At 45.5% G+C, this 54,649-nt stretch carries 53 protein-coding genes, 1 pseudogene and 1 riboswitch; of the genes and pseudogenes, 31 read left to right on the forward strand and 23 right to left on the reverse strand.

Going from position 1 to position 54,649, the window contains the following annotated elements; translation table 11 throughout:
* Positions 1–385: 385 nt before the first annotated feature.
* A complete protein-coding gene (locus tag QZ942_RS12710; RefSeq protein ID WP_292996167.1) occupies positions 386–3,715 on the forward strand; it encodes an EAL domain-containing protein in 3,330 nt (1,109 codons plus the stop codon).
* 35 nt (positions 3,716–3,750) lie between these two features.
* On the opposite strand, the gene QZ942_RS12715 is transcribed toward QZ942_RS12710, so the two are convergent.
* The 5 genes from QZ942_RS12715 to QZ942_RS12735 form a co-directional block, all read right to left on the reverse strand.
* Positions 3,751–4,413, reverse strand: a complete 663-nt coding sequence (locus QZ942_RS12715; RefSeq protein WP_292996169.1) for a thiopurine S-methyltransferase — start codon at positions 4,411–4,413, stop codon at positions 3,751–3,753.
* Positions 4,414–4,523: 110 nt separating this feature from the next.
* Positions 4,524–8,144: an urea carboxylase gene (gene uca / locus QZ942_RS12720; protein ID WP_292996171.1), complete on the reverse strand. Its 3,621-nt coding sequence runs from the start codon at positions 8,142–8,144 to the stop codon at positions 4,524–4,526.
* Positions 8,145–8,207: 63 nt separating this feature from the next.
* Positions 8,208–8,873, reverse strand: a complete 666-nt coding sequence (locus tag QZ942_RS12725) for an urea amidolyase associated protein UAAP2 (RefSeq protein WP_292996173.1) — start codon at positions 8,871–8,873, stop codon at positions 8,208–8,210.
* On the reverse strand, positions 8,870–9,595 hold the full coding sequence (locus tag QZ942_RS12730; protein WP_292996175.1) for an urea amidolyase associated protein UAAP1: 726 nt from the start codon (positions 9,593–9,595) through the stop codon (positions 8,870–8,872). Before QZ942_RS12730 ends, QZ942_RS12725 begins: the two co-directional genes overlap by 4 nt.
* 25 nt (positions 9,596–9,620) lie before the next feature.
* On the reverse strand, positions 9,621–11,057 hold the full coding sequence (locus QZ942_RS12735) for an APC family permease (RefSeq protein ID WP_292996177.1): 1,437 nt from the start codon (positions 11,055–11,057) through the stop codon (positions 9,621–9,623).
* Between the two features lie 64 nt (positions 11,058–11,121).
* Positions 11,122–11,227: riboswitch (guanidine-I (ykkC/yxkD leader) on the reverse strand.
* Positions 11,228–11,410: 183 nt separating this feature from the next.
* On the opposite strand from QZ942_RS12735, the gene QZ942_RS12740 reads away from it, so the two are divergent.
* The 3 genes from QZ942_RS12740 to QZ942_RS12750 are packed head-to-tail and all read left to right on the forward strand — an operon-like array spanning position 11,411 to position 13,261.
* On the forward strand, positions 11,411–12,217 hold the full coding sequence (locus QZ942_RS12740; RefSeq protein ID WP_292996179.1) for a TIGR04255 family protein: 807 nt from the start codon (positions 11,411–11,413) through the stop codon (positions 12,215–12,217).
* Complete coding sequence (locus tag QZ942_RS12745; protein WP_292996181.1) at positions 12,217–12,828, forward strand: hypothetical protein; 612 nt, start codon at positions 12,217–12,219, stop codon at positions 12,826–12,828. The genes QZ942_RS12740 and QZ942_RS12745 overlap by 1 nt, the downstream gene beginning before the upstream one ends.
* Positions 12,803–13,261 carry a hypothetical protein gene (locus tag QZ942_RS12750; protein WP_292996183.1) on the forward strand — a complete coding sequence of 153 codons (459 nt, stop codon included), beginning with the start codon at positions 12,803–12,805 and terminating at the stop codon, positions 13,259–13,261. Before QZ942_RS12745 ends, QZ942_RS12750 begins: the two co-directional genes overlap by 26 nt.
* Before the next feature lie 45 nt (positions 13,262–13,306).
* Here the strand turns inward: QZ942_RS12750 and QZ942_RS12755 are convergent, their stop codons facing one another.
* On the reverse strand, positions 13,307–13,561 hold the full coding sequence (locus tag QZ942_RS12755; protein ID WP_292996185.1) for a helix-turn-helix transcriptional regulator: 255 nt from the start codon (positions 13,559–13,561) through the stop codon (positions 13,307–13,309).
* 222 nt (positions 13,562–13,783) lie between these two features.
* Positions 13,784–14,257, reverse strand: coding sequence for a hypothetical protein (locus tag QZ942_RS12760; protein WP_292996187.1), 474 nt, complete (start codon positions 14,255–14,257; stop codon positions 13,784–13,786).
* A gap of 499 nt (positions 14,258–14,756) precedes the next feature.
* On the opposite strand from QZ942_RS12760, the gene QZ942_RS12765 reads away from it, so the two are divergent.
* Entirely contained in the window at positions 14,757–15,974 is a 1,218-nt protein-coding gene (locus tag QZ942_RS12765; RefSeq protein WP_292996189.1) for an alanine--glyoxylate aminotransferase family protein, read from the forward strand.
* A 7-nt stretch (positions 15,975–15,981) separates the two neighbouring features.
* On the opposite strand, the gene QZ942_RS12770 is transcribed toward QZ942_RS12765, so the two are convergent.
* A complete protein-coding gene (locus QZ942_RS12770) occupies positions 15,982–16,302 on the reverse strand; it encodes a hypothetical protein (RefSeq protein WP_292996191.1) in 321 nt (106 codons plus the stop codon).
* On the opposite strand from QZ942_RS12770, the gene QZ942_RS12775 reads away from it, so the two are divergent.
* A complete protein-coding gene (locus QZ942_RS12775) occupies positions 16,301–17,080 on the forward strand; it encodes a glycosyltransferase family 4 protein (RefSeq protein ID WP_292996193.1) in 780 nt (259 codons plus the stop codon). The genes QZ942_RS12770 and QZ942_RS12775 overlap by 2 nt on opposite strands.
* Position 17,081: 1 nt before the next feature.
* Complete coding sequence (locus QZ942_RS12780; protein WP_292996195.1) at positions 17,082–18,971, forward strand: nucleoside-diphosphate sugar epimerase/dehydratase; 1,890 nt, start codon at positions 17,082–17,084, stop codon at positions 18,969–18,971.
* Positions 18,972–19,039: 68 nt separating this feature from the next.
* Here QZ942_RS12780 and QZ942_RS12785 read toward each other — a convergent pair whose 3' ends face one another.
* Positions 19,040–20,671 carry an ABC transporter transmembrane domain-containing protein gene (locus QZ942_RS12785; RefSeq protein WP_292996197.1) on the reverse strand — a complete coding sequence of 544 codons (1,632 nt, stop codon included), beginning with the start codon at positions 20,669–20,671 and terminating at the stop codon, positions 19,040–19,042.
* Positions 20,672–20,884: 213 nt separating this feature from the next.
* Between QZ942_RS12785 and rfbA the strand changes: the two genes are divergently transcribed.
* The 4 genes from rfbA (at position 20,885) to QZ942_RS12805 (ending at position 24,594) form a co-directional block, all read left to right on the forward strand.
* A complete protein-coding gene (gene rfbA / locus QZ942_RS12790; RefSeq protein WP_292996199.1) occupies positions 20,885–21,817 on the forward strand; it encodes a glucose-1-phosphate thymidylyltransferase RfbA in 933 nt (310 codons plus the stop codon).
* A gap of 13 nt (positions 21,818–21,830) precedes the next feature.
* A complete protein-coding gene (gene rfbC / locus QZ942_RS12795) occupies positions 21,831–22,376 on the forward strand; it encodes a dTDP-4-dehydrorhamnose 3,5-epimerase (RefSeq protein ID WP_292996201.1) in 546 nt (181 codons plus the stop codon).
* Between the two features lie 10 nt (positions 22,377–22,386).
* Positions 22,387–23,736, forward strand: a complete 1,350-nt coding sequence (radA, locus tag QZ942_RS12800; RefSeq protein WP_292996203.1) for a DNA repair protein RadA — start codon at positions 22,387–22,389, stop codon at positions 23,734–23,736.
* 72 nt (positions 23,737–23,808) lie between these two features.
* Positions 23,809–24,594 carry an alkaline phytoceramidase gene (locus tag QZ942_RS12805; RefSeq protein ID WP_292996205.1) on the forward strand — a complete coding sequence of 262 codons (786 nt, stop codon included), beginning with the start codon at positions 23,809–23,811 and terminating at the stop codon, positions 24,592–24,594.
* A gap of 50 nt (positions 24,595–24,644) precedes the next feature.
* On the opposite strand, the gene QZ942_RS12810 is transcribed toward QZ942_RS12805, so the two are convergent.
* From QZ942_RS12810 to tyrS, 3 genes are all read right to left on the reverse strand, one after another.
* The gene (locus QZ942_RS12810; RefSeq protein WP_292996207.1) at positions 24,645–25,217 is read right to left on the reverse strand and encodes a hypothetical protein; all 573 of its coding nucleotides are present in this window, start codon (positions 25,215–25,217) and stop codon (positions 24,645–24,647) included.
* A 98-nt stretch (positions 25,218–25,315) separates the two neighbouring features.
* Positions 25,316–26,698, reverse strand: coding sequence for a DEAD/DEAH box helicase (locus tag QZ942_RS12815; RefSeq protein WP_292996209.1), 1,383 nt, complete (start codon positions 26,696–26,698; stop codon positions 25,316–25,318).
* A gap of 339 nt (positions 26,699–27,037) precedes the next feature.
* Complete coding sequence (gene tyrS, locus QZ942_RS12820) at positions 27,038–28,240, reverse strand: tyrosine--tRNA ligase (protein WP_292996211.1); 1,203 nt, start codon at positions 28,238–28,240, stop codon at positions 27,038–27,040.
* 153 nt (positions 28,241–28,393) lie between these two features.
* On the opposite strand from tyrS, the gene QZ942_RS12825 reads away from it, so the two are divergent.
* Both QZ942_RS12825 and QZ942_RS12830 read left to right on the forward strand, forming a co-directional pair.
* Positions 28,394–29,728, forward strand: coding sequence for a peptidoglycan DD-metalloendopeptidase family protein (locus QZ942_RS12825; RefSeq protein ID WP_292996213.1), 1,335 nt, complete (start codon positions 28,394–28,396; stop codon positions 29,726–29,728).
* 93 nt (positions 29,729–29,821) lie between these two features.
* A complete protein-coding gene (locus QZ942_RS12830) occupies positions 29,822–30,928 on the forward strand; it encodes an anhydro-N-acetylmuramic acid kinase (protein ID WP_292996272.1) in 1,107 nt (368 codons plus the stop codon).
* A 25-nt stretch (positions 30,929–30,953) separates the two neighbouring features.
* On the opposite strand, the gene erpA is transcribed toward QZ942_RS12830, so the two are convergent.
* The 3 genes from erpA to QZ942_RS12845 form a co-directional block, all read right to left on the reverse strand.
* Positions 30,954–31,298 (reverse strand): iron-sulfur cluster insertion protein ErpA, encoded by a 345-nt coding sequence (gene erpA, locus QZ942_RS12835; protein ID WP_292996215.1) that lies wholly within the window; start codon positions 31,296–31,298, stop codon positions 30,954–30,956.
* 80 nt (positions 31,299–31,378) lie between these two features.
* Entirely contained in the window at positions 31,379–31,840 is a 462-nt protein-coding gene (locus QZ942_RS12840; protein WP_292996217.1) for a polymer-forming cytoskeletal protein, read from the reverse strand.
* A 12-nt stretch (positions 31,841–31,852) separates the two neighbouring features.
* Positions 31,853–32,431, reverse strand: coding sequence for a DUF6776 family protein (locus QZ942_RS12845; RefSeq protein WP_292996219.1), 579 nt, complete (start codon positions 32,429–32,431; stop codon positions 31,853–31,855).
* An 86-nt stretch (positions 32,432–32,517) separates the two neighbouring features.
* Here QZ942_RS12845 and QZ942_RS12850 point away from each other — a divergent pair, with 86 nt between their 5' ends.
* The gene (locus QZ942_RS12850) at positions 32,518–32,655 is read left to right on the forward strand and encodes a hypothetical protein (RefSeq protein ID WP_292996221.1); all 138 of its coding nucleotides are present in this window, start codon (positions 32,518–32,520) and stop codon (positions 32,653–32,655) included.
* A 128-nt stretch (positions 32,656–32,783) separates the two neighbouring features.
* Here QZ942_RS12850 and argC read toward each other — a convergent pair whose 3' ends face one another.
* From argC to rplM, 3 genes are all read right to left on the reverse strand, one after another.
* The gene (argC, locus tag QZ942_RS12855) at positions 32,784–33,812 is read right to left on the reverse strand and encodes an N-acetyl-gamma-glutamyl-phosphate reductase (protein ID WP_292996223.1); all 1,029 of its coding nucleotides are present in this window, start codon (positions 33,810–33,812) and stop codon (positions 32,784–32,786) included.
* 108 nt (positions 33,813–33,920) lie between these two features.
* A complete protein-coding gene (gene rpsI / locus QZ942_RS12860; protein WP_292996225.1) occupies positions 33,921–34,313 on the reverse strand; it encodes a 30S ribosomal protein S9 in 393 nt (130 codons plus the stop codon).
* Positions 34,314–34,316: 3 nt separating this feature from the next.
* The gene (gene rplM, locus QZ942_RS12865; protein ID WP_292996227.1) at positions 34,317–34,751 is read right to left on the reverse strand and encodes a 50S ribosomal protein L13; all 435 of its coding nucleotides are present in this window, start codon (positions 34,749–34,751) and stop codon (positions 34,317–34,319) included.
* Positions 34,752–35,044: 293 nt separating this feature from the next.
* Between rplM and QZ942_RS12870 the strand changes: the two genes are divergently transcribed.
* The 4 genes from QZ942_RS12870 (at position 35,045) to QZ942_RS12885 (ending at position 37,863) form a co-directional block, all read left to right on the forward strand.
* Positions 35,045–36,751, forward strand: a complete 1,707-nt coding sequence (locus QZ942_RS12870; RefSeq protein WP_292996229.1) for a glutamine--tRNA ligase/YqeY domain fusion protein — start codon at positions 35,045–35,047, stop codon at positions 36,749–36,751.
* Positions 36,744–37,121, forward strand: a complete 378-nt coding sequence (locus QZ942_RS12875; RefSeq protein WP_292996231.1) for a nucleotidyltransferase domain-containing protein — start codon at positions 36,744–36,746, stop codon at positions 37,119–37,121. The genes QZ942_RS12870 and QZ942_RS12875 overlap by 8 nt, the downstream gene beginning before the upstream one ends.
* A complete protein-coding gene (locus QZ942_RS12880) occupies positions 37,109–37,525 on the forward strand; it encodes a DUF86 domain-containing protein (RefSeq protein ID WP_292996233.1) in 417 nt (138 codons plus the stop codon). Before QZ942_RS12875 ends, QZ942_RS12880 begins: the two co-directional genes overlap by 13 nt.
* Positions 37,526–37,602: 77 nt before the next feature.
* Positions 37,603–37,863, forward strand: coding sequence for a DUF5062 family protein (locus QZ942_RS12885; RefSeq protein WP_292996235.1), 261 nt, complete (start codon positions 37,603–37,605; stop codon positions 37,861–37,863).
* Between the two features lie 167 nt (positions 37,864–38,030).
* Here the strand turns inward: QZ942_RS12885 and QZ942_RS12890 are convergent, their stop codons facing one another.
* On the reverse strand, positions 38,031–38,597 hold the full coding sequence (locus tag QZ942_RS12890) for an NYN domain-containing protein (RefSeq protein ID WP_292996237.1): 567 nt from the start codon (positions 38,595–38,597) through the stop codon (positions 38,031–38,033).
* Between the two features lie 768 nt (positions 38,598–39,365).
* On the opposite strand from QZ942_RS12890, the gene QZ942_RS12895 reads away from it, so the two are divergent.
* From QZ942_RS12895 to QZ942_RS12920, 6 genes are all read left to right on the forward strand, one after another.
* Entirely contained in the window at positions 39,366–40,073 is a 708-nt protein-coding gene (locus QZ942_RS12895; protein WP_292996239.1) for a PEP-CTERM sorting domain-containing protein, read from the forward strand.
* 167 nt (positions 40,074–40,240) lie between these two features.
* Positions 40,241–40,507, forward strand: a complete 267-nt coding sequence (locus tag QZ942_RS12900; RefSeq protein WP_292996241.1) for a hypothetical protein — start codon at positions 40,241–40,243, stop codon at positions 40,505–40,507.
* A 10-nt stretch (positions 40,508–40,517) separates the two neighbouring features.
* On the forward strand, positions 40,518–41,162 hold the full coding sequence (locus QZ942_RS12905; protein ID WP_292996243.1) for a phosphoribosyltransferase family protein: 645 nt from the start codon (positions 40,518–40,520) through the stop codon (positions 41,160–41,162).
* A gap of 45 nt (positions 41,163–41,207) precedes the next feature.
* Positions 41,208–41,708, forward strand: a complete 501-nt coding sequence (locus QZ942_RS12910) for a hypothetical protein (RefSeq protein WP_292996245.1) — start codon at positions 41,208–41,210, stop codon at positions 41,706–41,708.
* Positions 41,709–41,830: 122 nt separating this feature from the next.
* The gene (locus QZ942_RS12915) at positions 41,831–42,280 is read left to right on the forward strand and encodes a hypothetical protein (protein WP_292996247.1); all 450 of its coding nucleotides are present in this window, start codon (positions 41,831–41,833) and stop codon (positions 42,278–42,280) included.
* A gap of 251 nt (positions 42,281–42,531) precedes the next feature.
* Positions 42,532–43,284: a DUF2971 domain-containing protein gene (locus QZ942_RS12920; protein WP_292996249.1), complete on the forward strand. Its 753-nt coding sequence runs from the start codon at positions 42,532–42,534 to the stop codon at positions 43,282–43,284.
* Positions 43,285–43,413: 129 nt separating this feature from the next.
* On the opposite strand, the gene QZ942_RS12925 is transcribed toward QZ942_RS12920, so the two are convergent.
* Entirely contained in the window at positions 43,414–44,112 is a 699-nt protein-coding gene (locus QZ942_RS12925; RefSeq protein ID WP_292996251.1) for an SDR family oxidoreductase, read from the reverse strand.
* Positions 44,113–44,322: 210 nt separating this feature from the next.
* On the opposite strand from QZ942_RS12925, the gene rlmJ reads away from it, so the two are divergent.
* The 4 genes from rlmJ (at position 44,323) to dapD (ending at position 49,652) form a co-directional block, all read left to right on the forward strand.
* On the forward strand, positions 44,323–45,195 hold the full coding sequence (gene rlmJ / locus QZ942_RS12930; protein WP_292996254.1) for a 23S rRNA (adenine(2030)-N(6))-methyltransferase RlmJ: 873 nt from the start codon (positions 44,323–44,325) through the stop codon (positions 45,193–45,195).
* Between the two features lie 206 nt (positions 45,196–45,401).
* Positions 45,402–47,423 carry a CopD family protein gene (locus QZ942_RS12935; protein WP_292996257.1) on the forward strand — a complete coding sequence of 674 codons (2,022 nt, stop codon included), beginning with the start codon at positions 45,402–45,404 and terminating at the stop codon, positions 47,421–47,423.
* A gap of 188 nt (positions 47,424–47,611) precedes the next feature.
* The gene (dapC, locus tag QZ942_RS12940; protein ID WP_292996259.1) at positions 47,612–48,808 is read left to right on the forward strand and encodes a succinyldiaminopimelate transaminase; all 1,197 of its coding nucleotides are present in this window, start codon (positions 47,612–47,614) and stop codon (positions 48,806–48,808) included.
* A gap of 22 nt (positions 48,809–48,830) precedes the next feature.
* Positions 48,831–49,652 (forward strand): 2,3,4,5-tetrahydropyridine-2,6-dicarboxylate N-succinyltransferase, encoded by an 822-nt coding sequence (dapD, locus tag QZ942_RS12945; RefSeq protein WP_013966865.1) that lies wholly within the window; start codon positions 48,831–48,833, stop codon positions 49,650–49,652.
* A 59-nt stretch (positions 49,653–49,711) separates the two neighbouring features.
* On the opposite strand, the gene QZ942_RS12950 is transcribed toward dapD, so the two are convergent.
* Entirely contained in the window at positions 49,712–50,047 is a 336-nt protein-coding gene (locus QZ942_RS12950) for a BON domain-containing protein (RefSeq protein WP_292996261.1), read from the reverse strand.
* 189 nt (positions 50,048–50,236) lie between these two features.
* Positions 50,237–51,199, reverse strand: coding sequence for a tRNA (adenosine(37)-N6)-dimethylallyltransferase MiaA (gene miaA, locus QZ942_RS12955; RefSeq protein ID WP_292996264.1), 963 nt, complete (start codon positions 51,197–51,199; stop codon positions 50,237–50,239).
* 158 nt (positions 51,200–51,357) lie between these two features.
* On the opposite strand from miaA, the gene QZ942_RS12960 reads away from it, so the two are divergent.
* The 3 genes from QZ942_RS12960 to QZ942_RS12970 are packed head-to-tail and all read left to right on the forward strand — an operon-like array spanning position 51,358 to position 54,210.
* Complete coding sequence (locus QZ942_RS12960; protein WP_292996266.1) at positions 51,358–51,546, forward strand: twin transmembrane helix small protein; 189 nt, start codon at positions 51,358–51,360, stop codon at positions 51,544–51,546.
* A 60-nt stretch (positions 51,547–51,606) separates the two neighbouring features.
* Positions 51,607–52,818 carry an NAD(P)/FAD-dependent oxidoreductase gene (locus QZ942_RS12965; protein WP_292996273.1) on the forward strand — a complete coding sequence of 404 codons (1,212 nt, stop codon included), beginning with the start codon at positions 51,607–51,609 and terminating at the stop codon, positions 52,816–52,818.
* Between the two features lie 12 nt (positions 52,819–52,830).
* Positions 52,831–54,210: a hypothetical protein gene (locus QZ942_RS12970; protein ID WP_292996269.1), complete on the forward strand. Its 1,380-nt coding sequence runs from the start codon at positions 52,831–52,833 to the stop codon at positions 54,208–54,210.
* A gap of 189 nt (positions 54,211–54,399) precedes the next feature.
* Here the strand turns inward: QZ942_RS12970 and QZ942_RS12975 are convergent.
* Positions 54,400–54,649: pseudogene (locus QZ942_RS12975) on the reverse strand (IS4 family transposase); the annotation flags it as partial.

Here is a 54,649-nt window from a genome sequence, read left to right on the forward strand (position 1 = left end):
GTTACTTTTGGTTTCTTGATAAATAATGGAATCGACAATCCTAATTGTTTCATCAATGCGCTCTCTTGCAGTGGTTACGATCTACCGCGTATTTTACAAGTTTTTTGGACTTATTCAGAGTTTCCTTGAGTATATTTGCCGGTAAGAGCTAACGAGTCTTCGTGTTATTGTGCATAAAGATGAAAGAATATTGTAATCTAATGGGCATCAGAAGATAGTTGGAATGTTTCTTTAAACTATATGCTTATAATATTTTCTGTATGTTTAGTGTAAGATATGGTTTGTAGGATACTGTATTTTAAATTGGAATTATTTCTATGGATTATTCCGCTTGAACTCTTGCCGTCATTATTCTGGATCACTGTTCTATTTCTAAACCAATGCTATGACTCGCGATTTGATAGGCCCAACAGATTTCCCTAACCGTGAGGCGACGATTCCTGTTTCCACTATTCTGAGCGAGGGGCAACTAAGTGAATTGTTCGACGGTATTAAAGATTTGATTCAGAGTGTTGCACCGGACGGACGTTTTCTCTTCGTGAATCGTGCTTGGCGCGAAGCACTTGGATATTCGGTGGAAGAAGTCGCTACGTTGAATATCTTTAACATCATTCATCCGGATTGCCATGCACATTGCCAGAAATTTATGGAACGGATCATGGCGGGTGAGGATGTTGGATTAATCGAGGTGCCATTCCAAACAAGGGATGGGCAAATCATCGTTGTAGAAGGTAACGTAAGTTTATATTCTATAGACAATAAACCCATTGCCACGCGCGGTATATTCCGCAACATCACCGAGCGCAAAGCAGCAGGGGCAGAAATCCTGGCACTCAAAGAAAATCTCGAACACACAGTGATGCAGCGCACCGCTGAGTTACAAGCCAGTGAAAGGCGTTTTCGCAATCTTGTCGCAAGTATGCCGGGTGCCGTGTATGAGTTCTGTGTTGATGCGACCGGTCATCGCACGCTTCCTTTTATGAGTGAGGGCATTGTTGATTTAGTTGGATGTTCTGCGGCCGTATGCATGGCGAATGTTGAGATTTTGTTTCAACGGATACCTGGTTACGCTTTGCCGGGCATGGAAGCATCCATTCGTGATTCAATGGAAAAGCTGACACCATGGTTTTATGAGTTTCCTGTACAAACTTCCGCGGGTGAGAAATGGATACGCGGTCACGCGATACCGCAACGAGAGGGGGATGGCAGTACGCGGTGGAATGGTGTATTTGTTGATATCACTCCGCAAAAACAACTGGAAATAGCGCTTCGCAATAATGAGCAGCTTTTCCGTAGCCTAACGGAAGTAGCACCGGTCGGTATTTTTCGTACCGATGTGGCGGGTAGATGTCTGTATGTGAATGAGCGTTGGTGCAGTATGGCCGGTATGGATGTTGTGGCGGCTACAGGTGATGGATGGACTAACGCTATTCATCCGGATGACCGGAAAAAAGTGATCGATGAATGGAATGCGGCCGTGAAACATCATCAGCAGTTTAGGTGCGAGTATCGTTTGCAAACTGAAGAACAAATAGTTACCTGGATCCTGGGTTTGGCACAAGCAGAACGCGGTCAGAGTGGAGATGTACTGGGTTATGTGGGTACGATTACCAATATTACCGATCAAAAAATGAAAGAATCGGAACTGGCGGAATCGCGCAACTTGCTTAAAACTATTGTGGATACAATGCCGGCACGTATTTTCTGGAAAGATAAAGAATCCCGTTATTTGGGTTGTAATCCTGTTTTTGCTAAAGATGCAGGGATAGGATCACCTCAGGAAATTATCGGTAAAGTGGATTACGATTTAAGTTGGACGAAGGATCAGGCTGATCACTACCGGAATGACGATCGGCAAGTGATCAATTCAGGAATTCCGAAACTGTACTATGAAGAACCGTTGAATAATGCCTCCGGAGAAACCATTTGGATCGAGACCTCCAAAGTACCGCTGATGAATACAAATCATGAAATCATTGGAGTGCTGGGTATCTATCAGGATATTACGCAGCAGAAGCAAGCGCACGATTCGATGCGTCTTGCGGCCACTATTTATCAGTCGAGCAATGAGGCCATCATGGTCACGGATGAAAACAACCGGATTATACAAATTAACCCGGCTTTTACGCGGATGACCGGTTACGAGATTGCAGATGTTATTGGCAAGGATTCAACGATATTGCGATCAGGATGGCATGATGAAGCTTTCTATCAGAATATCGGGGGCAGGCTTGTAAATGAAGGCTGCTGGCAAGGAGAAATCTGGGATCTGCGCAAGGACGGTATTGTTCACGCCAAATGGCTTAGTATTAATGTTATTCGCCATCTGGATGGCCGTGTTCATTGCCATGTTGCACAGTTTTCGGATATCACCGAGAAGAATAAAAAAGATGAAATAATCCTGTCGCAGGCTAATTATGATCAATTGACTGGCTTACCTAACCGTAATTTGTTCAAGAATCGTTTGGAACTTGAGATCAAGAAATCGTATTGCAATGAATCGACACTCACCGTGCTGCTTCTGGATTTGGATCACTTTAAAGATATCAACGATACGTTGGGTCATGACAAAGGCGATGAATTGCTGCGAGAAGTTGCCTCGCGTATCAAACTCTGTCTAGACCAATCGGATACGGTTGCGCGTCTGGGTGGAGATGAGTTCGCGGTTATTGTAACGGATTCTGCCGACAATCCTCTGCAGGTTGAAGCGCTTGCCCGTAAGATTATTCAGGAACTGAACAAACCGTTTAATTTTAGCCACAGTCAGATTAATCATTATATTTCCACCAGTATCGGAATCGTCTCCTATCCCCAGGACGGAGCTGACATAAAAAGCTTGATGAAACATGCAGACCAGGCGATGTATGCCGCAAAACTGCAAGGTCGTAACCGTTTCTGCTACTTTACTGCTTCCATGCAGCAGGAAGCGCATGAAAAAATGCTGCTTATTCATGATCTAAGGCAAGCAATCGCAAAAAATGAACTGCACGTTTATTATCAACCGATCCTGGAGTTATCCAGTGGACGTATTATCAAGGCGGAAGCACTGTTACGCTGGAAGCACCCGCTGCGTGGTATGATCAGCCCGGCTGTATTTATACCATTGGCCGAGGAAAGCGGTTTGATCGTGGAAATCGGAGAGATGGTGTTTAGACGATCGATTGTCCTGATTAATCAGTGGCGGCAGGAGTACGGACATACAATTCAAATTAGTGTGAATGTATCCCCTATCCAGTTTAAACACATGAATAATGGCAACTGGTTCGATCACCTGAATAAAATGGGGTTGCCTGGAAATTGCATTAACGTGGAGATCACCGAAGGATTATTGTTAAAAGACTCTTCTGTTGTGCAAGAGTACCTGTTGGAGTTTCGCAATAATGGAATAGAGGTTTCCATTGATGATTTTGGCACCGGCTTCTCCTCGCTCTCTTATTTAAAGAAGTTTGATATTGATTATCTCAAGATAGATCGTTCTTTTATTAATCAGTTGATGGACAATGCAACAGATCGGGCACTGGTAGAAGCCATTATTGTAATGGCGCATAAACTGGATATCAAAACCATAGCCGAGGGCGTTGAAACCAAAGAGCAGCAGGATTTGCTGATTCATTTTGGCTGCGACTATGTACAAGGCTTTCTTTATTCGCTCCCGATTGCGCAGCAAGCGTTTGGGCAGCTGCTTGTCGAACAGAACAGCCGGATCAAGGCATAAAGACTACTATCGATCCTGATTGACTCGATCCCATGCTATGGGATCAATATTTTCAGCAAAATTGTATTTTCTTGTAACCGGCTCAGGCCGCGTTCTTGAAAACGCGGATTTTGATCAAACACATCCTGCTGTGACAACAATGTGATCGCGGCGTACGGTTGATAAAGTGCAGTAACTTCATCCATTGAAACTGCAAACGGCGGGCCGGGCATTTCATGCTGGGGGTAGTCGAGTGTGACGAGCAGGATTTGCGTTGCAGGCGGTAGAATAGGCAGCAGATGGTGCGTATAGCGTTTACGCATTTCCGGCGGTAATGCGATCAATGCCGCGCGATCGTAGACCGCAGCAACTTTTGCTACATCATTTTTATCCAAATCAAAAAAATCACCGCACAAAATGTGCATATCATTTGCTTCTAGATGGGTGAATGGATCGTGCACCCTGCATTGGGGTGTCAGGCCATTCTCTGCAAAAAACGCTTTGGCCGCAACGATACTTAATTCGACACCCAGAACCGTATGTCCTTGTTGATGCAGCCAAAGCATATCGCGGCTTTTGCCGCACAATGGCACAAGCACCGTACTACCCGGAGCAAGCTGCAAGCTCTGCCAAAATTGACACAAATACGGATTGATTTCATTTTGATGAAAACCGATATCTTTCCGTTCCCACCGATCTAGCCAGTATTCTTTCTGCATTATGGGTTCTTTTGCTGTCGTAGGTGGTTGTACTATCGATTAGAATAACCGATATCGCTTTGCAGCAAGGCTCTGATGTCGCCAAGCGGGAAAATTTTTTCATGATTATTTTATTCCTGGATAACGAAAAGTGCCTGTCCGGCAGAGACATATCCGCCTTGTTTGCAAAATATTTTCCGCACGGTGCCAGTGAGCGGCGCGTCTACCGGGAATTCCATTTTCATCGATTCGATCATAATAACCGCTTTGCCTGCATCTACACGGTCACCTTCTTTGATCAGCAGCTTCCAAACTGTACCCGTTACTTGGGAACTGACAGCTTGTGCGCCCGGTGGCAGATCTAGTTCGCTTTGGGTATCCGCTTCGTCGAGCGTATTTTCACTGACATACTGTGATTGACCATTGGCTTCCCAGCGCTGCCGTTCGGCTTCAAACGCAGCTTGTTGAGTGGTTTTGAATGCGGTGATGCCGGCTGCATGCTGTTGTAAGAAAGCGTTGTATTGTTTCAGACTCAGAACACTTTCTTCGGTACGCAGTTTGAAGCGCCCGCTAATGAAATCCTTACGCAGCTTGAGCAGTTCACTTTCACTGACCGGATAAAAGCGGATTTGATCAAAGAAACGCAATAACCAGGGTTTGCCTTCCTTGAAGTCGGCCGTTTGACGGTAGCGGTTCCACATGGGTATTGTACGCCCGACAAATTGATAACCGCCGGGGCCTTCCATCCCGTACACACATAAATAGGCACCCCCAATGCCGACAGCATTCTCGGGCGTCCAGGTACGTGCCGGATTGTATTTGGTGGTGACAAGGCGGTGACGCGGATCCAGGGGCGTGGCTACGGGTGCGCCCAGATAGACATCGCCCAGCCCCATAACCAAATAGCTGGCTGAAAATACAATATGTTGAACATCCTCGATATGTTCCAATCCATTAATGCGGCGGATAAATTCAATATTGCTGGGGCACCAGGGGGCGTCGCTGCGTACCGATTGCATGTATTTCTCGATGGCCAATCGTGTGGCGGCGTCATCCCAGGATAGAGGCAAGTGGATGATGCGCGACGGCACTTCCATGGCATCGATAGCGGGCAGCTTGCTTTCCCCTGCAATCAGAAGATCCAATAAAGTATCGCGAGCCAGCCGGTTGGAATCAAAATGAATCTGTAGCGAACGAATACCAGGCGTCAGATCCAGAATCCCGGCCAGCTCCCCGGCTTCGATGCGTTGCTGTAGCCAGGTCATCAAAGCATGCGCGCGAAAGCGCAAATTCAGATCGAGCACGGGTGGGCCATATTCAATCAACAGATATTTATCGCCGGATTGGCGGTAAGTGACTTGAACTTGCCCTGAGTGCTCGGGAATGCGATGCAGAACTGGGCTGCCTGGATTTCTGGAATGAGCGCTGGTAACAGGAACCTGATCAACACGAAGCTGCTGAATAAGCAGATTCTGCTGTTTTTCCAGTGCAAGCGCTTGTTCTATCGATATTGGATGGAAGCGAACACTGTCTCCTGGTTTGAGTTGTCCGGTTTTCCACAATTCCGCATGGGCGATGGTGACCGGACAGACGAAACCGCCCAGACTGGGACCATCAGGACCCAGGATAATCGGCATATCGCCGGTAAAATCGACGGCGCCAATCGCATAGGCGTTATCGTGAATGTTCGATGGATGTAATCCGGCTTCGCCGCCGTCGGATCGCGCCCATTGCGGTTTAGGACCAATCAAACGGACACCCGTGCGGCTGGAGTTATGATGTACTTTCCATTCAGCGGCAAAAAAATGCCCGATATCCGCTTCCGTAAAGAAATCAGGTGCGCCATGCGGTCCAACCAACACGGCGATTTCCCAGTGATCCGTATAGCGCGGGATCAATTCCTGCGATAAATGTTGAGAAAGATGAGGCTGAGAAGGTTGTAAGGGCTGAATATGTAATACATCGCCAACGCGCAGCACACGCCCGCCATGTCCGCCGAATTGACCGAGCGTAAAAGTGGATTTACTGCCCAGATAATCAGGTACCTGAAAACCGCCTTGCACAGCCAAGTAGACCCGGCTGCCCGATTGCTTCACTTTGCCAAATTGCAAAAGCGCACCGGCTTTGACGAAGTGAGATTGCCATTGGGACAATGGTTCACTGTCCAGTAACCCATCAATGGGTGCGCCGCAGATTGCGATGATGCTGTCACAATTAAAGCGCAGCGTCGGGCCTGCCAGGGTGATTTCCAATCCAGCGCTATCTTCAGGATTGTTGATCAGCCGATTGGCAAGACGAAAAGCCAAACTATCCATCGGTCCGGAAGGCGGAACGCCGACGTTCCAGTAACCGATTCGTCCTGGATAATCCTGTATCGAGGTTTGTACGCCCGCATTCAGGACATCGATACTGTGCGGCTGATAATGGAAGCCATTGAGGAATTGCGTATACGGCTGTCCGCTGCGAAACACGGCGCTGTGCAGAATTTGTTTGAGATACGCCAGATTGGTTTCGATTCCCTGCAACGATGTGTCTTCCAATACGCCCAGCAGCTTGGCGATTGCTGTGTCACGATCAGGTGCATGTACAATGATTTTTGCCAGCATCGGATCATAAAATGCGGATACCTCAATGCCGCGCTCGACCCAAGTCTCCACACGTGCTGCAGTAGAAAATTCCGCTGCAGTCAGTATGCCGCTGGAAGGCTGGAAATCTTTGGCAGGATTTTCAGCATAAACCCGTACCTGAATGGATGCGCCATTGGGCTTGATAATGAAAGAGTCGAGCGAAGGGAGCTCGTCTGCGGCTTGCCGTACCATCCATTCCACCAGATCGATACCGGTGACTTCCTCAGTCACGCCATGTTCAACCTGTAGGCGCGTATTGACCTCGAGAAAATAAAATTGACCGCTGGCGGCATCGAAAATATATTCAACGGTGCCAGCGGATTGATAATGAATGGCTTTTCCGAGGCGTACCGCAGTGTCCAGCAAAGCCTGACGCAGATGCGGCGGGAGGTTGGGTGCGGGTGTTTCCTCAATGACTTTCTGGTTGCGCCGTTGCATGGAACAGTCTCGTTCTCCCAGTGCAACGACCTGGCCTTTGCCGTCACCAAAAATCTGTACTTCTATATGGCGTGCCCGGTCGACAAATTTTTCCAGGAAAAGACCAGCATCCTTGAAATTGTTTTGTGCCAGATTCTTGACCGATTCATAAGCACCGATCAGTTCATCCTGATTCCAGCACAGGCGCATGCCGATGCCGCCGCCGCCTGCGGTGCTTTTCAACATGACCGGATAACCGATATGCTTAGCCTGATGACACGCCGCTTCAAGGTTTTCCAGCAAACCGGTACCCGGCAGCAGCGGTACCCGGTTTTTCAATGCCAGCTCGCGCGCGGTATGTTTTAAACCAAAGGCGCGCATTTGTTGCGGAGTAGGGCCGATAAAACAAATGCCATGCGCAATACATTGTTCAGCAAAGTCGGCTTTCTCACTGAGGAAGCCGTAGCCAGGGTGGATGGCTTGCGCGCCTGCTTGCTGCGCAATTTCCAATATTTTATCGGCGCGCAGATAACTCTCAGCCGCAATGCCGCTGCCGATACAGTAAGTTTCATCCGCTTCGGTCACATGGCGCGATAAGGCATCGGCTTCGGTATAAACCGCCACACTTTTTACGTTCATGCGGCGCAGCGTGCGGATAATACGGCAAGCAATGGCGCCACGATTGGCAATCAAGATTTTTTCGAACATAGCGTTATCCTTTTTCTTGATGAATCATTAGCTGGGCTCAGTTAATCCAACTCGATTAATTCCTTACTGAGAGTCCCAGACCAATAGACGGATCGGCGTCGGGTTATAAGCATTGCAGGGATTGTTCAATTGCGGGCAATTCGAAATCAATACCAATACATCCATTTCAGCCTGCATTTCTATGTACATGCCGGATGCGGAAATGCCATCGACAAATTCCAATCCGCCTGCTTCAGTCACAGGCACGTTCATGAAAAAATTGATGTTGCTTGGCAAATCACGCTTATTCATGCCGAGTTGCTGGCAAAGCGGGTCATGCGCCAGGGCATGCAAAAAGTTGTCACGGCAACTGTGCATCGGGAATTTTTCCAGCGCATAGCGTACCGTATTGCTTTCTGCCGCACAGGCGCCGCCCAGTGTGTCGTGGCGCCCGCAGGTATCGGCTGCGATCGTGAGCATGACATTGCCCAGATTGGAGTAGAGCTTGCTGCCAGTGGTTAAATAGAGTTTATTCTGGGCGCGTATCGTATCGGTTGCGCTGTAGCGTTCCACAGCATTATTCGCGTTAAAAAACAACGTATCAACGGCTTGATTGCCTTCCAGATCGACAATGCGGAAAATTTGCCCTTGCTTAACGAGCTTGACCCAAGGTTCCCCAGCCGCACAGATCTCATCGATTACGGCGTGATGGGGATCAAGCGGACTTGCAATGAGATAAGACGTATTCATTTTTCGTCTCCACAATAAAAATGTTGTGTATTCTTTAATGCACGGGTATTTTCTGCACTATGCAGACACTCTGCGATAGCTTCCACAGGCGTGTTAAATGCCGCCAGATTGACTGCGCCAGGTTGGTAAGATGCCTTGGGATCCAGTGGATGCGGTGCGGCCGATAACACTACCAATGTATTCATCACAAAACTCAAATCAACATAATCACCTGCCTTGCTGTTCCCTGGCTGGAAAGTTAGCTCACCGGAAACATCCGCAGTTACCTTACTGAAAAAATTGATGGTCGATACGACGTCACGCATCCCTAATCCCCACTTACCCAATTCGATCAACATGCCATCCAGACCACTGCGAGCCATCTCATTGCGGTGTTCTTGGTAGCGTGCAACACCGTATTTATGCCGGATTAAATTGCTATCACTCAGGCCGCATACCGTGTCGTTCCAACCGGCTGTGTCGGCTGTGATACAACAAAAAATCCGCCCCATGTCGGAATGACAGGCATGCCCTTTGGTTAGGCGGAATGTGTGCTGCGATTTCAGCGTGTCGGCCATATTGTAGCGTTCGAGTTTTTCTTCCTGATTAAAAAACAAAACAGCTGCATTTGCACCGCCCTGTACATCGGTCAGACGTAACGTTGTGCCACGACGCAGGATGCCAGACCAGTGGCATCCGCCTGGAATGGATTGTTCCCAGATCAATGTGTTGGGTTGATTCATGATGAACTCCTTATTGAAAATGATTTCACTTAATAGCTATCCATTTTTTGCAAAGGATATACAGCGTAGTGATCGTTAAAATGCTTCCTAATACCAGCGGAGTGGCCCACAATTGCCACCAGGGCGCATCCGCTGAAATCGCGTAGGGACGCGGCCAGGCGATATTGATGAGTTCAAATAATGACCAGATAAATGCCAGGCTATTGATGACCAATCCCCATGCGCCCAGTTTTAATTCGCCCAGTGCAGGATTCCACCGGCCTGTGAGCCGGGCAAACAATGCAAAGCCCGTGGTGAACGCGAACATGGCGTATAAACCGCCGGTACCGAAAGCGATGATGGTGGCCACGGCATCGTCATTGAGTCCAAACACCAATCCACAGCCAGCCAGCAGAACGGTAAAGAGAACCGCATTACGCGGTGTTTTGCTCGCCGTTACTTGACTCAGCACCCCCGGCATATTGCCTTCTCGCGCCATGGAAAAAACAATGCGCGAAGTGTATTTGACCATGGACGCACCGCAGGCCAAGAAAGCAGTCATCACAATGGCCAGGAAGGGTTGCTCGAACCAATCGCCAATGCTGCTGGCGATCAAGGGGGTAACCGGATCGGCCGTATGGCTGGAATTTTTTAATGTGCCAGGATCAAAGGCCAAAATCAGCGCGGCTGAATTGAATAAAACGACTGTGCCGACAACGAGTAGCGACATAAAAATTGCCCGTGGCACCATGCGTTTCGGTTGATGGGTTTCTTCCGCGGTGGTGGAGCACGCATCAAAACCGATGAAAGCCCAACCGGCAATGGCCAGTGCCGCCAGGAAAGCAGCTATTTCACTGGGTGCTGTTCCGGTACCCATGTGCTGGAACAATTCCATGACAGGATGCTGACGGAAGAAAAGAAATAATAACAGCGCCACGCCGAATGACCCGACGACTTCCGCGTAAACACCCAGTTTGATCACTAGATTGAAAATACTGACAGGGGCTAGATTGAGTAATGTGCAGATAAGCAGAAATATCACACCCCAGAGCACCATCATGCCGCCGCCATCACCCGGCGATCCGCAAAAAGTGGCCAACCAGAAGCCGCCGGTATAAGCGGTCGTAGTGACCATGGCGATGGTGGAGCAAATATAAATCACGCCGGCATATTGCCCGGCGATCGCGCCGCCGAGTTGCCGCGCCCATTTATAGGCACCGCCAGCAATCGGGAATTGTGAAGACAACTCCGCGTAAACAGTCGCCACCAATAACTGCATGAGCAAACAGACCGCCAGCGCCGCAAACCAACCGCCACCGGCGACAACAGTTTGCACACCGATGATGGCATACAATCCGGCGACCGGCGAGACAACCGCAAAACCGAGCGTGAAACTGTGCCATACACTCATGCTGCGATTGAGTGTATCGCTTGTCCCATGGACATCTTGCGAAGTAGCAATTTGTTTTGTTGAACCTGACATAACCAGTCTCCATGCAAAAGGGTTTACCGGGATTGTAATGTACTTCTCGAGTACATTACGCTTAACCTCCCGGGCTTTTATCCCTCCGTGGAGCCTCGTTATCACGAGACCGGAAACTCTTGGACCTGACGCCGTAGATAACACCGGCCGGAACCCTAGTTTCCCATTGAATTACTGCTTTTTGAGTTGCTATGCTGCCAATCGTTCAATTGGCATTTTAGAAAGCGAGTAACAAGGGCATTTTAAGTTTGTATTCTTGAAAAAGCAATTGGATGTTATGATTTACACTGTTATTGTATGGATTTGCAAAATTGCAAGACTTAACGCCGACATAGACACCAAAGCTTGTTTGTGTGCTCAATATAAAACGTTATGCTGAACAACAAAGTGAGTATTTAATATTAAATCAAAGAATGCTGGATTACGCCCGACCACCAATTACTGAAGCTGTAATAGAGATCCGAATGAATAATATCGTGGATCAAGACGTTCTTAAGAAGATTGCTGGAAAGCTTAATAAAAACTATTATCCAGATAAAAAAGAAAACATAGAAATAAATTTTAGCCTAGCATTTAACCCAAAAGATGGCAAACAAGAGTCTTCAGTCCAACCTAAACAAACAGGCTATCGCCTAGCTTCTGTTGATCAAACCGAGATTGCAATTATCGCACCACAGGTTCTGACCATAGCGCGGCTTGCACCTTACCCTGGATGGGACAAATTCTATGAAAGAATGGCATTTGCATGGAAAATTTGGAAAAGAATTGTCAAAGTACAAGATATCAACCGGATTGGTATTCGCTATATTAATAGAATTGACATACCAGTCAATGAGTTCCAGAATATTAGCATTATGGATTATTTGAACTTTTATCCGAATGCCCCTATTTTCTCTGGATTCCCGATGACAGATTATCTTATCCAAGTTACGATCCCTACACCTAACCCATTGTGGATAGCAAACATTACTTCGTTTATTCATCAACCACCAGTATTGGTTGATACGATTTCCCTAGTGCTTGATATTGATATTTATAATACTGAAAAAGTACCACTTGATGACAAAGGTCTAATATCAAGACTTGAGGAAGCTAGAGAATTAAAGAATCTTGTATTTAAACAGTGTATAACATCGAAAACAGAGGAGTTATTAAACTGATGTCGACTATAGCTGCGACCCAAAATATTTCTTTCCCTGGATTTGATAATCGGTCCTCTACAGGAAGCGGTAGTGAAGAGATATCGAATCTGTTTAACAAGGCACGCAAAGGATTACGTCTTATTAGGCCAGCGCACCAACAATATCAACCCCAGGTATCAGAGACACTTGAAGATAGGCTCGATCACACCAAAGCCCTTTGCAAAAGAAAGACAGCAGAGGTTGCCATGTATTTGTCGGAGGATTTTAGGAAAGGCTTTTTTCTACAGATAGATAATTTAATAGATGCTGAGAATTGGGAAGAAGATGATAAACCCATTACTGAAGCATCATTTACGACATTATTACGAATGCTTATCCTCATAAACCCGGATCTCAGACCTGGACTCGGTTCCACTAGTCAAGGTAATATTATCGCGGCATGGACAAAAGACAAAGACCAGCTAACAATAGAATGTTTGCCTGAAGATAAGGTTCGCTGGGTTTTAAGTCGTCAGTTCAATGGAATTCGAGAGAGCGCTGCTGGGGAAATCCTATTAACTCGCCTACTTGCTGCCTTGGCTCCTTATAGCCCAGGTAATTGGTTTGACAATGACCCTCAAGAAAAATGATGTAATTCCAAATGACAACCATGGCATGCGATATGTTCCATGGAATCGACTTCGAAAAGATGAGAATGATAATGTTATTGGTATCCTTGGTGAAGCTTTTGCTTTGCGTGATGGCGAAGAAGGTATTTCATCAACCTGGCTCGAGTATTTCCCAGGTAATCAAGTATCCCAGATAACCCAAGCAGTTCATAAAAATCGCAAATGCCTTAAAGTTACGCCAAAGAGTGGCTTTGCCATAGGCAAAGTAGAAGATATCTTGTCGGAATGTAATAAAAATAACAAAAGTAAGAAAGTTCGAGTTGTTTATATGCCAAATAACTGTAATAAAGCCCACATTGAAATCAAACCAATGCCCTGTAATGATGCATTATTGCTTGAACTCTTGGCCTCGGACGCTTGGTCACAGTTAATATTAAACAGAGATATTCCATAAGCGCGGTAGGTTGGGGTGACGATAGGAACCCCAACATCATCTTTGCTATGCAGCAACCTCAATATCCCATCCAGGGAAAACCAATACCGCAGGGTGACACTTCAGTGCTTTTGCTATTATTTTTGCACGTTCTATCCCTAAATTGATTTTGTCATGCTCGATGGCAGAGATTGTCGATTGCGGAATGCCGGTAAGTTCTGCTAATTCGTTCTGACTGAATCCCTGAAGCTCGCGAATAATTTTTACGGATTCACCTACGGTGACATCACATGTTTTTTTGGCTAGTTGGTATTCAGTCATTTTTTTCTCCGGTAATCGTGGGGCGATACTTGCTCAACTTGCACATAAACTTCATTGGCGATGATTTTATAAATGACTCGATATTGCTGGTTTAACCGTGAAGACCGGTAGCCATCCCATTCGCCTTTTAACGCTTCATCAGAAGAACCCTCAATCAGCGATAACCCTTATTGGCAGGAAATTATTACAATATCTTTCCACTTTTCATAGATCGCATATTAATCAAAAACAATGATCAATTGTTTCCACTTTGTATAAGCGCTGAGAGAGTGAAGCATTAGGATCCGGGGTATAAGAGGCCGGCGGGTAATCACTCAGCAGATTTTTGCTGCTACGAATTTCGATTTCGGACTGGGTGTTTTGCGCATTACCGGTATCTTTGATCGTCATGATCCAGTTTCCATTGCCGTGGGTTATCGGTTTGTTGATGTTCCCTGAAGACTTAGGATCATGAATCTCAGTAATGTAGTAGGTCTTGGCAGCTTCATCGTGCATTTGCGGGTATCCGTCTACTTGGAAAGATTCATGGTAGATAAAATAGGTATTGATATCACGCCAGGTATGACGATGCCATTTCGGTAAAGGAAATCCTTCCTCGCTTTTTAGACATTCCGCAATTTCAAGATAATTTTTGTCACTGCTGCGGCTATAAATCACTTTCTGACCTAATAGTTCTTCTCGTGTGGGCGTTGTCATGCAAGCGGATAGCAGGAGTGCACAAAGCAGAAACAGGATCGATTTTCTTGGGGGATAGCGCATAAGATGGAAGTATTCTTATTCAGATCTACATTATTCAAATAACTGAGAATTCTAATTTCGAAAGACAAATTGCATGGTATCAGATGCTATTGTGTATTGCACATGGGTGGAGGAGGATTAGATAGTGCAGGCCGATCCTCTGAATGAACCAGTATCTGCAAATTTTCTGTTTTATTTAAGAAAGAAATCGTTGTAATTTCAGTGCTCTCCATGTTTTACTAGTGTCTTGCAGGACCAGATAATCTCAATGTGTAACGTAAAAACTGCCAGCTAACACTAATAGCCCAAAATTTCAGATTGTTATGCGAATTTCTTTGCTTTTCTATAAGGATAATTTATTGAGCACACCTTTGTTTATAGTAAACTCTCGTTTCACTTGTTAGAATCAACATTTTTCAAAAATAGATCAGATTACATTATTAACTTAGGATTGTTCATGAATACCGAAGATTTTCGCCCAGAAAAAGAAATCAAAATATTTTACCCACCCCAGCGCGTTCTGATGGGACCGGGGCCATCGGATACCCATCCGCGCGTGCTGAATGCCATGGCACGCCCGACCTTAGGTCACTTGGATCCTGTTTTCACCGAAATGATGGAAGAGATTAAGGGGCTGATGCGCTATGCCTTCCAAACCAAAAACCGGATGACTTTTCCGGTTTCCGGACCGGGATCTGTCGGTATGGAAATGTGCTTTGTTAACATGATCGAACCCGGTGATAAAGTGATCGTGTGTCGCAATGGGGTTTTCGGCGGCCGTATGATTGAGAACGTTGAGCGTCATGGTGGTGTTGCGGTCGTTGTGGAGGATAAATGGGGTGAACCGGTTGATCCGCAGAAAGTGGAAGATGCGCTGAAAAAGAACCCCGATGCCAAGATTGTTGCGTTTTGTCATGCGGAGACTTCAACAGGCGCCTCATCGGATGCCAAAACCTTGTGTGAAATTGCGCGCAAGTATAATTGCCTGACGATTGTGGATACCGTCACTTCGCTGGGTGGCACGCCGATTAAAGTCGATGAGTGGGGAATTGATGCGATCTACTCAGGTAGCCAAAAATGTTTATCCTGCCCGCCAGGATTGTCACCAGTTAGTTTCTCCGAGCGCGTAACCGAACTGGTTAAGAATCGTAAGACGAAAGTACATAGCTGGTTTATGGATATCGGCTTGTTGTTGAATTACTGGGGATCATCAACCCGTACGTATCACCATACCGCGCCAACCAATGCGCTGTATGCACTACATGAGTCATTGTTGATGCTGGCTGAAGAAGGATTGGAACATTCCTGGGCACGGCATCGGTATAATTATGAAGCATTAAAAGCTGGATTTGCCACATTGGGCATGAGTTATGTGGTTGCGGAGCAACATCGCTTGCCGCAACTGAATTCCGTTTTTGTACCGGCTGGCGTGGATGAAAAAGAAGTCCGCCGCCGCTTGTTGGATGACTATAGTCTTGAAATTGGCGCCGGTTTGGGTGATTTTGCAGGAAAAGTATGGCGTTTCGGCTTGATGGGTACTTCCAGCCGCGTAGAAAACGTGATTTTTTGCTTAAATGCACTGGAAAGTATTCTATTCGACATGGGTATGAAAGTGGAACGCGGTGCTGCGGCGTCAGCGGCGCATCAGAAGTATGCAGAAAAACCTATGTTTTAAGATTTGCTCAGAATTGCTGGCATCTTAGCCGCTCCATGCCACTTTCTTGTCGTGTACGATGAGAAAGTGGCGTATGTCTTTTGTTGACACTTATAACGGATAATCCGCTCACTATGGTTTTGGGTTCTCCTCTATCTACTGTCGCAGCGCCGCTGGTATCTTTTTTTATCTCTTTTTTCTCAATTTTATGGCTGATCAGGAGAAAAGCTGACTGGGTACTGGACCACCCGAATTCACGTTCGCTACATTCTGTACCGGTGTCCCGTATTGGAGGCTTAGGCTTGTTATCCGGGGTAATCACTACCTGGTTATGTTTTTCGGTTGTCATGCCCAATACGGTTTGGATAGGTATAGGCCTGCTGGTGGTTATATCATTGATTGACGATATTTGGCACGCGCCGGTATGGTGCCGGTTGCTGATACAGAGTATCGTTGCCGCTGGATTTTCTATGGCCTTATTGTTGGAACCTTATGGTTGGATGATGGTATTGTGTAGCGCAGTTGCAGTTGTCTGGATATCTAATCTTTATAACTTTATGGATGGCTCGGATGGCTTGGCAGGTGGAATGACCGTGATTGGGTTTGGTTACTATGGCTTAATTGCATATTTGGCAGGGAATAACGATTTTGCTGTCATCAATTTTTCAGTAGCTGCCGCCGCAGGCGCATTTTTGCACCATAATTTTTATCCGGCGCGCATTTTCCTAGGGGACGTGGGCGCTATTCCACTTGGGTTCCTGGCTGCTGCATTGGGAATGCTCGGATGGATGGATAATTTGTGGTCATTGTGGGTACCGCTGCTGATATTCTCACCTTTCATCGCTGATTCGACAGTCACGCTGATAAAGCGCCTATTGCGCGGGGAAAAAATCTGGCAGGCGCATCGCGAACATTATTATCAGCGCTTGGTGCAAAACGGTTTTGGTCATCGTAATACGGCGTTATCAGCCTATGCTTTGATGCTTGCGGTAGGTGCAAGCGCGGTATGGGCAAGTGGACAAAGCCCAGCGGTGCAAAGTTGGATTGCAATGCTATGGGGAGGTTTTTATTTGCTATTAATGTTTATTTCTGACCGGAATCAGAAATATTATTCCAATCGGGGATAGTATGTTTCGCAGAAAATACGGAATACGCACCTTCATTGCTTTCACGCATGATTTTGTTGCAATTGCCGTAGCGTGGTGGCTTGCTTATCTATTTCGTTTTAATTTTGAGATTCCTGCTCCTTCATTACAGCTCTTGCTGGAAATTCTGCCGTGGACTGTGCTTGTTCAGGGCAGTTTCTTTTTGTGGCTGGGACTTTACCGGGGGTTATGGCGCTATGCCAGTTTACCGGATTTAAAGAGAATCTTTGTCGCGGTGATGAGCGGTACTGTGACTGTATTACTGATCTTGTGGCCATTGGGTTTGCTGGTCAATATCCCAATAGCGGTCATTCTGTTGGCGCCATTATTATTGCTGCTGATCATGGGCGGCAGCCGTTTGACCTATCGTGCATGGAAAGAGCGCCGCCTGTATGGTCTGGAGAGTAATGAAGCGAAGCTGGTATTGATACTCGGCGCCGGCAGCACTGCGGTGAGTCTAGTTAAGGATTTGACGAGAAGCCGTGACTGGCACGTTGTTGGAATGCTGGATGATGATCCAAGAAAATTGGGTACGCGGCTGCAAGGCATTCGTGTGCTCGGCACAATCAATGAATTGCCGCAATGGGTGCAGAAACTGAATGTCGGTCATGTGATTATTGCCATTCCATCGGTTTCTCGTCGAATACACCGCCAAGCTTTGGAGATGTGCTCGGAAATCGGGGTGAAAGCGATGACGGTGCCGTCTTACGCAGATCTGATCAGTGGTAAAACAACCGTATCACAGATTCGTGAGATAGAGCTCGATGATTTGCTGGGTAGAGCGCCTGTAGTTCTGGATAATGACGGGTTGCATGATTTATTGACAGGAAAGGTTATCCTGGTCACAGGAGCGGGTGGTTCGATTGGTTCAGAATTATGTAGGCAGCTCGCTGCATTTGAACCCAATCACATTGTTTTTCTTGAACTGAACGAATTTGCACTCTACAGCATACAAGAGGAATTCTTATCACGTTTTCCTGATATGGCTATGTCGTTTGTCATCGGTGATATCAAAGACCATGCACGCATGACGCAATTGTTCACGCAGTTCCAGCCTTCCGTGGTTTTTCATGCGGCCGCTTACAAACATGTTCCGCTCATGGAACAAGAAAATGCGTATCAAGCTTTGCTGAATAATGTCCTGGGTACGTATGTACTGGCTCAGGTAGCGATAAGTTTTGGCGTGGAAAAATTTGTTCTGATTTCAACCGACAAAGCAGTCAATCCTGTGAGTGTTATGGGAGCCAGTAAGCGGTTGGCTGAGATGGTATGTCAAGCTTTGCAGCAATCCATTACAAAGAATGCAAAACCTGACCAGAATAATCAATCGAATCAAACCTGCTTTGTAATGGTGCGTTTTGGCAATGTGTTGGGCAGTACCGGCAGTGTTATCCCAAAATTTCGCGAACAGATCGCCAGAGGGGGCCCTATCACGATCACGCATCCGGAAATGACACGTTATTTCATGTCTATCCCGGAAGCGGCGCAACTGGTTTTACAAGCCGGTCTGATGGGAGGGACAAAAGGCGGTGGAGAAATATTTGTGTTGGATATGGGCGATCCGGTAAAAATTGTTGATCTGGCCAACGATTTAATTCATTTGTCGGGATTGGGTGAGGATGATATTCGAATTGTTTTCAGTGGATTGCGGCCTGGTGAAAAGTTGCATGAAGAATTATTGGCAGCCAGTGAAAATACTTTTCCGACACTGCATCAAAAATTACGTATTGCGCAGGCACGCCAGGTTGATGAGCAGTGGCTATCCGAGTTGATAGCCTGGTTAGGTAAAATTACTGTCTTAAGTGATCAGGAAGTCCGGGATCAATTGGCAAAGTGGGTGCCAGAATATACCACGAAGGAAACGGAGCATTAACTAACTGATTGGCTTTCAGTTTCATCGTGGTTCCAAGAGAACTCACGCTAATTGCTTACTGCTTGTTTTTATTGCTTTGTCTGGGAATTGTTTGGTCCTTTCAAACTTTCTGTGGTACATCCATTTTCCAGAACAACAATTCGATCAACCTTTTTCAATTGGGGAATATATTGATTGAAAATCAGAGTCGTGCGATTTTGCATTAGTTTTTCCAAGGCTAACAGTAGATTTCCAGAATTAGATTCTTCATGTACGATAAATATTTCATCTAGAATCAGGATGGGGGTGTTTTTAACTAACGCGCGTGCAATAGCGAGCTGTCGAAATTGTTGTTGATTGATGGTTGTACCTCCTTTGCCAATCTGCGTCTGTAAACCATCAGGCATGTGCCGGATAAATTCCATCGCGTGAGAAGCGTGTGCTGCAGTGGTAATTTTCGCTTCGTTGGCACAACGCATCGTGCCATACGCGATATTGCCAGCAATTTTTTCATCCAGCAAATAATCATCTTTCGTCACCATGGCGATATTGGCATGTAAGTTATTTAACTGGATCTCGGCGAGTGGATGATCATCCAGCAATATTCTTCCACTGGTTGGTTGTTGTAAGTGTAGTATCAGGTTAATGAGCGCATTTTTCTCTCCTGCGGTATAACCGGTAAAAACAGTTACTTCGCCTGGTTTTACGGTGAAGTTAATATGATTTAGAATGGGCGATGCTTGTGCATCACTACAGAAGCGCACTTGTTCAAAAACTAATTTCCCGCTGATATGTGGAATGCTAATGACCCCGGTATTTTGTTCGGATGCTTGATCTAGGAATGAAAAGATGGTTTCTATGATCTTCTGATCATGCTCAAGTTGTTTAGGTATGCCAGCGATGCGCTGTATCGGCATGATGAGGAGCAATACAACGGAAATGAGTGCGCCGACTTCATGCAGATTCAATGCACCATTAATAACTTGCAGTGCGATCATGTAAATGACGGCTGTCAAAATCAACGCCGTAATGATTTGACTTGCAGGGATGGTTATTGCTCTGACTATTGCTTGTTGCATTTCTGCGTGATAAATAGTTTCTGAAATTTTTCCAAGACGCTGACTTTCATACATCTGTCCGCCATCTATTCTGATTTTTCTGTGGTGTGCAATGGACTGCAACAAGTGCTGAGTCAGGTTTTTAGAGGTCAGCAAGCTTCTCTGGTTAGGATTGTTCAAATGACTGCGCGTCATCTGAGTCACTAATAGGACGAACGAAGTGACCAGAAGTAATAGCAAAGAGAACTCTTGATTGAGATAAAGCGTGCAAATAATTAACCCTATAATTGTCAGGCTATCTTGCGTAATGACGGTGATATAACGAGATGTAGATTGAGATATCTGGTTGATATTGGATATCAGCGCGTCAATTTCATTATTTTTATTGAGATGACTGTAGTGATTGACCGGTAGTGTTAGCAGTTTGTTAAAAAAATCCAGGCGTAAATCAATACCTAATTTTCTAGTGGCTTTGTTGACAGTAAAGATACTGATATAACCTGCGACTCCACGGATTATAAATAATGCAATAATCGTCAGCGCTGCTGTTTGCATCAATGATTGATCTTTATCGATAAAGGTGCTTTCAAGTATTTGTTTAATTAGTATGGGCAGAAAGGCTAAAGTTGCTGCCATGACCATCATGGCGAATAATGCCGGCAAGAGTGACTTCCAGTGAGGGGCGAGTCTTCTGAGTAAGCGGAGGCAAAGGTGTGCGCGGATCATAATGCGTAATTCTACCTGAACATTCAGCTGCTATTGCATCGTGCAATTATCCGGAACGTGAAACAGATATAATACAATTATCATTCTTATAGTGAATTAATCCGGGTGAAAGTGATTCGTTCATAGCTTGTGAACAAAGGGATTTTATTTATGCCAACACCAAATACGCCATATACAACAAAAGATCTTTTAAAATCCGCACCTCCGAGGCGCAAAGGTATTGTACTAGCGGGTGGTTCCGGTACGCGTCTCTATCCAGTTACTCAGACTGTGTCAAAACAGTTGCTGCCTGTGTTTGATAAGCCCATGATTTATTACCCGCTCAGCACATTAATGCTGGCGGGAATCCGGGATATTCTAATCATTTCAACACCGCGTGATATTGGGAATTACGCAGAGCTTTTATGTAATGGTCATCAGTGGGGATTGAATATTTCGTATGCCGAGCAACCATCCCCCGATGGTCTTGCGCAAGCATTTATCATCGGTGAACCGTTTATTGGTAACGATTGTTCAGCGCTTGTATTGGGCGATAACATTTTTTATGGACACGACTTTCATCATTTGCTGACTAACGCAATGGAACGTACGCAAGGGGCGAGTGTGTTTGCTTATCATGTACATGACCCGGAACGTTATGGCGTGGTTGAGTTTGATGCGAAGGGTAGTGTGATTAATCTGGAAGAAAAACCAAAACATCCGAAATCCCATTATGCAGTGACCGGTTTATATTTTTATGATCAGCAGGTGGTCGATTACGCGAAAAGCCTGAAGCCATCGGTACGCAATGAACTGGAAATCACCGATTTGAATCGTATTTATCTGGAGCGATCTGCATTGCATGTCGAAATTATGGGGCGCGGCTATGCATGGTTGGATACTGGGACGCATGAATCACTGCTGGATGCGAGTCAGTTTGTCGCCACCATTGAACATCGGCAGGGACTGAAAATTGCCTGCCCGGAAGAAATAGCCTTTAGGCAAGGATGGATCGACGCAGTGCAACTGGAGAAACTGGCAATGCCGTTGGCCAAGAATGGCTATGGACAGTATTTGCTGCAAGTGCTAAAACATGAATTTTGATTGAGACCGATAGATGAAATCCACCCGGCTAGCTATTCCAGAAGTTCTGTTATTTGAACCACGTGTTTTTGGCGATGAACGCGGGGTTTTTTTTGAAAGTTATAATCAGCGTGAATTTGAGTTAGCAGTCGGAAGAAAAATAAACTTTGTACAAAGTAATCATTCACGTTCCATTCAACATGTTTTGCGCGGTTTGCATTACCAGATCAAACAGGCTCAGGGAAAGCTGGTGCGTGTGGTGGTGGGGGAAGTATTTGATGTGGCAGTGGATATCCGCCGGTCATCCCCAACTTTTGGAAAATGGGTGGGAGGGATACTTAGCGCAGAGAACAAACATCAGCTATGGATTCCGGCAGGTTTTGCCCATGGATTTATAGTCCTTTCTGATTATGCTGAATTTCTGTACAACACAACCGATTATTGGGCACCTGAGCATGAGCGCTGCATTGTGTGGAATGATGCAACCTTGGCGATAGATTGGCCACTTACCGGTAAGCTGATTCTGTCTGAAAAGGATGCTCTTGGAGTTACATTCAATGCTGCCGAAGTTTATGATTAGCTGTTGAGCAATGGCCAAGCAGAAAACGATCTATTCGTGTACTGAATGTGGCGGACAAACCTTAAAATGGCAAGGCCAGTGCCCGCATTGCCAGTCTTGGAATACCCTAATAGAAACCATTGCAGAGAAATCTGTGTCGCGGTTCAGTCCAGTATCAGAAGTCGGTCAGGTGCAAAATTTAAGTACTATCGAAGCGCGTGAAGAACCGCGTTATCCGACAGGCGTGGATGAGCTGGATCGGGTCCTTGGCGGTGGTTTGGTGCAAGGCGGTGTGGTGCTATTGGGCGGGGACCCTGGTATTGGTAAGTCGACGTTATTACTGCAAGCACTCTCGCACTTGTCGAGTCATCACGCTGTATTGTATGTAAGCGGTGAAGAATCAGCGCATCAAGTGGCATTACGTGCCAAGCGTTTAGCGCTGAATGTGGAAACAGTCAATTTATTTGCAGAAATCCAACTGGAGAAAATCCAGTCTGTTCTGATTGAACGGAAACCGGCTGTAGCCGTGATCGATTCTATCCAGACGATCTATTCGGAGGTATTACAGTCCGCGCCGGGATCTGTTGCGCAAGTGCGCGAGTGTGCAGCGCAATTAACACGCCTGGCGAAGGCAAGCGGAATTTGCATTATTTTGGTCGGTCATGTGACCAAGGAAGGCGCGCTGGCTGGTCCTCGTGTGCTGGAACATATGGTGGATACGGTGTTGTATTTTGAAGGCGATATGCATTCCAGTTTTCGCATGATCCGCGCTTTCAAGAATCGTTTCGGCGCGGTTAATGAATTGGGTGTGTTTTCTATGAGCGAGAAAGGCCTGCGTGAGGTCAAGAATCCTTCGGCGCTGTTTCTTTCGCATCATGACACGCAAGTGCCGGGATCGTGCATCATGGTCACACAAGAAGGCACGCGTCCGCTGTTAGTGGAAATACAGGCACTGGTTGACGAAGCGCGCTCGCCCAATCCGCGCCGGTTATGCGTCGGTTTGGAACAAAACCGCTTAGCCATGCTGCTCGCGGTATTGCACCGCCACGCGGGGATTCCCTGTTTCGATCAGGACGTGTTCGTCAATGCCGTCGGCGGCGTAAAAATTACCGAACCGGGCGCTGATCTTGCGATTTTACTGGCGGTAGTCTCGTCGTTGAAGAATAAACCGCTGGCGGAAAAAATGATCGTCATCGGTGAGGTCGGCCTGGTTGGCGAAATACGCCCGGTGCAACGCGGACAGGAAAGATTGAAAGAAGCGGCGAAACTGGGTTTTAAACAAGCCATCATTCCGCTAGCCAATAAGCCCAAACAAGCCATTCCCGGTATGGACATCATTGCCGTAGCGCGGATCAGGGATGCTGTTGCGCATATGCATTAGGAAAACATTGAAGCAGTTGATTCCATTTATGATTCTACAAGCTCATCCCGAACGTAATCAAGGGCTGATTTAATGGAAATGCGCCGGCAGATCTGGATACTTGCGGGGATAACGGTTTTGGTCGTTGCTGCTGCAATGATCCTGACACCCGTTTCGCAGCCTGCCGAATACCACCAGTTCGCCGATCAGCGCGTTTTTTTCGGTATTCCCAATTTTAATGATGTCATTTCCAACCTGGCTTTTTTTCTCAGCGGCGGCGCTGGGCTGGTTTTTCTGGCGCGGGTTTATCGGACACCTGCACAAACCACATTTCATGACCTCAAAGAATGCTTACCGTACAGTGTGTTATTTTTCAGTGTGACCGCAGCCGCACTCGGATCGATGGTCTATCATTGGGCACCAGATGTTGATCATTTGATGTGGGACCGGTTGCCCATTGTCATCGGTATTGCCGCTTTGCTGTCCGCAACGCTGGTTGACCGCACAAGCCCGGCTGCCGGCTTGTGGGCATTACCCCTGCTTATCGTTTCGGCCGTATTCAGCGTGTTGCATTGGTATTGGACTGAGTTGCAGGGCGCAGGTAACCTGAATTTTTATATTGTGATGCAGTTTTATTCGATTTTGCTGATTGTCTGGATTAGTCTGCGTTTTCCATCGCGTTACACGCGAGGCAACGATGTTTATCAAGTGATCGCCCTGTATGCGATTGCGAAACTGGCTGAAATGCTGGATGGGCAAATATTTGTTTGGACTGATGGTTGGATCAGCGGCCATACGCTAAAGCATCTGATTGCGGCGTATGCGGCTTATCGGATAGTGCAGATATTGCGAAAACGGAGCTTTGTAGGGTGTCAATAAGAGAAGTGCATTGCACCGGAATTTTCATTCGGCGCAATAAAAATTGCGCTCTACTTTGTTTCTAGTTGCCCACTGACTATGTTTTGCCGCATCAGGATCTTAGCAGTGATAATGGCTGGATCATTCTCATATCCGCGTTTCGCTAGATCTGTAACTTTTTGTTTGATATCCTCGGGCGACCAAAAAAACCAATTATTGTCTAACATGAGCGCTCGGATTGAGTCACTCCGGTTTTGGTAAATCTTGCCAGCAGCGAGACCAAGAGTGATCTTTGTATTAGCATATGCCATACCGCAAGCAACGAGATCCGAAAGCAATCTGGAGAGCACGATTGAACGATAATTCTCGGACGTAAATAACTTGTATCTTCCCTTTGGCACTTCGTGTTTTTCCTGAAGCTGTTCGAGATTAACGCCGGATGAATCAAGAAAAGATTTTGCCTCGAGGGCAAGCACTTCATTAGTGGGAAATTTAAATGCAAGAAGATCAATCTCTGGTCTGGGAATAGAATGTTTACCAATTCGACGTTTCTCCTCTTTCGTCAAATTGACCTTGAACGACCTGCGCACCCAATAACCTTCAGCTTCAAGCAGAGTAGAAATGATATTTTCGAAATGATCCATTAGTAGTTAGTTAACAAGACCAGTACGAAATTTATTGGTGTGATGTTGATGAAACGCTTTGCTCCGAGGTACTCGGAACAAAGCAGTTTTACGGCGTGTTACTTAGGACGAGCCGATTGGTAACCGGCTTTGGGGTTGCTATTGGTGCGGAAAGAATTGCCACGATTTTCCTGATCAAATGGACGGCCACGGCGATTGTTTCCGTTATCGTTATTACTATTGCCTTTGAATTCGTGCGGCGCACTAAAGTTTTGACGGCCATTTTGTGCCAGCGGTGTGCGTTTACGTTTCTGGGCCACGCTAGGCGCGCCGTTGAAACCACTGCTCTGAGGGCGTTGTTTGATACGGGGCTCCAGGCCGGGAATAATATGCGAAGCAATGCGTTGCCCGGTATAGCGTTCAATTTTTGTCAGATGCGCGCTATCTCTGTTGGATGCAAAGGAGACTGCAACACCTGCAGCGCCTGCACGGCCAGTACGGCCAATGCGGTGGACGTAGTCTTCCGCAAATTTAGGCAAGTCAAAATTGATCACATGCGTAATATCAGCGATATCAATACCCCTGGCGGCCACATCCGTTGCCACCAGAACACGTAATCCGCCACTGCGAAGTTTGGTGAGTGTGCGGGTACGTTCGCGTTGATTCATGTCGCCATGTAATGCAGCCGCAGCGTAACCTTGCGCATACAGGTTATCGGCTAAGGTATCCGCATCACGCTTGGTTGCTGTGAAAACGATGGCTTGCTTGAGGGCTTCGTCACGTAATACATGATTTAATAAACGATTCTTGTGCGACATATCGTCTACATAATGTAATCGTTGCTCAATATTATCGAGCCTTGCTTTCTGAGAAGCTACTTGAATTCGTTTGGGAGATTTTAAAAGTTTCGCTGCAACCTTATCAATCGCGCCATCCAAAGTAGCAGAAAACAATAGGGTTTGTCGCGTGGCCGGTGTGGCGGCTGCAATCGTTTCAACATCATCGATAAAACCCATATCCAGCATGCGATCTGCTTCATCCAATACGAGCATTTCTAATCGTTTGAAATCAATCCGGCCACGTTGTATATGGTCAATGAGCCTTCCCGGCGTGGCGACTAAAATATCGACAGGTTGTGATAACAGTTTGTTTTGCAATGGATAAGGCATTCCACCCAGTATGCTGACGACTTTTGTGCGTGGGAGGTATTTGCCGTATTTCAGGGCTGCTTCGGAGACTTGGAGTGCAAGTTCGCGCGTCGGGGTCAGTACTAAAACGCGTGGACCACGGCCAGGTGTTTTTGCGGGTGTGGCCAGGAGATGCAGTGCTGGCAACATGAAGGCGGCTGTTTTTCCGGTTCCTGTTTGTGCAGATGCCATGATGTCGTGGCCTGCTAGTAATTCAGGTATGGCCTGTTTCTGAATCGGCGTAGGGGTTGTGTACCCTGCGTCTTGGATTGCTTTAATAATAGAGGGATTTAAGTTTAGATCTTCAAAAGACACGTTGTTTTCCTAAAAAGTGAGAATTGGACGCACGAGCTAGGAAAACGCCATAAATGGTGCATAGCCTTGCTAGCGCATTAATAAAGCATCGCCGCTAACCAAGATTGCTGCACATTTTCCGGAGAAACTTGAAAAATTGAAGGGAGGCCAGGAACGATGAAACCAGATAAACTTGAAAGGACTATACAAAATCAGTCCAAATCAACCTTAGCCAATCAGTATACTTGACTATGTAATTACTTGCAATTTATTTGCGCTATTCCACAATTGACATGCAAGGACTCCTCATTCCACACAGAGAAATTGAGACATGAACATGCATCGAGCCGAATACAGGAATTACTGGATGATGGCTTTGACGAACTTTCTTTTACCTACTTGAATTACGACCGATTCTCTTCGCATTATTTTGGTCGATTTGTCTTCTACTTTTTCACCATTTATTTTAACGGCGCCCTGATCAATCATGCGGAGCGCTTCGCTGGTACTGGCAGTTAATCCTGTCAGTTTTAATATTTGCACCAAAGGCATCGCATCATTTTGTGTCTGAATTATTTTTTCCGGTATTTCATCAGGTAATGCGCCATGTTTAAAGCGTGCCTCAAAGTCGGCGAGTGCTTCCGCCGCATCATGTTGGCTATGAAAGCGCGCGACAATTTCCTGTGCGAGCTTTACCTTAATATCCCGTGGATTGCATCCTTCCTGTACTTCTTCACGCCATTTTTTGATGGTTTGCAAAGATTCAAAAGATAACAATTCGAGGTAACGCCACATGAGCTGATCCGATACGGACATCAGTTTGCCAAAAATTTCTTTCGGGCTTTCGGTGATACCCACATAATTATTCAAAGACTTGGACATTTTATTGACGCCATCCAATCCTTCCAGCAACGGCATGGTGAGTATGCATTGTTGCGACTGTCCGAAATGCTTTTGCAGTTCGCGTCCCATCAGTAGATTGAATTTCTGATCAGTACCGCCCAATTCAAGATCAGCCCTCAGTGCAACGGAATCATAGCCCTGGATTAAGGGGTAAAGAAATTCATGAATAGCGATTGCCTGATTGTTGCGGTAGCGTTTGTCAAAATCATCCCGTTCCAGCATACGTGCGACCGTATGTGTGGCAGCTAATTTGATGAGATCGGCCGCATTCAGTTTATCCATCCAGGATGAATTAAATACCACTTCCGTATACTCGGGTTTTAATATTTTAAAAACCTGGGTGGTATAGGATTTGGCGTTTTCCGCGACTTGTTCGCGGGTCAATGGCGGACGGGTAGTGTTTTTCCCGCTTGGATCACCAATCATGCCCGTGAAATCACCAATCAGAAACAGAATGTGGTGTCCCATATCCTGTAGCTGGCGCAGTTTGTTGAGTAAGACAGTATGACCCAGATGCAAATCTGGAGCGGTTGGATCAAAACCAGCCTTGATGCGTAGGGGATTCCCAGAAATAAGCTTACTTTCCAGCTCTGTTTCAACTAATAGTTCGTGGCTTCCGCGTTTTATAATTTCAAGCTGGGATTTTATTGATTTATTCACGATGGACGTAAGTTAAGGATTTTTATTGATATTTTAATATGTTGAAATATTTTGCTAGGACATTCTTAGTTGTCCTCTAGTACAAATTGACTATTTTCATGTTAGACTCGCGCCTGTCTGTAAATGATACAAATGACTGGAGGTACTTCATAGATGCTATATTCACTACTTAGCAGTACACAAAGGATTCTAGCTCAAAACTCATCAAAACTAACAAAAAAAACAATTCGCTGGCTGGTGGCTTTATCCAGCATACCACTATTCGGTATAGTCACTGCGTTTGGAATTGCACCCAACACGCGTTCATTTGAAGAAATTCAAGTAGAAGAAGTAGTCCTAGATCTGTCTATTCCAGATGTTCTCTCCGAGACTCAAACCAACCACACTTTCTGGCGCCAGGAAAACATCCGGCGTGGCGATACCATTGCAGCGATTTTAAGTCGGCTCGAAGTCAGTAATCAGGACTCGACTGAATTTTTACAGGCGGCACGGGGAAGCCGTGCGATGCGTCAACTGAAACCAGGTAAAACCATCTATGCGCAGACTACGGCCGATGGCGAGTTATTGACACTGCGCTATTTCTTTGGTAACGAAGAACTGTTTTTGATGGAAAAAACAGATGATGCATTCAAAATGACTGAGCAATCGATTGAGCTCGATACTCAGATTCATATGAAATCCGGTGTAATCAACCGTTCTCTGTTTGCCGCGACCGATAACGCGGGTATACCCAACAATATTGCCATGCAGCTGACTGAAATATTCGCATCGGAAATCGATTTTTATCGGGACTTGCGTCAGGGTGATCGCTTTACAGTCGTCTATGAAACATTCTCGAATGATAACGGTAAACGCGCTAAAACCGGCCGTGTATTAGCAGTTGAGTTCATCAATAAGGGAAAATCGCATCAAGCAATCTACTTCAAATCATCTAACGGTGCCGATGGCTATTACACGCCTGAAGGAGAAAGTTTACGCAAGGCATTTTTGCTTTCGCCACTCACTTTCTCGCGTGTCAGCTCGGGTTTCACGAATGCACGTTTTCATCCAATCCTTAAGGAATGGCGAGCGCATAAGGGCATTGATTATGCCGCACCGACGGGAACTCCTGTAAGAGCAACGGCAAATGGGATCATTTCATTCTCCGGATCACAAAAAGGGTACGGAAATTTAGTTGTTCTCAAGCATAATGGTAAGTATGAATCAGCGTATGGCCATTTGTCCCGCTTTGCGAGTGGAATGGGCAAAGGCAAACGGATTAGCCAGGGAGATGTCATTGGTTATGTTGGTTCGACCGGTATGGCAACCGGGCCGCATTTGCATTATGAATTGCGTGTTGACGGTGTGCAGCGTGATCCGGCAAAAGTTGTTCTGCCAACCGCCCCACCGATTACTAAGCGTGATTTGAATACTTTCCAGAAGGAAACTCACTCGCTGGTTGCGCGTTTAAACATTATGCGTAACATCCAACTCGCGTCGTTAGAATAATTGGGTATACCGTGTAAATTGGTGGTTCTCTAACAGAGAGCCCCAATTGCATTGATGGCAATCAGTATGAGACATTTTCCAAAGTACTGAAGGATAGTTGAAATCAGTTCGCTCTATATAGGCATCATGTCGGGCACAAGTTTGGATGGTGTTGATGCCGTTCTGGTTGATTTCTGTAGTGCCAAACCTGTTTTACTGCAAACTTTCTTTTGTCCCTATCATGATGAATTGCGTGAGCAATTATTGTCATTACATCAACCCGGTCATGATGAACTCAATCGTGCCGCAATTCTCAGTAACCAACTATCCCGTCTTTATGCACAAGCTACTGCGGGTTTGCTGGAGAACGCTGGTATCGCACCCCAACAGATTGTCGCAATCGGATGCCACGGGCAGACGGTTAGACACTGCCCTGAAGTAGAAAAAAATTATACGATTCAGCTTGTCAATGCAGCTATGTTGGCTGAATTGAGTCAGATAACAGTGGTCGCAGATTTCAGAAGTCGTGACATAGCTGCTGGCGGCCAGGGTGCTCCTTTGGTTCCGGCGTTTCACGAAGCTATTTTCAAGCATTCAGAGCGCCATCGCGTTATCGTCAATATTGGCGGTATCGCCAATATAACCAATCTTGATCCCTATCATCCAATCATTGGCTTCGATTGCGGCCCAGGAAACCTCCTAATGGATGCCTGGTGTTTGCGCCATACCGGAAAAACATATGACAGCAACGGACAATGGGCAGCTACAGGCCGGATCATTCCTGCTTTGCTGCAGGCATTTTTGTCGGATGATTTTTTCTTGCGTCGGCCTCCAAAAAGTACAGGAAGAGATTTGTTTAATGTCCAATGGCTGGAAGAAAAATTAATAGGTAATGAAACGCCGGAAGATGTGCAAGCCACATTACTGCAGTTAACAGCTCTAACAATTGCCAGATCAATACTTGAGTACTGTTCGACTGCTGAAGAAGTCTATATATGTGGTGGCGGCGCACATAATACTTTACTGATGGATCGTTTGATCGATGTTATTCCAGGAAAGGCAGTGGCACTGACCGATAAATTGGGTGTGGCGGCAGATTGGGTAGAAGCTTTTGCGTTTGCCTGGCTGGCACAGCAAACGATATTGGGTAAAACTGGAAATCTGGCCGCTGTAACCGGCGCGAAAGGAGACAGGATTCTGGGAGCGATTTATCCTGCCTGAAATTATCCGTATTAATGCAGGCGGCTCATACGGAGAACGATGATCCGCAACCGCAAGTACTGGTAGCACCGGGATTCTTGATGATAAATTGAGCGCCTTGTATGTTTTCTTGATAATCAATTTCGGCGCCGATCAGATACTGGAAACTCATTGGATCAACCAGCAGTTTTACACCGTTTTTTTCCATTATGGTGTCATCTTCATTGATCAGTTCATCAAAAGTAAAACCATATTGAAAACCAGAACAGCCGCCGCCACTGATAAAAACTCTGAGATTAAGATTATTGTTTCCTTCTTCTTCAATGAGTTGTTTAACTTTAAAAGCAGCATTTTCAGTAAACAAGAGAGGCGTGTTAGTTTCAGTGTTCATAGTAGTTCCTACAGTCATAGTTTCATAGTTGTTCTTATTTACAGGTTTTTAAAATGCCAAATAGTTCATCGCATATTTCATTATACCGCATCATTTTCAGTGGAGGCGGGTTGCTTTTCTGTTGCGGATGGTAATAATGTTATCATTTTCTCGGGCTGTTGCGCATTCTCAGCGTCCGGTCTGTTCTGGTGGATCATTTTTCCTTCAACGCAGGCACCCAGTTGGATTTCTAAAGAACCGTACTGAACATCGCCATATACCTTCGCTTTCTCTTGTAACTCCAGATACTCTTGTGCCTGTATAGGGCCGGTTACTGTGCCATTGATAACGACATTGGCAACTTTTATTTTGCCTTTTATGCTGCCTTCAGTACTGAGTACCAGTGTGCTGTGTTCATCATCGGTTGCCGTGACATCACCGGAAATATGTCCATCAATTCGCAGGCCGCCCGTGAAATTAATATCTCCTGTGATATGCGTGTTTGCGCCGATCAAGGTATCGATATGGGGGTGAAGTGGTTTTTTCTTTTTTCTACCGAACATGTTTCTTCTCCTTCACAATGCCGGTTGCACAGTTTCGGTTAATATGGCCTTGTTGTCATTATTTTTATAAATTTGCACTTGCAAGTTTTCTACGATGGTATCAGGGGGTACATTGAAGCTTTCTTCCAGTCTATGAAAAAACTTGAAATTGACGGGAAAATCTTTCGTAGCGTTTTTGTTGGTGAGCGGTATGATTTTACTTTGATTGTTTTGCAACAGCTTAACCTGGAATCTTAAGTTTCCCTTGAAATCATTAGGCCTTTCTCCGCCTTGGATGAGTGTCAGCGCATAGCGATACTTACCGGGAGTCTGTGTTTCTTTCAAACTAAATTGATAAATTGAAAGGCCGTTTTTTGTATTGCTGGCTATGAGATGCTGGAAAAATACCTGTTTCTCCATCAAGTGGTCATTCTCGTTAGCAAGTGATTTTACTTGTTCAGCAAGATTCTCATTGGCGGTGTTGCTGATTTGTAATTGCTGTATCAAATCACCAATCTGGTTGCATAATTTTTGTTTTTTTGTTTGTCTGCAAGTTCCTGGATCATAGGAGTACGCAAATTTTTCTTGATCCATGCCATCTTGCGTATTCACTGATTGCCTGCCGGCTTCGTACATACCCCAGGACAGCAGAGTTAATAATGAGCAGAAAATAACAGCTGCAGTTAGAAGAAATTGCCATGATAGGTGAGGGCGCACGACAACGCGAGGAGACAGAATCTTTGGTTTTTTCTGGAAAAACTTGTACACCTGCTTTGTCGCTCTATAAATGGATATTCAATTTATCTGCACAGGATGTCTGGTTTAGTCATGCCTAATTGGTGCTGGATAAACCGGTGGGCTTTAAGTCGTGACTGCAGATGATCATAATAATATATCCTGTATTGATGAAGACTCTTCGGCTGCAACTATAATCAGGTTTTTATTCATCAGAAATAATCGCGCCTCACGGTAAAAGTGGTATCTGGTTGATACCGAGCGTTTCAGGTAGACCGAACATAATATTCATGTTTTGTATTGCTTGTCCTGCCGCGCCTTTTACCAGATTGTCAGTTACTGATAGTATCACGACCGTGTCGCTGTTCTGTGGTTGATGCACGGCGATACGGCAAATATTCGAACCACGTACCGAGCGGGTTTCCGGATGCTTGCCTGCGGGTAACACATCGACAAAAGCTTCATTCTGATAGCGTTTCTCGTAAAGTGCCTGTAAATCTGTTTGACTGGTTAATTGGGCGTAAAGTGTCGCGTGGATACCGCGTATCATCGGCACCAGATGCGGAACAAATGTCAGACCGACCGGCCGCTTGGCCACATTGGAAAGACCTTGTTTAATCTCGGGGAGATGCCGGTGTCCTGGGACGCCATAAGCCTTAAAATTGTCGGATGCTTCAGCATGCAGCGTATGCACTTCGGCTTTCCGGCCTGCACCGGAAACGCCCGATTTTACATCGGCAATGAGGTGATCCATATCAATGATTCCCGCTTCTATCAGCGGCAAAAAGCCAAGTTGTACCGCCGTTGGATAGCAGCCCGGATTGGCGATCAGGCGTGCATTCTTGACTTGCTCACGGTTAATTTCCGGTAAACCGTATACCGCCTCAGCGACCAAATCAGGGCAGGCATGCTGCATGCCGTACCATTTTTCCCATTCAGCAACATTTTTGATGCGGAAATCAGCGGCCAGGTCGATGATCTTAACGCCTGCTTTCAGCAGGGATTCGGCTTGCTGCATTGCGATACCATTCGGTGTGGCAAAGAATACCAGGTCACATTTATTCAGTTTGGCTTCGGTTGGGTCGCTGAATTTGAGATCAATATGTCCTCTCAGATTAGTAAATAGTTCGGCGACACTCATGCCAGCTTCACTGCGTGAAGTAATTGCTTTGATTTTGACTTTTGGGTGTTGTGCCAGTAAACGCAATAATTCCACGCCTGTGTAACCTGTCCCACCAACAATACCTACATTAACCATTGTGACTCCTGTTGTCCTTTTCTAAGGGTGTATGCCTATTTGCAAAATCTAAAATAAAAAAGCCGCCTGACAAGAGGCGGCTTTTTATATTCAAACAAGAATAAAGAATTATCGTTTGGAGAATTGCTTGCGTCGCCGCGCCTTACGCAAGCCAACTTTTTTCCTCTCAACTTCCCGTGCATCACGGGTAACCAAACCAGCTTTGCTTAATACAGGCTTCAGTGTCGCATCATAATTAATCAATGCACGTGTGATGCCATGACGTACCGCGCCTGCCTGGCCTGATTCACCACCACCATGAATGTTTACCATGATATCAAATGAGGTGGTGTTATTTGTTAACTCAAGTGGCTGTCTTACAATCATGCGACCGGTCTTTCGTGAAAAGAAATCATCAATTGGTTTGTTATTAATGATGATTTCACCTTTACCGGGCTTGATAAAAACACGTGCGACAGCACTTTTGCGCCGACCGGTTCCATAATTATATTGAGTGGTCATAAATTAAGCTCTAACTTCAAGTGGTTTAGGTTGCTGAGCGGCATGAGGATGTTCGTCACCCGCATATACTTTAAGTTTCTTTAACATCGCATATCCCAGCGGTCCTTTAGGCAACATACCTTTAACCGCTTTTTCAAGGGGGCGGCCTGGAAAACGCGCATGCATTTTCCTAAAGTTAGTTTCATATATTCCACCTGGGTAACCGGTATGGCGATAATAGATTTTATCGTCCATTTTATTGCCGGTTACACGCAATTTATCGACATTGACAACGACGATATAATCACCGGTATCAACATGCGGTGTAAAGATGGGTTTGTGTTTGCCACGTAAACGATGGGCAATTAACGAAGCAAGACGACCCAGTACTTTATCGGTCGCGTCAATGACAAACCAGTCATGACTTACTTCGTGTGGCTTGGCTGAAAATGTTTTCACGAAAACCTGTCCTGCTTATATCAAAAAGAGCCGGGAATTCTATGTCAGACACGGGTAAAAGTCAAATTTAGAACGAGTTATTTTATGCTGGGCTAAAGATAGGCTCCAAACTGAAGCGTGAAGCGGCGAGTAGTCTATTGTAAAGGTGGTGGCTTTTGCGTTAATCGCCGCTATAATCTGCCGGAAGACGCTCTGACGACATTTGAGCAATCAGTTCGAGCGAACTTCTGATAATTAGACACCATGTGTGGTATTTTACAGTAATATATCAATTACATGCCGAGAGACGAGCTTTGAAAGAGAAATCCGAAACTAATTTACCTATTGAGTCAGTATCTTCCAATTTTATTCGTAATATTATTGATGAGGATAACCGTACCGGTAAATGGAATGGGCGCGTGGAAACACGATTCCCGCCCGAACCGAATGGCTATTTGCATATTGGCCATGCCAAGAGTATCTGCCTTAATTTTGGTATCGCGCATGATTATGGTGGTGTGTGTCACTTGCGCTTTGACGACACCAATCCCGAGAAGGAAGCGCAAGAGTATGTCGATTCGATTTGTGACAGTGTCTCCTGGCTTGGTTTTGATTGGGGCAAGCATCTTTACTATTCCTCGGATTATTTCGTTCAATTATACGAATTTGCCGAATATCTGATCAATCAAGGAAAAGCCTATGTTGAGGGCCTTACGGCGGAGGAAATTCGCGAGATGCGCGGCACGCTGACCAGCCCCGGTAAAAACAGTCCTTACCGGGATCGTCCGGTGGCAGAAAACCTGGACTTGTTCCGGCGCATGAAATCCGGCGAATTTCCGGACGGAAAGTATGTGCTGAGAGCCAAGATCGACATGGCTTCTCCCAACATTAATATGCGCGATCCGGTGATTTACCGCATCCGCCATGTACATCATCAGCGCACCGGCAATCAATGGTGCATTTATCCGATGTACGACTATACACACTGCATTTCCGACGCACTGGAAAAAATTACGCACTCCTTGTGCACATTGGAATTCGAAGATCACCGGCCGTTGTACGACTGGGTATTGGATCAACTGGCCGACAAAGTGCCGTGCCATCCGCAACAAATCGAATTTGCCCGCCTCAATCTGACTTACACCGTTATGAGCAAACGCAAATTAATTGAACTGGTGGAAAGCAAACTGGTGGACGGCTGGGATGATCCTCGATTAAGCACACTGGCAGGCGTGCGCCGCCGCGGTTTCACGCCGCGTTCCATCCGGTTGTTTGCCGACCGCATCGGTATCAGCAAGGCGGATTCCTGGATTGATATGAGCATACTGGAAGACTGCTTGCGTGAAGATCTGAATGAATGCGCAGCGCGTCGCATTGCCGTACTCAAGCCGCTGAAACTGATCATCGACAACTATCCGGAAGATCAGCAAGAAGATTGCTTTGCGCCGAATCATCCGCAAAAACCGGAATGGGGAAAGCGCACGATTCCTTTTTCCAAAACATTGTATATCGAACGTGATGATTTCATGGAAGTGCCAACGAAAGGTTATTTCCGCCTGTCTCCCGGTGCGGAAGTGCGGTTACGCTACGCTTTTATCGTTAAATGCGTGCAAGTCGATAAAAATGCGCAAGGTGAAATCGAGGTAATCCATTGTACTTACGACCCGGATACCAAGAGCGGAACTCCCGGATCGGAAGGCCGCAAAGTCAAAGGCAATATCCACTGGTTATCCGCTAAGCACGCGCAAGCGGCGGAAGTGCGCCTGTACGACCGCCTGTTTTCTGACCCCTACCCGGACAGCGGTGACAAGGATTACAAAACATCGTTGAATCCCGGTTCAAAGGAAATCATCACCGCGTATGTGGAACAATCGCTTTGTGATGCGCAGCCCGAACAAAGTTTTCAGTTTGAACGCAACGGCTATTTCATCGCCGATCACATCGATATGAAATCCGATCAGCCGGTATTTAATCGTGCCGTCACCTTGCGCGATTCGTGGGGGAAAGTCGCGGGTGCATAGCCGATTAACTGCATTACTGTCGCAATATCCTGAAATCAAGCTGGCAATTTTGTTTGGCTCACAGGCGACAGGCAATGCGCGCCCGGACAGTGACGTCGATCTGGGCATATTGGCGCAAGCGCCGCTCACTGCAGATTTTAAACTGCAACTGATACAAATCATCGGCGCTGAATTTGGCCGCCCGGTCGACATTGTTGATTTGTATCACGTACCTGAACCCATTACAGGGCAGGTATTTAAGGGAATCCGGCTGATTGGCGGTGATACCGCGTATGCCGAGCTGTTAACCCGGCATTTATTGAACGTCGCCGATTTTCTTCCGTTGCACCAAAGAATACTGACCGAGAGGCGTAATCGATGGATCAATTGATTCTTGCAGAAAAGATTGAGTCGCTGCGGCGCTGCATTCAACGCATTGAAGATAAAAAACCGGATAATATCCATCTTCTGGTTCAGAGTCTGGATTTGCAAGACATATTGGTTATTAACCTCACTCGGGCTGTCCAGCTTTGTGTTGATATCGGCAGCCATATTATCAGCACGGCCAATAAACCCTCTCCACAAACCATGGGCGAAGTTTTTACGACACTCAATGAACTAGGCATCATCACACCCGATACCTGTGAACAATTAAAAAAGGCGATTGGCTTTAGAAATATCGCCGTGCACAACTATGAAGCGATTAATTGGGAAATTGTTTATGCGATCTGCCAAGATACTTTGCAAGACTTTCGCCGATTTGCCCAGGAAATCAGCCGGTATGCTGCTTTATAGCAACGGCTAGCAAATAAGATGGCCGTATCTCCATGCCGGGGTATCATGCGGATAGCACACACTTAACGAGGAGCGCCATGAAAAAACTGAAAAATGAAGCTGCTTTATTCAAGGAAGCCATGCTGGCCGGCGTGAAGTATGCGGAAGGGCGGGGCGTGGTTGAGTTTGAAGCAACCGATTCGGCAAGTGAGAAACTGCTCTACATCTATCGTTTGCTGGTACACGATAAAGTCATGCAGCCCTTACCGGAAGACCAAGTCGCTGAGAAAACCATGCGGCATAAACTGGCGATGTGGTATGCCAAGCAACTGCCGAAGGATCATCCGTTATTGAAGTGATACGCAATGTAGGGTGTCAATAAGCGAAGCGCATTGCACCGGATTTTGCGCGTTGGGCGACAATCCGCACATACCTGAGAACTCCATTTCTTCGGTGTAATATAGATTGCGCCTACGAGTACTAACGTTTAGGCTCAGAAATCGATAAGATTTTGTAGAATGAAAAATTAAACCATGTAGAGCGGTGCTTTTTCACTAAGCAGAATTTCTCCAAGGTCAAAAAAGTAGTCAGCGCTCCGCCGCAATGCTGGATTAAGACCATCGCGAACGAACCAAACAAAGACTTGTGGTCCTTGTGCTTTCACGGCTTCAACTAGAGGAACATAATCTTGATCGCCAGCGACAAGCACCGCGACGTCGTAATTTCCGTAGTGTGCATGAGAAAGCATTTCTACAGAGAGTGATATGTCGACGCGCTTTGAGCCCCTACTCTTGTTTTTAGGAAAAACACGCGGTGCTTGTATACCAAGTGCGTAGAGCTTATCATGGATTTTATTGCGATGATCTTCGTCGCCACGGACAGATGTATAGTAGTAGCGCCTTACTGTGTTCACCGTGCGATGAGAATTACCATCAAGTAAGGGCGACCACACGTAAGTGTCTCGCTCGAATTGAACATGTTTGAATGGTTGCTTATCGCCGAGTAGGTTAGCATACCGCATAGCGAGATTTTCGCCATCGACGAACACCATTACTCGGGAATTCTTAATTTCTGGAGGGTAGGGAAATGGCATGGTTTAATTATATCTCAGAGAGATAACTGGTAAAGCAATAGTACTGCATAATGGTATTGCCTGATTTCTATCAGTGATCCTTATCAATATAGATGTCTTTTTTTACCTAATAGCCACCCATATCAGGCCGTGAATCAGAAATGAAGAAGCAAAAATTTTCTTGATTCACGACCTTTGTTTTTTGGTTACTTCGGTGTTTCTTTTTTAGGCTTCTTTGCTTCTTTGTTTTTGCGTTGCTGTCCTTTTGCCATGATCGTCTCCTTGTGTGATGACAACGACATCATAAACTGAATGACAATGCTTGTGTTGCCGGTACATTCTATCGTGAAATGTGAGTTTCGTAACTGCACTGTCAATCGATATAGAACAATCCCCGCTGCCGGAACATTTGCCAGTTGGAGTGATGATCTAAGCGGCGCACGCTGCAGGGGAAGTGCGGTGATATACTGTCCTAAGCGAGGCGCTTTGCTATGACAAATGTCCTGGCAAAAAGGGAAGTATTAACTATATCTATCTTATTGTTCTAATGATTATTATGGGGAGGCATGCATTTTTATGCACATTCTTCTGATAAATCGGCAATAGTTTTTCTTGTATACTCGTAACCTGATGAATGTATGAATCTATTTTTCATGGTTGTCGTGATATTTGACACTAGGTGCCATGCAAAAGAACATGTTTAGGATTAAACGAGTGGTCTGTTGATTGTTTTATCTCAGCACTATGGATACTCGTCAAGCTAATAATATAAATTTGGAGAAAAACATCATGAAAGCTCGATCTCTTTTATCACACACGTTGTTACTCGGAGCAGGCGTGTTACTGGCCACATCGGCGCAAGCTACTATTTTGACTTTCGATTTGGATCCGGCCGTGCCAAATTATGGCGATATTCCGGGAAACTACGGAGATAACGTTAATGCTGCGAGTGATGCGGTCGGATCGTATCTCGTGGGTAATGGCTATACGCCTAATGTGACGACTGAATATAACACGTGGAAAATTAGCACGGATACAGTCCATTATAATAATCTGGATTTTTGGGCTACAGGCTACGGTGATCTGACAAACGTTGCTTTTAGTGTCACCAGTAGCGATCATTTTGCGGAAATCACTTTAGTGCCTGAGCCCGGCTGGGCGATTCGCCTCAATAGTTTCGATATAGCTGGTTATTACATTGTCGATCATCCCAGTTCTCAAGTGCGAATTCTGGATGGTACCAGCAATACGATATTGGTCGATTACTCACCCGTGACTATCCTGGGAACAGGCGGAACACATAGTGCATTCACCCCAGGCTTGACACATGAAGGACCGTTGTCGATCCGTTTTGGCTATAACGATTGGAATGTCGGTATTGATAATATCAACTTTGATCAGGTAGCCGTCGTACCCGAGCCAGAAACCTACGCCATGTTACTTGCTGGTTTGGGACTCGTTGGCTTTATGGCGCGACGTAGAAAGCAAAACGCTTAAACGGATTAAACTGTGTTCCCAAAAAACCCGTCCGAGTGGCGGGTTTTTTTGTGGGTGGCAGGTTTTGCATAGCCATTTTACTTTGTGTTAACAAGAGAATTGGGTTGTAACGCTTTATTAAGCAATTCTGATCGAGTTCCGCAGCCTATTGCAGCAGGCTGAAGTTGATGATTCCCGGAAACTCGCTGTGTTACGAAGAGATGTTGAAGGAGAGCCGTCTCATAGAGCGGAGAAATTTATTCTCGAGTCAAATGGCCAAGGAAGAAGGTGTGTTAATCAGCATTAATTCCGATGCCCATAGCGTTTACGATTTCGCCAATCTGCGCTTTGGCATCGGGCAAGCGCGGCTGGCTGGAGAAACACGATGTATTGAATACCCGTTACTTGAAGGAATTGCGTCTCCTAATCAATCGCACCATGTCATAATCATGTGAAGGAGCCATTATGATTTTTGCCGACCGCATCACAGCAGCCGGGAAACTGGCGGAAGCACTTTCTGAGTATCAAGATAAAAATCCGCTGGTACTGGCTATTCCCAGAGGCGCCGTGCCGATGGCCAAGGTGATTGCTGAGGAATTGAACGGTGAAATGGATGTGGTACTGGTGCGTAAATTACGTGCACCGGGCAATCCCGAGTTTGCGATCGGTTCTGTTGATGAGAGCGGTTGGGTTTATCTGACTGAGTATGCCAAGCAAGCCGGTGCCGATCAGGATTACATCAACCGGGAAGTATCTGTTCAGCTGGAAACCATCCGGCAGCGGCGCGCGCAATATACTCCAATGCATCCGCCGGTTGATCCCGCTGGAAGGATTGTCATCGTCATCGATGACGGGCTGGCCACGGGATCGACGATGATCGCCGCACTGCATGCATTACGTAACAAAAAACCGGCAGAATTGATCTGTGCCGTGCCTGTAGCGCCGCCGGAGACATTGAGGAAATTAGAGGGAAAGGCGGATCATATTGTTTGCTTATCCTCTCCAATCAATTTCTATGCGGTAGGGCAGTTTTACGCGGATTTTCCGCAAGTGACCGATGAAGAAGTGATTGCTTGTCTTGCCGGGTCAAATCGGCAAGAGAAGGAGTAATTGTGCGTATTCTGTTGATCGAAAATTATTTACTAGGAGTTTGCCATGATACGAAACCCGATTGATATTGCCAGCCGTGTTAGCTCTAATTTATCCGCGCTCATTGAAGATCGCGTGAATAAGTCAGAGCTGGAGCAAGATATAACGCTCGCCACCATTCATGATTTTGTTGCGGGTCTGCTTAGCGATGCATTTACTGAAACAGAGGAGCGGCACCATTTTGATAGTAATGAATCATTGCTGGATGAACTGAATGCATTGATCGAGGAATTTGGCGAATCGGCGCTAGCCATTGACTTTGTGCAGGAAAATGCCAGTGAGCCCTTATCACGAGTCATTGACGCAGTGGTCAATGACAGGGATCAAGAAAACCCGCCGACACTCGAAGCCGTAAAAGACGCGATGATTTCGGGGTTGTTAGCAAGTTTAGTGGGCGCTGGTGTATTGGATGAGGATGAAGATGATGTCTTGCTGGCAGAAATTGATGCGCTGATCGACCGGCATGGTCCCGATGCCCTGGCAGAAGAGTTCATACGATACGAATAGAATAATCGCTCGTTTCTTTTTTTGTTGTAACTACCATTCTTCTGAGTAAAAATGAACCTTAGCATCGATTCTCAATCGAATTACGCATTGGCTTCGGCTTCATTATTTATTTTTACTGACTTATGGACCTCGATAAAATCTACGTATTGCAAACGGGTGTAAGCCTTAAAATTTCGACTATTGCTTTGCAAGAATTGATTGCAAATGCTATCGGTAAACAAAAGTTTCCTGAACTCGAAAGTATTCGCAGCACATCGGATTTATATGCCTATCTATCGGTTGTTGTCTGTGAAGGCGCGGAAGACTTAATCAGCAGACGGCAGCGTTGGATAGATCAAAAAATAAAAGCCGACCTAGTCGCAGGGCGGCCGGTTCCTTTCAATAACTTTTGCAATCTTTTCTGGCGCAATCTCGATGAAGACGATCCCGATGGTGACGAATGGCAGCAATTGATGGCCAGTGACCAGTTTTATTCTCAATTGACTGTGCTACTGAACAAATTGCGCATCGCTGAACGCAGCTTGCAGCAATATAAGGGAGCAGTTCCTGATTGGTATCTTGGTTCGGCTTAAACTCCATCCAGATTAACAAGGAAGTTTTAAAGAGTTTATGTTTGAGAAATTGTATTGACCTGCATAGGTACAATGTGCTTCGCTTTTGATATTTTATATTACGTCTGTACATAAAAAACCAATCGTGTCTGACTCTTTCAACTCCTGCCAACATGCCAATCCTTTATCACTACTGTTCTGCCGAAGCTTTTCTAAACATAGTCACATCACGAGCAATTTGGCTTTCATCACTTACTCAATCCAATGATTACATGGAAGGGAAACTTGTAACTCAATCAGTTATGCGGCTAGCACATAAGGATAAACTTGGAATCGAAGAAATTAGCAATTTACAAGACTCAATCAATCAGTTGGAAATTCTTATTGATGGTCTGGGTTTCTGTCTTTCTGAAGAAGGGGATCTATTGAGTCAATGGAGAGGTTATGCTTCTGATGCTACCGGAGTTTCTATCGGTTTCAGCCAAGAGTATCTGGAATGGCTAGAGAAGGAGAATCGCAACAGTTCAGATAGCTTGAATTTATTTAAAGTTGAATATGAAATTGATACCCATGATCAGCTTATATCTCCAACATATCAAGAGATAAGACAGTTATTTAAAATTGAAAATCGTAAACATGGGTTACTTGAATTAAGAAGTGATCAGCAAATAGCTGAGGAAATTACGGCTAAGGATAAAGCAAAACAGAATCGGTCTTTAAAAACAATCAGTTTGTTTAATTATTTATTTTTACTAAAATCCTCGGCATTCAAGGAAGAGAAGGAATGGCGTCTCGTCTCTTACATTTCCAATATGCGTACCGGTGAATGCAGCTACCGAGTAACAGAGGGAAAGATTGTGCCATATCGTTCGTATGAATTAAGAGAACTAGAGAAAGTGCCTATTCTTGAAGTCATCCTTGGCCCTAAACATTCAACACCAGTTCATGTGATCAAAAAATTTCTTGAGAAGAATGGATTTGGCAATGATATAAACATACGCAGGTCTAAAGCCTCTTATCGTTAGGTTTTCATTAAGATTATCCAAACTTTGAGAAATACAAAACCCACCATACAGATCCTTAAGCAGAGAATTGTATATACAATTTGTTTATCGATATTTTATAGTCTTTCTTGGGTTAATTTTAAGATTACTTCACCAAGGCACAATCTGCCCATCAAACGCATAAAACTTTCCGGAGTCCGCAAATTTCAAATTACTGATGACACGGCGCATGCCGGTGACGCTTTGTTCGGTAGTAATTAATGCGTTCGGACCGCCCATGTCGGTTCTGACCCATCCGGGATGGAGTAATACTGCGGTAATCCGGCTTGAATCCAAGTCAATCGACAGGCTTTTCATTACGATATTGACCGCTGCTTTGCTGGAGCGGTAGATGTAGCTGCCGCCGCCGCGATTGTCTGCAATGCTGCCCATTTTGCTGGTGATGGTGATGATGGTTTTTAGCTGGCTTTGGGAAATCTGCTGGATAAAAGCTTCGGCCATTTTTAGCGGTGCCATCGTATTGACTGCAAAGGCATAAACCCACGCAGCATAATCCGTTGCTCCGAAGGCATCACCGTGTTCCGGCGGATAGACACCGGCATTATTGATCAATAAGTCAATCATCTGATTGGATAAAGCTTGTGATAACTGTTCAATCTGATGGTGGCTGGTTACATCGAGCGGATGGACGGTTATCTGATCCGGATATTGCGCGGCCAAACGATTCAGTGCCTCCGCTGTTACCGGATTGCGGCAGCAAGCAAAAACACGCCAGCCATCTTTGGCATATTGCCGGACAAATTCAAGTCCGATGCCACGATTTGTGCCTGTAATTAATGCTGTTCTCATGTCTTTTCCTTATAATTATTCGATAATCTGTGTTTTGACGCTTAAATCCAAACTTCAATGGCGCCTATTTTACAATGCTTGAAAACTTTCGAAACGGCTGTTGCAAGATCAGGGTGTCAAAACGCTTTGTTTTCTCACAATAACCCAGCAAAAGCTGATAGCATCAACGCAGTCTGAAGATGTAAATCCGGGAAAATTTCAATCCAATCCATGCTGAGCTACCGACACGCCTTTCATGCAGGCAATCACGCCGATGTCCTGAAGCACTTGATCGAAGTACAATTGCTGCGTCATCTGATGCAGAAAGATAAACCGTTTTGGTATATCGATACCCATGCTGGCGCAGGCTGCTATGCGCTGGATCGCGGCTTTGCTGCACAGAATGCGGAATACGAAAGCGGTATCGCCCGTTTGTGGGATCGCGACGATTTGCCGGGTGCGCTGGCCGATTATGCGTCGCTGGTAAAAGACATCAATCCGGACAAGCAGATGAAGTTGTATCCCGGTTCGCCATTATTCGCCCTGCACTTGTTGCGTGAGCAGGATCGGCTGCGATTGTTTGAGCTGCATCCGGCGGATAGCGAAATTCTTCAGCAAAACTTTGCCGCCGAGGGTGCACGGGTGCAAGTGCAGAGTACCGATGGTTTTGGTGCATTGAAGGCACTATTGCCCCCGCCGTCACGCCGCGCGCTGGTGTTGATCGATCCGCCTTACGAAGATAAACAGGATTATCGCCGCGTCATATCGGCATTGGGCGAAGGTCTGAAACGCTTTGCCAACGGTATCTATGCGGTGTGGTATCCGCAGTTGCAGCGCGTTGAGGCAAAACAATTGCCCGAGCAGTTCAAGCGATTGCCCGTGAAGAGTTGGCTGCATGTTGCGCTCAGTGTGCAGGCACCGGGTAAAGGCGGCTTCGGTATGCATGGTAGCGGCATGTTTGTGTTCAACCCGCCGTGGACTCTTTATGGGATATTGCAGGAGGTGATGCCTTATCTCGTCAAGCAACTGGCGCAGGATGCACAAGCAAGTTTCATTCTTGAGAAGCACGAGTCAAACTCTCATTCAGGCAATTTGGGGCAATGACAACGCTACCCATCTGACTGGCAGATAGCCTTAAAATGCCTTGAATATCATGCGGCGCTACGCTAGGCTGTCGCATTTTTGTAAAATGTCTTACGGATATTTTGTTGAATCCGGGAAATCCAGAATTTTTCCGGTGCTGCATATCCGGAAAACTCCCTAGATACTGGTATTGTCAAAATAATTATAATAATTCCTATTGTAAAACCATGATTGAAATCATTGCTGCATTTGCCCGGTGGTCGCAACTGACTGCCAATTTGATCTTGTTTGGAAGCTGCGTTTTTTTTGCCATTATCGGGTCCCAAAAAACCGTATTTGATGCGCCGTGGGTTATCCGGCTTGAAAGAGTGTTTCCGTGGATAGCTGGTGTGGTCTTGCTGGGACTCATCGGTATTTTGGCTACCACAACGAGTGAAGCAACCGCCAATTTAGCCAATTTCTGGAATCCGGAAGCCTGGCTGAGAATTGTGCAGCAAACACAAATTGGACATATCTGGGTGGCTCGCGCGCTACTGGCGTGCGTGTTATTGGGTGTTATTTTGTTGTTTCGGCGTATTCACCGGGAGCGATGGCATTATTTTTTGTGGGCTGTTGTCGCGTCGCTTCCTTTGATCGCTGGTACGCTTATGAGTCATTCCAGCGCGGATGAAATGTCGTTTGAGGCGGTTGTGCCTTATGCGTTGCATATTCTGTTTGCTGGCGTGTGGTTCGGTGCATTGCCAGCCTTTCTGTTTATTTTATATAGCAATCATAGCGAACCGGGTAAGCCATCCAATCAGACGATTGCAAACTATCTGAAGAAATTCTCGGCAATTGCGTTGCCCGTAATGGTGTTACTGGTGGTGACTGGTCTGATTGTAACCGATCGTTTGGTTGAAACCTTTTATCACACGCTGGTTTCCAGTCCTTATGGCTGGTTATTGAATGCCAAGCTGAGTATTTTGGCAATTATTCTGGTGATTGCCTTTCAGGCGCGTAATAAGTGGCTTCCGATGCTTTCCGGAGGAGATGCACAACAAAACAGTGAAGGTGTTATCCATTTAAAAAAATGGGTCGGCATCGAATTTATTCTGGCGCTATTACTGGTGCTGATTGCAACTATCCTGGCTAATACACTTCCTGCCAAGCATATGGTGATCGATAATTGGCCTTATCCGTTCCGATTCTCGATCAATGCGACATGGGATGAGCCGAATGTGCAGGAAATGGTGTGGTCGGGTGTTGTGCTGTTTTTTGTTGCACTGGGTACGGTTTGGCTGGGCGCAAAAAATAACTGGAACAAAATGAAAAGAATTCTGGTTCCGGGTTTACTGGGAATCAGTTCGATGGCAATTGCTTTGCCGCCTTTGGCCATCGAGGCTTATCCTGAAACTTATCTGAAGCCAACCGTGCCTTTCGATGCGATTTCAATCTCGAATGGGTTTAGGCTGTTTAGCGAGCATTGCGCAAACTGTCATGGCCCGCAAGGCAAAGGAACTGGTACCATCGTCGATCCAGAGGTCAGAGATCCAACGGATCTTTTGACCGAGGAGCATACGGCAAAATATACCGTGGGCAATATTTTTCACCAGCTATCGCACGGTATTCCGGGAACAAAAATGCCGGGTTTTGCTGCGTCTTTGTCCGAAGAAGACCGCTGGGATCTTATCAATTTTCTCCATGCGTTGTCGCGCGGATTTGATGCGCGCTTACTGGGAAGCATGATCGTTCCAGAGAGTCCGGTGATTGCATCACCAGTATTTAGTTATTCTACGAGTGATGGTTCCGATGGCAATTTAAAGGATTTTCGCTTGCAAAAAAATGTGGTGCTGGTGTTATTCTCCTGGCCGCAATCAAAGGAGCGATTTTTTCAACTGGCTGCATCTTATGACAGAATAAAAGCGCTTAATACTGAGATTCTGGCGGTTCCAATTCATGCACTTAATGAGCAAGAATTACAGCAAATCGTCAGTATTGCTCCTTTCCCAGTAGTTACTGAAGGCTGGTCGGAAATCAAAGACAGCTACTGGTTATACCGGCGTGTTAGAACGGTTCCCGATCTGTCGAGAAAAGGTATGTTTCCGGGACATATGGAGTTTGTAACCGATCGCTTTGGATATTTGCGCGCCCGATGGGTTGCTCAGTTTGAAGGGTTTGGCTGGCAGAATATCAGTGCTTTAACGTTGCAATTGACTCAGCTCAATCAAGAGGGCGAGATTATGCCGCCACCCGGTGATCATGCACATTGATGTACCGCACTGAAGATCAACCGAAGTTAGAAATCAAACAAGCTAGCACAACTACATTATTACGCTTTACTATTTAAGTTGGTCATTCTTCTAAGCGCGTTTTATAATCCCTACACAAAACAATAATCCTAATCTTCCGGGGGCAATCAGTGTGACAGTTTATGACTGAGCACTACGTCTAATAGCGAATGAATCCAAATCTGAACCAGCTGCAACCTTATCCTTTTCAGAAGCTGCGGCAACTATTTGAGGGGGTAATACGCAACACTGCGCTGCATCCGATTGATTTGCAGATTGGTGAGCCCAAGCATGCGACACCCGATTTTATTCGTCATGCGATGATAGATAATCTGGATGGTTTATCCACTTATCCGACCACGCTGGGAACGCCGGCGCTGAGGAATAGCATCGCGGCGTGGATCAATCGACGATTTAACCTGCCCGGTATCAATCCAGACACAGAAATTATTCCCGTCAATGGCAGCCGTGAAGCTTTATTTTCTTTTGCGCAGGCGGTGATTGATCCCAGAGCTAGTCATCCAGCGGTGGTTTGTCCCAATCCGTTTTATCAGATTTACGAAGGGGCTGCGTTATTAGCGGGCGCAACCCCTTATTTTATTAACACGTTGCCGGAGAATCATTTCAAACTGGATTATTCACAATTGACCGATACAGTATGGTCACGCACGCAGTTGATTTATGTGTGCTCGCCCAATAATCCAACAGGTGGTGTGATGAAGCTGGATGAATGGCGTGAATTGTTTGCGTTGTCGGATCGTTATGGTTTTGTGATCGCTTCGGATGAATGTTATTCAGAAATATATTTTGATGAGACAGATCCGCCTTTAGGGGCGCTGGATGCTGCGCAGCGACTGGGCCGTTCTGGTTTTTCGCGTTTGGTGGTATTCAATAGTTTATCGAAACGCTCTAATGTGCCGGGGTTGCGTTCCGGGTATGCGGCCGGAGACGCTACGCTACTGGAAAAATTCCTGCTGTACCGGACTTATCATGGCTCTGCGATGAATCCAGCCGCTCAGGCGGCGAGTGCCGCAGCGTGGAGTGATGAAGCGCACGTGGTGGAGAATCGCCGTTTATATGCGCAGAAATTTTCTTCATCGATAGCACTGTTGTCGGATACGATGGCGGTGCAGATGCCGGATGCGGGTTTCTATTTGTGGATTAAAACCCCAGTCAGTGATACTGAATCCACCAAACGGCTTTATCAAGATTATAATGTCACGGTGCTGCCGGGAAGCTATCTGGCACGTGATGCGCATGGTATGAATCCGGGAAAAGATTATGTACGGATTGCGCTGGTTGCTTCACCGCAGGAATGTATCGAGGCCATGAACAGAATCAAGAGCTTGGTGATTCAACTGAGCTGAATTTAAATTATTAGGAAAAATTATGAATGAATTGAAAACCATCATTGAAGAAGCTTTTGATCGCCGTGCTGATATTACCCCGCGTAATGTCGATGCCAATCTGAAGGAATCTATCGCGCAAGTGCTCAATATGCTCGATGGCGGCAAACTACGCGTGGCCGAGAAAATCAATGGCGATTGGGTGACGCATCAATGGATCAAGAAAGCCGTGCTGCTGTCATTTCGTATCGAAGACAATAGTTTCATCAAGGGCGGTTTCTCCAACTATTTTGACAAAGTACCGTCAAAATTCGCTGATTACAGTTCCAGGGATTTCCGTGACGGCGGTTTCCGTGTGGTGCCACCTGCAGCCGTACGCAAAGGTTCGTTTATTGCTAACAATGTGGTTCTGATGCCGTCTTATGTCAATATTGGCGCGTATGTGGATGAGGGTACCATGGTTGATACCTGGGCAACAGTGGGTTCCTGTGCGCAAATTGGCAAGAATGTGCATTTATCCGGCGGTGTTGGCATCGGAGGTGTGTTGGAGCCGGTTCAGGCAAATCCAACAATTATTGAGGATAATTGTTTTATCGGGGCACGTTCAGAAGTGGTGGAAGGGGTGATTGTCGGTGAAAATTCTGTGATTTCGATGGGTGTATATATTGGCCAGAGTACAAAAATATATAACCGCGAAACGGGGGAAGTCAGTTATGGTCGTATTCCGCCGGGATCGGTTGTGGTATCAGGTAATTTACCGGCTGAGAATGGAAAATACAGTCTGTATTGTGCGGTGATTGTTAAACAGGTTGATGCTAAAACTCGATCAAAAACGGGTATTAATGAGTTGCTGCGCGGGATCTGAATTGTCTGAGAGATACAATAAAAATCCCCTTAAATGGGGATTTTTATTGGGATAGATGATTATTTTTTGACAATCTGGTTATCTACTTTTTTTACCCCGTCCACAATCCAGGTATGCATATTGACACGGGTAAGTTGGTCTTCGTTATTGACGGTGCCGCTTAGAACGACATTGCCATCGTTGACTTTAATTTCGACTTTTGCACCTTGTAGCACTGGATCTGATTGAACGGCTTGGGTGATGCGTGCAAAAATAGTCGAATCATCATAAACGGCTCCTGGTGGTGGTGTGACCCAGGATTCATGCGTTTTTTCTGCATAGTTTTCGCAACCACTCAACGTGAATAGACTCAGGAGGAGTATGGAAAAAGTAAATACTTTATAACGAGTTTGCATAATGTTTTATTCCTATCATTGATTTTCTTGAATTTGCATGCGAATGTTGTAACGTTATTGTTTTATGGCGGTCATTTTTTGCTTGCATGTTATTTATCCCATCTGGCATGTATGGAATCATAACGCTACAGGTAGGACATAGACAAGCCGGTATTTTAAAATGTAGTCATGATAGAGATTTCTAAGAGCTTAAATTGAATGTTTCTCGATTGCTGCATGTAAAAAGTGCTGTACTTGAGTAGTTAAATCGCTCGCCAGACAATCAAATTCTTTCACTTCGTCAGTTTTCAAGCTGCGTAGCCATGTGAGTTGCCGCTTAGCTAATTGACGAGTGGCAGCAACACCCATGTCATGTAATTCCGCGCTATTTATTTTGTGATCCAAATAAAGGCAGGTTTGACGGTAACCGACACAACGCATTGATGGGGATTCCATACTGAGTGAAAACTGCTGGAGAATGGATTGAACTTCATCAATTAATCCAGATTTCAACATGGCTTCAAAGCGTTCTGCGATGCGTAGGTGCAGTTGACTGCGATTACTGGGGATTAGTGCAATACTTATTTTACGGTAAGGAAAGTCTGCTTCTCTGGGGATTTTGAGAATCTCAGACATCGGTTGCTGGGTCAGATAACATACTTCCAAAGCGCGTTGAATGCGCTGACTATCCGTGGGTTTGATACGCGCTGCGGTTTCCGGATCCAGTTCTTCGAGCTTTTGATGCATGACTGGCCAGCCCAATTCGTTAGCCATGTTTTCAAGCATCAGGCGAAGGTTCTTGTCCGCTGAGGGCAATATCGAAAGGCCATCTTGCAATGCCCGGAAGTAAAGCATGGTACCTCCTACAAGTAATGGAATTTTATTGCGCTGTGTAATCTCATGCATGACTTTTAATGTATCATTACGAAATAATGCTGCCGAGTAGTGTTGGTTTGGGTCGATTAGATTAATCAGGTGGTGAGGTGCTCGGATGAGGGTTGCTGGATCGGGTTTGGCTGTTCCGATATCTAAATGGCGATAAACCTGGGCAGAATCAACGCTGATAATCTCTACTGGGAAATTTTCAGCAATATCCAGAGCAATTTGACTCTTGCCACTTGCGGTGGGACCCATTAAGAAAATAGCAGGTGGCAAGCGCGTTGAATATTGCATTTTGGGTTCTAATTGATGAGTGTTGAAACAAAGTATCTGTTTAAAAATGACTTTATTGATACTGAAAATGGATGGAATTTTATAATTAAATTGTCATTGGACAATCAGCAAAACTCGGCTAAACTTCGAAAAATTCAACTTCTAGTAGGGACAAACCATTGAAAATCTTCGCAGCGGTAATATTTCTTCTTATATTATATAGCCTGGGATCGGCTCTGTATTACATGTATAAAGATAAAGGCCAATCGACTCGTATGGTCAGGTCCTTGGGCATACGTGTTGGCCTGTCACTTTTTCTGTTTATTGTTATGATGATATCAACCCGTTTGGATATGATGTCTGAGTAAGAAATTTTTTTGTGTCAGAAAGTCTTGACGCATGCATTGCGATCAACGCTCTTGAAAAAAGTGTCCAGAGATGTAGTCATTATTGGTGCGGGTGCCGCAGGAATGATGTGTGCGATTGAAGCCGGTAAACGGGGACGCAGTGTCATGCTGGTTGATCATGCCCGTAAGCTGGCAGAAAAAATCCGTATCTCCGGCGGTGGCCGCTGCAATTTTACCAATCGTTATACCAAGGCGGAAAACTTTCTCTCCAGCAATCCTCATTTTTGCCGTTCTGCACTTGCCCGTTTTACGCCCCAGGATTTTATTGTGTTGCTTGAGAAACATGGTATTCATTATCATGAGAAAAAATCAGGACAATTGTTTTGTGATGACAGCTCACAGCAAATCATTGATATGCTGCAGCGTGAATGCGCAGTGGCTGGTGTGGACTGGCAGATGCCTTCTCAGCTAAAGCAAGTGGAATATTTTCCAGCAGATAACGAAACCCAACATACCGAGCGGAAATTCATACTGACGACCGAACGCAATACAATAGAAGTGAGTTCATTAGTGATTGCCACGGGTGGTTTATCCATTCCGCAAATTGGCTCCAGTGCATTGGGTTATCAGATTGCCAATCAATTTGGTATTCGTGTGACACCCTTGCGTCCCGCTTTGGTCGGTTTGACTTTTGCAGTTGAAGATTTTATCGGTTTTCAGGATATTCCAGGCGTGGCGATAGATGCTGAAGTGAGTTGTAGTGGCTGCACATTCCGTGAAAGCATATTATTTACGCACCGTGGCTTGAGTGGACCAGCCATTTTACAGATTTCTTCCTATTGGCAGCCGGGAGAGTTAATCCATATCAATCTGTTGCCGCAACAGGATGTGCAGCAGATTTTTCTGGCACACAGACATAGCGCGATGTTGTTACCCAATCTACTGGCTCGTTATTTGCCTAAACGTTTTGTGCAGGTCTGGTGTTCGGCAATGCTGGTTCGGTTATCCATGAATGCAAAACCGATGAACCAATATCGTGAAGGTGAATTGCGTCAGATTGCAGATAAGCTCCATGGTTGGCAGGTTACTCCCACTGGAACAGTTGGTTATAAAAAAGCGGAAGTGACGCTGGGAGGGGTAGACACACATGAGCTCTCATCCAAAACGATGGAATCCACACGCATACCAGGGTTGTATTTTATTGGAGAAGTGGTCGACGTGACCGGTCACTTGGGTGGATTTAATTTTCAGTGGGCTTGGTCTTCGGGTTACGCCGCCGGGCAGGTTGCCTAATTACCTTACAAAATGTACTTCAAAAGCATTCACTCCTATTTTCCTGAGATTTTACTAACATTAACTCTACTAATATTAGCTGAGCCAACAAAAGCCGGGGTTTTTGAATTCGCCGGAGATACTTATGGTGTTGATGTGATAACCCACCCAACTGGTTATGATGGAACAGGGAGGAAACTGGTTATAACGGTAGGTATCTCACCTTTCTTTCCCCATGTGGATAAAATGGAAATACCGCTTCAGAATGCTATTAACATTTGGAATCAATTAGTGCCTACAACCGGGAATGTAATCACGTCAGGAAATAGTATTCCCGATAATCACTTTGATTTTGAGTCTGTTGCACTGCATGAGCTGGGGCATTGTATTGGGCTTTCGCACCCCAATTTGGCGTCGGAATCCGGTCTTGTCGGCGATAATAAAAACTATACAGCTTCTACCAAAGGCGCCAATAATGTATTTGATTTAAATAGTGGTACTGATGGAATTATTGGCTCTAGCGATGACATACGTGGTGATGATGTTAACTTGCACTGGTTCTCAAAAGGAATTAATGATCCTTTTCGTTCGCCCATAATTGTTGACAAAACAACGTATAGTCAACATTTTGATGACCTTCCATCAGGTGATCATTATGTAGTCAATGGTGATCGTAATGTATCAGGATTATTTGGCCTAGAGAAAACCGAGGCAGTAATGCAGCAGGGTATCCAAGCAGGTGAGTCACGGCGTACCTTAGCTGCTGATGATGTGGCTACATTACGCTTGGGTATGAGTGGCCTTGATATGCTGGCGGGGACAAGGGATGACTATACAGTGTTATTGCAGTATGCGGGGGTTACTGAGGATGCAAACATTGTTTTAGCTTTTGATAGCAAAGCTTCTTTTTCTGCTTGCGAAGTCACTGCGCAGTATATTTCTGATAATGAGTCACATATTGTCATTAATTCAGGATATATTTCATTCAATACTGATTCTTTATGGTTTTTTAATCAGGAGTTAGCCGTTATTGAATCACTTCTTCCGGAAGTCTCAGTAATCGCTAATGGAAAACCGGATTCAATCAAATTAAACCAAGGTGATGAGCTGACACTTATAGTTATGTTAAACCCGAATAAAAGTGCCGGGAATTTAGCAGATTATTGGATCAAAGCAATTACTCCCGTAGGGATATATTGGCTCAATGATCAATTTCAATTTGTTGCATCAGATACACCTATAAGAGTTTTTGATGGGCCCTTAGCGAACATTGCTTCTTTTACACTCTTTGAGAGTGCAACACTGAATCTGCCTCCCGGTACATATATCATCAGCTTTGCAGTTGATGATAATATGAATAATATTTATGACGCTACTTATGAAGATTCGGTCATTATTACAATAAAACGATGACTTAACTTTGCTGAGTATTTTGTATTTGACGTTATGAAAGCGACTGAGAAAAAACAGATAATTCTCCTGAAAATGAGAAAACCAGAGTTTCAGCGGGATCAAATATCGCGATAATTGTTGGGACGATAATTTTTCCTGTCATAGGAATAGCTAGGGGTTATACCTATATAAGAAAGCAGTAGTGTCCGGTTAAAAGTTTAATAAATTTAGTTGGTTAGCGGAGCCGCACTGTTCTGGAATGTAGACAGCGCCTTGTAAGGCTTGTCGCAACTGGTTTTTCTCAAAAACAGAGATCGATAAAATCTGTAGCAAAGTGTAGAGCGAGGCATCAATTTGAAGCTCCTTTTTAACAATGGCGATCAGCACGTAAGTGGCGACGGCGCACCAGATCTGCGTTTTCACCGCATTCTCGCTGTTGCCGATGAAACGTTTGATACGC

The sequence above is a fragment of the Nitrosomonas sp. genome (assembly GCF_021731985.1).
Lineage (GTDB): Bacteria > Pseudomonadota > Gammaproteobacteria > Burkholderiales > Nitrosomonadaceae > Nitrosomonas.

Coding starts and splice junctions, on each gene's coding strand:
- QZ942_RS12710 (WP_292996167.1), top strand. CDS start 386: ATGACTCGCGATTTGATAGGCCCAACAGATTTCCCTAACCGTGAGGCG.
- QZ942_RS12715 (WP_292996169.1), bottom strand. CDS start 4,413: ATGCAGAAAGAATACTGGCTAGATCGGTGGGAACGGAAAGATATCGGT.
- uca (WP_292996171.1), bottom strand. CDS start 8,144: ATGTTCGAAAAAATCTTGATTGCCAATCGTGGCGCCATTGCTTGCCGT.
- QZ942_RS12725 (WP_292996173.1), bottom strand. CDS start 8,873: ATGAATACGTCTTATCTCATTGCAAGTCCGCTTGATCCCCATCACGCC.
- QZ942_RS12730 (WP_292996175.1), bottom strand. CDS start 9,595: ATGAATCAACCCAACACATTGATCTGGGAACAATCCATTCCAGGCGGA.
- QZ942_RS12735 (WP_292996177.1), bottom strand. CDS start 11,057: ATGTCAGGTTCAACAAAACAAATTGCTACTTCGCAAGATGTCCATGGG.
- QZ942_RS12745 (WP_292996181.1), top strand. CDS start 12,217: ATGTCGACTATAGCTGCGACCCAAAATATTTCTTTCCCTGGATTTGAT.
- QZ942_RS12755 (WP_292996185.1), bottom strand. CDS start 13,561: ATGACTGAATACCAACTAGCCAAAAAAACATGTGATGTCACCGTAGGT.
- QZ942_RS12760 (WP_292996187.1), bottom strand. CDS start 14,257: ATGACAACGCCCACACGAGAAGAACTATTAGGTCAGAAAGTGATTTAT.
- QZ942_RS12765 (WP_292996189.1), top strand. CDS start 14,757: ATGAATACCGAAGATTTTCGCCCAGAAAAAGAAATCAAAATATTTTAC.
- QZ942_RS12775 (WP_292996193.1), top strand. CDS start 16,301: ATGCCCAATACGGTTTGGATAGGTATAGGCCTGCTGGTGGTTATATCA.
- QZ942_RS12770 (WP_292996191.1), bottom strand. CDS start 16,302: ATGACAACCGAAAAACATAACCAGGTAGTGATTACCCCGGATAACAAG.
- QZ942_RS12780 (WP_292996195.1), top strand. CDS start 17,082: ATGTTTCGCAGAAAATACGGAATACGCACCTTCATTGCTTTCACGCAT.
- rfbA (WP_292996199.1), top strand. CDS start 20,885: ATGCCAACACCAAATACGCCATATACAACAAAAGATCTTTTAAAATCC.
- rfbC (WP_292996201.1), top strand. CDS start 21,831: ATGAAATCCACCCGGCTAGCTATTCCAGAAGTTCTGTTATTTGAACCA.
- radA (WP_292996203.1), top strand. CDS start 22,387: ATGGCCAAGCAGAAAACGATCTATTCGTGTACTGAATGTGGCGGACAA.
- QZ942_RS12805 (WP_292996205.1), top strand. CDS start 23,809: ATGGAAATGCGCCGGCAGATCTGGATACTTGCGGGGATAACGGTTTTG.
- QZ942_RS12810 (WP_292996207.1), bottom strand. CDS start 25,217: ATGGATCATTTCGAAAATATCATTTCTACTCTGCTTGAAGCTGAAGGT.
- QZ942_RS12825 (WP_292996213.1), top strand. CDS start 28,394: ATGCTATATTCACTACTTAGCAGTACACAAAGGATTCTAGCTCAAAAC.
- erpA (WP_292996215.1), bottom strand. CDS start 31,298: ATGAACACTGAAACTAACACGCCTCTCTTGTTTACTGAAAATGCTGCT.
- QZ942_RS12840 (WP_292996217.1), bottom strand. CDS start 31,840: ATGTTCGGTAGAAAAAAGAAAAAACCACTTCACCCCCATATCGATACC.
- QZ942_RS12850 (WP_292996221.1), top strand. CDS start 32,518: ATGATAGGTGAGGGCGCACGACAACGCGAGGAGACAGAATCTTTGGTT.
- argC (WP_292996223.1), bottom strand. CDS start 33,812: ATGGTTAATGTAGGTATTGTTGGTGGGACAGGTTACACAGGCGTGGAA.
- rpsI (WP_292996225.1), bottom strand. CDS start 34,313: ATGACCACTCAATATAATTATGGAACCGGTCGGCGCAAAAGTGCTGTC.
- QZ942_RS12880 (WP_292996233.1), top strand. CDS start 37,109: ATGGATCAATTGATTCTTGCAGAAAAGATTGAGTCGCTGCGGCGCTGC.
- QZ942_RS12885 (WP_292996235.1), top strand. CDS start 37,603: ATGAAAAAACTGAAAAATGAAGCTGCTTTATTCAAGGAAGCCATGCTG.
- QZ942_RS12890 (WP_292996237.1), bottom strand. CDS start 38,597: ATGCCATTTCCCTACCCTCCAGAAATTAAGAATTCCCGAGTAATGGTG.
- QZ942_RS12895 (WP_292996239.1), top strand. CDS start 39,366: ATGAAAGCTCGATCTCTTTTATCACACACGTTGTTACTCGGAGCAGGC.
- QZ942_RS12900 (WP_292996241.1), top strand. CDS start 40,241: ATGATTCCCGGAAACTCGCTGTGTTACGAAGAGATGTTGAAGGAGAGC.
- QZ942_RS12905 (WP_292996243.1), top strand. CDS start 40,518: ATGATTTTTGCCGACCGCATCACAGCAGCCGGGAAACTGGCGGAAGCA.
- QZ942_RS12910 (WP_292996245.1), top strand. CDS start 41,208: ATGATACGAAACCCGATTGATATTGCCAGCCGTGTTAGCTCTAATTTA.
- QZ942_RS12915 (WP_292996247.1), top strand. CDS start 41,831: ATGGACCTCGATAAAATCTACGTATTGCAAACGGGTGTAAGCCTTAAA.
- QZ942_RS12920 (WP_292996249.1), top strand. CDS start 42,532: ATGGAAGGGAAACTTGTAACTCAATCAGTTATGCGGCTAGCACATAAG.
- QZ942_RS12925 (WP_292996251.1), bottom strand. CDS start 44,112: ATGAGAACAGCATTAATTACAGGCACAAATCGTGGCATCGGACTTGAA.
- rlmJ (WP_292996254.1), top strand. CDS start 44,323: ATGCTGAGCTACCGACACGCCTTTCATGCAGGCAATCACGCCGATGTC.
- QZ942_RS12935 (WP_292996257.1), top strand. CDS start 45,402: ATGATTGAAATCATTGCTGCATTTGCCCGGTGGTCGCAACTGACTGCC.
- dapC (WP_292996259.1), top strand. CDS start 47,612: ATGAATCCAAATCTGAACCAGCTGCAACCTTATCCTTTTCAGAAGCTG.
- dapD (WP_013966865.1), top strand. CDS start 48,831: ATGAATGAATTGAAAACCATCATTGAAGAAGCTTTTGATCGCCGTGCT.
- QZ942_RS12950 (WP_292996261.1), bottom strand. CDS start 50,047: ATGCAAACTCGTTATAAAGTATTTACTTTTTCCATACTCCTCCTGAGT.
- miaA (WP_292996264.1), bottom strand. CDS start 51,199: ATGCAATATTCAACGCGCTTGCCACCTGCTATTTTCTTAATGGGTCCC.
- QZ942_RS12970 (WP_292996269.1), top strand. CDS start 52,831: ATGTACTTCAAAAGCATTCACTCCTATTTTCCTGAGATTTTACTAACA.